The organism is Vibrio sp. 397, assembly GCF_033339395.1.
Lineage (GTDB): Bacteria > Pseudomonadota > Gammaproteobacteria > Enterobacterales > Vibrionaceae > Vibrio > Vibrio alginolyticus.
Genome location: NZ_JAWOUN010000017.1, coordinates 1 through 57,671 on the forward strand (window position 1 = coordinate 1; position 57,671 = coordinate 57,671).

Here is a 57,671-nt window from a genome sequence, read left to right on the forward strand (position 1 = left end):
TCTATCGCAAGCGTCAAGCTCAATCCTTGCGCAAGCGAAACAAGCGCCAAACTCAGCGCTAAGTCTGCTAGGTTAATTTCAAACCTAAGACGAGAACCTCATTGGCTCGTGGTGAGAGATGAGCGAGTAAACCCAGCTTCGGCTGGGTTTTTTTCTGTCTTTTGGGGCCCCAGGATTTCTGCGAATCACGACATTAGAGCTTCATCACATTTCAGTAAGCCAAAGAAAATAATCGCAAAAAATTGAAAATTTCTTCTAAAGGATATTCATCGGTCGCCGTTAAAGGGACTGAGAGAAATGAGATGTACCTAAGTGAGGTGAGAGACACGACGGTACATTCACTAAAGCCTTAAGGAGATCAATTATGGCGATTAACGTTAATACTAACGTTTCTGCGATGACTGCACAGCGTTACCTAAACCAGGCAGCTGACGGTCAACAAAAATCAATGGAGCGTTTGTCTTCGGGTTATAAAATCAATAGCGCGAAAGACGATGCTGCAGGTCTACAGATTTCAAACCGCTTGAATGCACAAAGCCGTGGCCTAGACATGGCAGTGAAAAACGCAAACGACGGTATTTCTATTGCACAGGTTGCTGAAGGTGCAATGAATGAATCTACCAACATCCTACAACGTATGCGTGATCTTTCGCTTCAATCGGCGAACGGCTCTAACTCAAAAGCAGAACGTGTAGCGATCCAAGAAGAAGTAACAGCGCTAAACGATGAGCTAAACCGTATTGCTGAAACTACCTCTTTCGGTGGTAACAAGCTTCTAAACGGTACTTACGGTACTCAATCTTTCCAAATCGGTGCGGACTCAGGTGAAGCAGTGATGCTTTCTATGGGTAACCTACGCTCAGACACTTCAGCAATGGGTGGTAAGAGCTACGCAGCAGAAGAGGGTAAGGACGCATCTTGGACTGTTGGTGAGAAAACAGAGTTCAAAATGAGCTACACCAACAAGCAGGGTGAAGAGAAAGAGCTATCAATCAGCGCTAAGCAAGGCGATGATATTGAGCAGCTAGCGACATACATCAACGGTCAAAACGATGATGTAAAAGCCTCTGTTGGCGAAGATGGCAAACTACAAGTATTTGCTTCTTCTCAAAAAGTTGAAGGTGATGTTGAGTTTTCTGGCAACCTAGCAGACGAGATCGGCTTTGGTGGCCCGAAAGACGTAACAGTGAAAGACATCGACGTAACCACAGTAGCTGGCTCTCAAGAAGCAGTAGCGGTTATCGACGGTGCTCTTAAGTCCGTAGACAGCCAACGAGCTTCACTCGGTGCTTTCCAAAACCGCTTCAACCACGCAATCAGCAACCTAGACAACATTAACGAGAACGTTAACGCGTCTAAAAGCCGTATTAAAGATACTGATTACGCGAAGGAAACCACTGCGATGACTAAGTCGCAAATTCTTCAGCAAGCAAGTACTTCAATCCTGGCTCAAGCGAAGCAGTCTCCATCTGCAGCGCTAAGCTTGTTGGGCTAAGTGGTAAACCCAGCCTGAGGTCAACACCTTAGTGCTGGGGCACCAAAGCGATAGATTCTATCGTTAGCCCATAAGGTGGAAGGGAGATTGTAATGGATATATCCTCCTACGCATCGAACATCCAGCCTTACGGCACGCCAAATGGCACAAAGTTTGCAAATAAAAATGGCAATGATATAGGCACGTCTAGCCCAGCAAATTCAAATGGTGAGATTTCGCCGCAAAAAGCGAAAAACACCGAATACGATTTCTCTGTTCAAGCTGCGATCGAGATGGCTGAAAGCCGTCAAGAACTGAACAAAGAAGAACGTGAAAAATTGGTCGCACAAATGAATGAATTTGTCACGTCCATAAACAAAGGAGTCGCATTTCGAGTGGATGAAGAATCCGGACGAGATGTGGTGACGATTTATGAAGCCAATACCGGTGACGTGATTCGTCAAATTCCTGATGAAGAAATGCTAGTGGTATTGCGTCGCCTAGCTGAGCACACAGCCAACAGCGGGTTGTTGACTGAAAAAGTGTAAGTCGTTTTTAGAGGTGATTTGATGAGTTTAGGCCCTTTGGGGATGTCTGGCGGCATGGATATTAATTCCATGGTCAGCAAAATTGTGGATGCCGAACGCGTACCAAAGCAGCAACGCATCGACAACGAACGCACGACAATTAATGCCAGTATCAGTGCTTACGGACGACTCAGAGAATCACTGGATACGATGAAAAATCTCATGGCGAACTTTCGCCAGGAGAAAGCATTTGCCGTTCGCACTGTCGAAACGACCGATGACAATATCGTATCTGCCACGGCAACCACAGATGCTATCGCTGGCAAATATGCTATCGATGTGTTGCAGCTTGCTCAGAGCCATAAAGTCGCTTCTGACGTATTGCCAGAAGACGCAAAATTTGGCCCTGGTAAGCTGCAGATTTCGCTTGGTGATGAGCGTTTTAATATCGATGTTCGTTCCCGATCTAAGCTCATCGATGTCGTACGTGGCATCAATGGCGCTAAAGATAACCCTGGCGTTCGTGCATCTCTTATTAACGACGTCGAAGGTCCACGCCTTATCCTTGCTTCTAACCTCTCTGGTAAGGATCATCAAATCAGAGTCAGTGTGGAGGCAGAAAAAGGCAACCCTCTTAAATATTTCGAATACCAAACACTTGAAGACCGCGTCAACGCGCTTGAAGAAGCTCGTTCAGCGGCGGAAGATGTCTTAGGTCCTCTTAAATTTCCGGAACAACCAGCAGAAGAGCTGGATGTAAACGGCAATCCTCTACCTCCAGAAGAGCAAAAAGCGGCAGACGATGTACAAGATGATGCATCGCAGGCGCCAATCTCTGCGGCGGGTGCAGAAGCAGCCAAAGCTGGTCAAGAAGCCATTGATGAAGCCAACCGACGCGCGAGCTTACGCCCTGAAGACAGAATTCCAGGGTGGACAGAAACTGCGTCAGGTACTTTGTTGGACTCTTATGAAGAACCAGAGCTCGAACTCGACGAAAAGGCAATAGAGAAGGCACCAGATGTACCAGGCTGGAATAATGCCGCATCGGGCACCCTAACCGATTCTTACGTTACGACGAAAGAGGCTAAGCAGCTTCTTGAGCAAGAAAAAGCGGAAATCGAGCAAAAAATTGCGAGTGAAAAGCAAGCGTTAGACGAAAAAGTGGCACGTGGTGAACTTTCCGAAGCGCAAGCTAAGCAAATTCATCGCGCTAAACTTGATCCTCAAGAACGTGAGCGTCTGGAAAAAATTGATGAAGCAGAAGCGAAAATCGCAAAGGCACAATCTGCTTTTGAAGAATACCTTGGGATGACAGAAGTACAAGCAGGGCAAGATTCAGAAGTTCTGCTTGATGGCGTGGCAAAGCTATCTAGCCACAACAATGTGATTGAAGATGCGATCGAAGGTGTTGATTTAACACTAAAAGGCAAATCAGAACCGAATAAACCGCCTGCTGAAATTGGTGTCGAGTACGACCGTCAAAGTGTACGCAACGATATCGAAAACTTTGTGGCAGCGTATAACTCGTTTTATCAAACCTCCCAAGCGTTGGCGAGTGTGGATCCGGTAACTGGTCAAAAAGGGCCGTTGTCAGGTGACAGCACCGTACGCAGTGCAGATTCACGATTAAAATCGGTCTTTTCTACTCGAATCGATAAAGCACCTGAAAACCTAAAGTCCTTAACAGAATTTGGCATTACGACCACACGTCAAGGCACCCTAGAAATCAACTATGACATGCTAGACCGCCAGTTGAACAATAACTTCAACGAGTTAGAAAAGTTCTTCGGTGGCAACACAGGTTTTGCTAAACGAGTAGAAGATGCGATTCACGGTATCACAGGTATTACAGGCAGTATTCGTACTCGAGAAAAAAGTCTCACAGAACAAAACTACCGTTTGAGTGACGATCAAGCGGCATTAGATCGCCGCATGGAAAGCCTAGAGAAGCGTACTCATGCGAAGTTTACCGCGATGCAAGATGCGACCGGTAAAATGCAGGGCCAGTTAGGCGCTTTGATGAGTGCGTTGGGTTAATAAATGCAAAAAGAACTCATGGAAATTAGTGATATAGATCAACTAATTACGCAAGAATTAGAAAAAATTGATTTTAATGCTGAAGAAATTCTTCGCTTGGTCGATATCAGGGAACGGTTATTGCAAAACCTGTTACCAATTATTCATCAAAATCCTTTGGTTAAGCAGGATGCAGAGTGGCAAGCATTGCTAACTCGTACCAAAAGAATTGTCGAGCTGATGCAATCGGAAACGTCAAAGGTCGGAAAAGAGCTCCATAAGTTTCGTTATGGCCAGCGTTCACTTCAGCAGTACAAAAAATTTATTTAAAAGAGGATTACTATGCGCGGTTCTTTGCAAGCATACAAAAAGGTATCAGTCGACAGCCAGCTTAGCGCGGCTTCTCCGCACAAAGTCATTCAAATGCTTATGGCTGGTGCGATTGAGCGCCTTATTCAAGGTAAAGCAGCCATGCAAGCAGGCAATATTCCAGCAAAAGGTGAGCGCTTGGGTAAAGCGTTAGACATCATTATCGCGCTACGCAGCTGTCTATCTATGGATGACGGTGGTGATATTGCTTCAAACTTAGATTCACTGTATGAGTTTATGATCACGCAAATTTCTGCTGCTAACCATCAAAATGAGCCTCAGCTGATCGACGACGTTATCGACATTATCCGTGAGATCAAGTCCGCTTGGGACCAAATCCCAACAGAGTTTCATAATCTTACCGCTGCTGAAGTTGGTATTTAATAGTCAAAACAATGCGTTAAGATACTAGACGAATATATTTGTCAATTGCGCAACGAGTTGTGTAGCAAAGTTTCTATCAAGCTCACACCTCTCCATTGCTTGGTTGCCTTATTTTTATATTCAAATAAAATAGAAGCCATTAGTAGCCCTAATGGCTTTTTTGTTGCTGATTTTCCTATTTTGTCTATCGTAAATTGAGTGTGGTGGTTCTGCCTTCTTTAGCACCCAATTGCGCAAATCAAGGTTTGGCCGCAACGCACCTAAAATAAAGGCAATCATTCTTACTTATGCATGGTTTGGCAAAGCTGCTTGTAATTGATGATGACGCATCAAGTCGTTTAAATTTAAGCAATATATTGGAATTTGTTGGAGAAAATTGCGAAGCGGTCAGTTCTGATCAGCTCAGCGATGTTGATTGGTCTAGCGTATGGTCGTGCTGTATTGTTGGTAATATTCCAGCAGGTCAAGCGGCGAGCACGGTTATCTCTCATTTAAACAGCGCTTACCACATCCCTCTTCTAGTCATGGGCCGTTTTCCTTTGCCTGTTGATGATCTTCCAAATTTTGTTGGTGAACTAGAGCTGCCGCTTAATTACCCACAGCTTAGTGAAGCGTTACGCCACTGCAAAGATTTTCTGGGGCGAAAAGGAGTGAATGTTGTTGCTAGTGCACGCAAAAACACGCTTTTTCGCAGCTTAGTTGGTCAAAGTAGAGGTATTCAAGAAGTTCGACACCTGATCGAGCAAGTATCAAACACGGAAGCAAACGTGTTGATCTTAGGTGAGTCCGGTACAGGTAAAGAAGTTGTTGCGCGTAACATCCACTATCACTCTTCATACCGCGATGGCGCATTTGTACCTATTAACTGTGGTGCAATACCGCCTGAGCTCCTAGAAAGCGAATTATTTGGTCACGAAAAAGGCGCGTTTACTGGTGCGTTAACTGCCCGTAAAGGTCGATTTGAGCTCGCAGACGGTGGCACGATCTTTCTTGATGAGATTGGCGATATGCCAATGTCGATGCAAGTAAAGTTGCTTCGTGTATTGCAAGAACGCTGCTTTGAACGTGTAGGTGGCAATAGTACCATCAAGGTAAATGTTCGAGTTGTGGCGGCGACACACCGTAATCTAGAAAATATGATTGAAGAAGGCACGTTCCGAGAAGACTTGTTCTATCGTCTGAACGTGTTTCCGATTGAGATGCCAGCGCTGAAAGAGCGCAAACAAGATATACCATTGCTGCTGCAAGAACTGATGACACGTTTAGAGGCGGAGGGCGGACAACCTATCTGTTTTACACCTCGTGCAATCAACTCACTGATGGAGCATAACTGGCCGGGCAACGTACGCGAGTTGGCTAATCTTGTTGAGCGAATGATTATTCTGTATCCAAATAGCTTAGTGGATGTAAACCATCTACCAACCAAATATCGCTACAGTGACATCCCAGAGTTCCAACCAGAGAGCAATCCATTTGTTTCGGTGGAAGAGCAAGAGCGTGATGTATTCCAAGATATCTTCTCTGAAGATTTTAGCTTTGAAGAGCAAGACGACCTTGATCACAGCATGAACGCCCCGCAAGCGCTGCCACCGGAAGGGGTTAATTTGAAAGAGCTGCTGGCTGATTTAGAAGTTAATATGATCAGCCAAGCATTAGAAGCGCAGGGTGGCGTTGTAGCAAGAGCGGCCGACATGCTGGGTATGCGACGTACTACGCTGGTGGAAAAAATGCGTAAGTACAACTTACAGCGCTAGGTAAAGTGAAGTTTTAAGACGATATCTGAATTATCACTTGTGCTAGTTAACATCGTTTTTCTGGCATCCAAAACCGTTATCTCTGAGTGTCAACTTATTGTCGATAGCTTAACGTCCTGATAAATATAAAAAATAGCTTGGTACGCTAATTGCTTACCAAGCTATTTTAGTTTTAGCGGCGATATTTCGACAGGCAGTAATGGATAACAACACCAATCAATCCCATTTAGATTCCGTAGAGAATCAGGTTGAGCGCTACAAACAGGTGCTCGATGTGATGCCTGCTGGAGTGATTTTGCTCGATACGTACGGAGTAGTGCGTGAAGCAAATCCAGAAGCGCACCGAATTCTTGAGATTCCACTGGTTAACGAAAAATGGTTCAACGTTATCCAGGCGGTGTTTGACCCACGTGAAGATGATGGCCACGAAGTTTCATTACGTAATGGCCGTAAAGTTCGACTCGCCATCTCGGCGTCCACAACAGGTCAATTGATCCTGATTACCGATTTAACCGAAACCCGTTTACTTCAAGCTCGTGTCAGTGATTTACAGCGCTTATCGTCGTTAGGACATATGGTTGCGTCGCTTGCTCACCAAGTAAGAACGCCGCTGTCGAGCGCTATGTTATATGCATCCAATTTGGGAGCGCCAAATCTTCCTCCAGCGACAAAAGATCGCTTCCAAACCAAATTAATGGATCGACTGCACGATTTGGAAAAGCAGGTTAATGATATGCTGCTTTTTGCTAAAGGTGGTGATAATAAAGTCATTAAGCCATTCACGATTGCCCAGTTGGTAGCGGAATATCAGCCGATGGTCGAAACCGCGCTAAAAAACAACAGTATTGATTACTGCCTAGAAGTGGAAGAAGAACAAACTGAGCTACTAGGCAATGCGAACGCCATTGCATCCGCATTAAGTAATCTGGTCATGAATGCGATTCAAATGTCTGGTAAAGAATCGCAAGTCGATATTTTTTTCCGCCCGGTAAATGGTGAGTTACGCATTTCTGTGCAAGACAGCGGACCGGGAGTGCCCGAAGAACTGCAAGCCAAAATCATGGAGCCATTTTTTACCACACGTTCTCAAGGAACTGGATTAGGGTTGGCAGTTGTTCAAATGGTTTGCCGTGCCCATGACGGTCGATTGGAACTTATTTCAGAGCAGGGTGATGGAGCCTGCTTCACCATGTGCATTCCGCTAGAGCGAGTGCAAACAGAAGCGCAATAAGCGGCTTTTGGTAATAACAATTTCTGGAGAATCATAATGGCGCAAAGCAAAGTGCTGATCGTAGAAGACGATGAAGGTCTTCGTGAAGCCCTAGTCGATACTCTGGCTCTGGCAGGGTATGAGTGGTTGGAAGCGGACTGTGCTGAAGATGCACTGTTGAAGCTGAAATCGAATACGGTTGATATCGTCGTTTCTGATGTGCAAATGGCGGGTATGGGTGGCTTAGCTCTGCTCAAAAGCATCAAGCAGAATTGGCCTAACTTACCAGTATTGCTAATGACGGCGTACGCCAACATTGAAGATGCCGTGTCTGCAATGAAAGATGGCGCGATTGACTACATGGCGAAACCATTTGCACCAGAAGTGTTGCTAAATATGGTCAGTCGTTATGCACCGATAAAAAGTGAGGACAACGGTGATGCTATCGTTGCTGATGAGAAAAGTCTGCGCTTACTCGCGTTGGCCGATAAAGTGGCGCGTACAGATGCGAATGTTATGGTGCTAGGTCCGAGTGGCTCAGGTAAAGAAGTGATGTCGCGTTATATTCACAACGCGTCAAATCGTAAAAATGGTCCTTTTGTCGCAATTAACTGTGCCGCGATTCCTGACAATATGCTCGAAGCAACACTGTTTGGCTATGAAAAGGGCGCATTTACTGGTGCTGTTCAGGCATGCCCAGGAAAGTTTGAACAAGCGCAAGGTGGCACAATCTTGCTTGATGAAATCAGCGAAATGGACTTGAACCTGCAAGCGAAGTTGTTGCGTGTTTTGCAAGAGCGAGAAGTAGAGCGCCTTGGCAGTCGCAAAAGCATCAAGTTAGATGTTCGTGTGTTAGCGACGAGTAACCGTGATCTTAAGCAATACGTGTCAGAAGGAAACTTCAGAGAGGACTTATATTACCGCCTGAATGTATTCCCAATTGCGTGGCCTGCACTTAAAGAACGTAAAGGCGATATTGCACCGCTTGCCAAGCATCTTGCTGAGCGTCATTGCAGCAAAATGGGCATGCCAGTGCCTCAATTCTCGACCGTTGCGTTAGAAAAACTATTGCAATACCCTTGGCCGGGTAATGTTCGTGAATTGGATAACGTGGTTCAACGAGCGCTGATATTAAGTGAAAATGGCGACATCGATGCAGAGCACATTTTGCTTGAGGGCGTAGATTGGCAAGATGCCAATAGCTTGCAACACGTGGTGCAAAACGCAGATATGGTCGTGCCCAATGTTAAGCCAGTTGCGCAAGCTGAGAGTGTCAGCCGCCCGGTCAGCGGTGGAGAAGGCTTAGGCAGCGAGCTACGCGATCAAGAATACGCCATTATTTTGGAGACTTTGGTTGAGTGTAATGGTCGACGCAAAGAAATGGCGGAGAAACTGGGTATAAGCCCTCGAACCTTGCGCTATAAGCTTGCCAAAATGCGTGATGCTGGTATAGATATCCCGAATTAACACAGACAACGGCCATAAGACGAAAAGTGTAAGTAAATTGATTGCTAATGTCTTATGGCACGTTAATTGCTGTGTCAATAATCAGTTTTGTTAATAGTCAATCTTTTGGCTTAGAGGTGCTAATGAAAATTGATGGTATTCAGGCAGAAATGCGCGCCATGATGGTAGAAGCAACCAATACGGCTCCTACTGCAAGTGGGGCGAAAGTTGGAGCGGATTTTAACGATCTCCTAACTAAAGCCATCAATAACGTGAACACACTTCAAAAAGCATCTGGTGATTTACAAACCCGTTTTGATCGTGGTGATGCCGATGTATCCCTTTCTGACGTTATGATCGCTCGTAACAAGTCTAGTGTCGCTTTTGATGCGACGGTTCAAATTCGCAATAAACTCGTTGAGGCATATAAAGACCTCATGAACATGCCAGTGTAATTTAGGTAATAAGTGTGGCAGACAAGTCTACAGATTTAACCGTCACTGAAGGCGGCTCAGATGGTGCACTGGTAGCAAGTTCCGATGTGGATGTGGAGAGTCAAAATCCAGATCTAGAGGAGCGTAGTGCGTCAAAATTCGATATGGCAGTGGGCGACCTCGATTTACTTCGTCAGGTTGTGCTTGTGCTGTCGATATCCATCTGTGTTGCATTGATCGTGATGCTGTTCTTTTGGGTCAAAGAACCGGAAATGCGCCCACTTGGTGCGTATGAGACCGAAGAATTGATCCCCGTTCTGGATTATCTGGACCAGCAGAAAATCAATTATAAGCTTGATGGCAATACTGTTTCTGTTGAATCGAGTGAGTACAACTCGATCAAACTTGGCATGGTTCGTTCCGGCGTTAACCAAGCTACAGAAGCAGGCGATGATATTTTGCTGCAAGACATGGGTTTTGGTGTTTCACAACGTCTCGAGCAAGAGCGTCTCAAACTCAGTCGAGAGCGCCAATTGGCTCAAGCAATTGAAGAAATGAAGCAAGTTCGCAAAGCACGAGTGTTATTGGCACTGCCAAAGCACAGCGTGTTTGTGCGTCATAACCAAGAAGCGTCTGCGTCGGTATTTTTGACATTGTCGACAGGCACGAACCTTAAGCAGCAAGAAGTGGATTCTATTGTCGACATGGTAGCGAGTGCCGTGCCGGGAATGAAAACTTCTCGAATTACCGTCACAGATCAGCATGGCCGCTTACTCAGCTCAGGCTCCCAAGATCCTGCTTCTGCGGCGCGACGCAAAGAACAAGAATTAGAACGCAGCCAAGAGCAAGCGCTGCGCGAAAAAATTGATTCCGTACTATTACCGATTTTAGGTTATGGCAACTATACGGCGCAGGTTGATATCCAAATGGACTTCAGTGCGGTTGAACAAACCCGCAAACGCTTTGATCCAAACACCCCTGCGACCCGCAGTGAGTACGCACTCGAAGATTACAATAACGGTAACATGGTAGCGGGTATTCCGGGTGCGTTGAGTAATCAGCCTCCAGCGGATGCCTCAATTCCGCAAGATGTGGCTCAAATGAAAGATGGTTCTGTCATGGGGCAGGGTTCAGTTCGTAAAGAGTCCACGCGTAACTTTGAGCTAGATACCACCATCAGCCACGAGCGAAAGCAGACCGGGACGGTGGCTCGTCAGACCGTTTCTGTTGCGATTAAAGACCGTCGTCAAGTTAACCCTGATACGGGTGAAGTGACTTATACCCCAATGTCCGAATCTGAAATCAATGCCATTCGCCAAGTATTAATTGGTACCGTTGGCTTTGATCAAGGTCGTGGCGATTTACTGAATGTATTGAGTGTAAAGTTTGCTGAGCCAGAGGCTGAGCAGCTAGAAGAACCACCAATTTGGGAGCACCCTAACTTCAGTGATTGGGTTCGTTGGTTCGCAAGTGCATTAGTGATTATTGTGGTTGTGTTGGTTCTGGTTCGCCCAGCAATGAAGAAATTGCTTAACCCTACCAGCGATGATGAAGACGAAATGTACGGACCAGACGGCTTGCCGATTGGTGCGGATGGTGAAACTAGCTTGATTGGCAGTGACATCGAAAGCAGCGAACTGTTCGAGTTTGGCTCAAGTATTGATTTGCCAAACCTTCATAAAGATGAAGATGTATTGAAAGCGGTTCGCGCTCTGGTTGCGAATGAACCTGAACTGGCTGCTCAAGTAGTGAAAAACTGGATGAATGACAATGGCTAACGATATCGTACCTCAAGATGACAACGCCGCGGGAATGCCAGTAGAGCTGGATGTTTCAACCATTACTGGCGAAGAAAAAGCGGCAATTTTGTTACTGAGCCTTAATGAACAAGATGCAGCTGGCATTATCCGTCACCTAGAACCAAAACAGGTTCAGCGTGTTGGTAGTGCGATGGCTCGCGCGAAGGATCTCAGCCAAGACAAGGTATCTGCTGTTCATCGTGCGTTTTTGGAGGATATCCAGAAATACACCAACATTGGTATGGGCAGCGAAGACTTTATGCGTAATGCATTGGTTGCCGCTCTTGGTGAAGACAAAGCCAACAACTTAGTTGACCAGATCCTACTTGGTACGGGCTCAAAGGGTTTGGATTCTTTGAAATGGATGGACCCACGCCAAGTGGCGAGCATTATTGTCAATGAACACCCACAGATTCAAACTATCGTACTGTCTTATTTAGAAGCAGACCAATCTGCAGAGATTTTGTCTCAGTTCCCTGAGCGCGTGCGTTTGGATCTGATGATGCGTATTGCCAACCTTGAAGAAGTTCAGCCATCAGCATTGGCAGAGCTGAACGAAATCATGGAGAAACAGTTCGCGGGTCAAGCGGGTGCACAAGCAGCCAAAATTGGCGGCCTGAAAGCAGCAGCGGAGATCATGAACTACCTAGACAACAACGTCGAAGGTTTGTTGATGGAACAAATTCGCGATCAGGACGAAGACATGGCGACACAAATCCAAGACCTAATGTTTGTCTTCGAAAACTTAGTCGAGGTGGACGACCAAGGTATTCAGAAGTTGCTGCGTGACGTACCGCAAGACGTGTTGCAAAAAGCACTCAAAGGTGCAGATGACTCGTTACGTGAGAAAGTCTTCAAGAATATGTCTAAACGTGCTGCTGATATGATGCGTGATGACATAGAAGCGATGCCGCCAGTACGAGTGGCAGATGTAGAAGCCGCTCAGAAAGAAATCTTAGCAATTGCCCGTCGAATGGCGGATGCTGGTGAGCTCATGCTATCTGGCGGTGCTGACGAATTCTTATAATTTCTATTGCTTCGCAATTATCCTATTGCGGAGCACCCTCACTTCTTAATCGAACACACAATAGGTAACCCATGGCTGGCGATAGAAAACGTGGATTTATCCGTCCTGATGAAGATGATTCGATGATCGAACCTCAACGTTGGGGGCTGCCTGATTATGGCGAGCCTAAAGCCAAACAAGCAAAACAAACCGCGTTCAACTATGACCCGGGATGGGTGCCGAATTTTGATGAGCCTGAAGAAGAGCAGCCACTTGCGCTAACCGAAGAACAAATTGAACTGATTAAGCAAGGTGCTTATCAAGAAGGCTTACATCAAGGTCAGGAAGCTGGCTTTAAGCAAGGTTACGACAAAGGTAAAGAAGAAGGGTTGCAAGCCGGCCATGCTGAAGGTCTCGAGCTCGGAAAAGCTGAAGGGGTAACTGCAGGGCAAGAATACATTCAGCAGCAAGTTGAAGCCTTTATGAACTTGGCCAATCAGTTTGCTCAACCTTTGGAGTTGATGAATGCTCAGGTTGAAAAGCAGCTGGTGGATATGGTGCTCTGCTTAGTCAAAGAAGTGGTGCACGTTGAAGTACAAACCAACCCTCAAATTATTTTAGATACAGTGAAGCAGTCGGTCGAAGCGCTACCAATATCAGGCCACCCTATTACCTTGCACCTGAATCCAGAAGATGTCGCGATTATTCGTTCAGCTTATGGTGAAGAAGACCTTGATTGTCGCAACTGGACGTTAGTTGCTGAGCCATCGCTCAATCGAGGTGACGTCCAGATTGAAGCCGGTGAATCAAGCATTAATTATCGCATGGAAGAACGCGTCAAAAGCGTATTGCACAGCTTTTGTGGCGCAAACCGTCATCAAGAGGGTGAGTAATCCATGCAAGCACTCGCTGACCGCTTAAAAAACTACAAAGTTGAAGGCCTTACGACGCGCCCTGTCGCCTCTGGCAAACTGGTGCGTGTGGTTGGGTTAACGTTGGAAGCGACCGGCTGTCGCGCACCAATTGGCAGTTTATGCTTAGTGGAAACCATGTCAGGTCAGATGGAAGCCGAGGTCGTCGGCTTTTCAGGTGACAACCTATTTTTAATGCCAAGCGAACAAATTACGGGCATTTTACCTGGCGCGAGAGTCACCCCTTTAACCAGTGACGCTGGTTTACCTGTTGGCATGGAATTACTTGGGCGCGTTATAGACGGGGTTGGGAATCCACTTGATGGACTTGGCCCTTTGTATACCGATCACCGTGCCTCTTTTAATGCCGAACCAATCAACCCGTTGGCTCGAAAGCCAATTTCTGAACCGCTCGATGTTGGCCTAAAAGCCATCAATGGTTTGTTGACGGTTGGTAAAGGTCAGCGTATCGGTCTGTTTGCAGGTTCTGGTGTGGGTAAATCGGTCACGCTTGGCATGATGACGCGAGGCACCACCGCACAGGTTGTGGTCGTCGGCCTGATAGGTGAGCGTGGACGTGAAGTTAAAGAGTTCATCGAAGAGATCTTGGGTGAGGACGGTCGTCGCCGCTCAGTGGTGGTCGCGGCGCCTGCCGATGCTTCACCTCTAATGCGCTTAAAGGGGTGCCAAACGGCATTAACGATTGCTGAATACTTCCGGGACCAAGGGTTAGATGTTCTGCTATTGATGGACTCGTTGACTCGTTTTGCACAAGCACAGCGTGAAATCGCACTTTCTGTTGGTGAGCCGCCAGCGACGAAAGGCTACCCGCCTTCTGTATTTGCCAAGCTGCCAGCGCTGGTTGAGCGAGCGGGTAATGGAAGTGCCGAACAAGGCTCGATTACGGCGTTCTTTACCGTGTTGACCGAAGGGGATGATTTGCAAGATCCGATAGCGGACGCATCGCGAGCCATTCTTGATGGCCATATTGTACTTTCTCGTGAAATGGCGGATGCAGGCCATTATCCGGCGATTGATGTCGAGAAGTCGGTGAGCCGTGTTATGCCGCAAATCACGACCGAAGAGCACGTTCTGATGTCAAAAGCGGTGCGACAGGTCTTGTCTATTTGTCGCAAGAATCAAGATTTGGTCTCGATTGGAGCGTACAAACCGGGTACCGATCCTGCTATTGATGGCGCATTTACTTTGAAACCGAAGTTAGACGAATACTTGCAGCAGAGCATGAAAGAATCGGTGCCATACGATATGTGCGTCAATATGCTTAGAAACATTTTGGGTGGGTGATAGCGCGTGAATAATGCGATGGAGTTTCTACTTGAGCAAACTAAGGATCGTGAAGACCAAGCTGTGCTTGCACTGAACAAAGCGCGTTCTGAACTCGAAGATTATTACCGTCAGGTTGAACAAATTGAAAAGTATCGGCTTGATTATTGCCAGCAACTCGTCGACCGTGGTCAGGCGGGCCTAACGGCAAGTCAATATGGACACCTAAATCGATTCCTTACCCAGCTAGATGAAACTTTATCTAAGCAAAAGCAAGCAGAAAGTCATTTCAAAGAGCAGGTTGAAAACTGTAAAGAATATTGGTTAACCGTGCGTAAAGAACGCAAATCCTATGAGTGGATGATAGACAAACGCGAAAAAGAGAAACAACTTGCTGAAGCTAAGCGCGAACAAAAGCAAATGGACGAGTTTTCCACCTTACTTTACAGTCGAAAACCACATCGTTTCTAAAGGTTATCGGTTCGATATTGCATTACGGTGTTGCAGTTGACTACATCTCTACCGTTTCAAGTAAGGTAACTTTGATTGAGTCTTGTTCAATTAGCTCAAATACCTTCGGTCGAATCTCGCGAACCCACCACTCGTTGTATGTTTTTTCGTAGAGAGCCTGGCGTGCTTGTTCATTGTCGAACTCTCGAAGCCAAACAAAATAGTCATGTCCATCATCACCAGTGTGGACGTAAGTATTCAGTACACGCATGCCTTGTGAGCGTTGATAGGGCAACAGTTCTTCCTTCATCCAACTTAGCCACTGTTCTGTTTTGCCTGCTCTGATTCTATATTGGCGTAATTCTGTGATCTTCAAAGTGATTCCTTAATTGTTAAGCCAAGTGTCTGTTTACGCTTATCGTTTTTCAAAGTCAATCAAGTAGCTGTACATCATGTTAGGAACCAGGTTATCGGATAGTATTGTTGATGTTTGTTCCATAAACATGCCATCTATTAGCTTGCCGAGAATTGGCCCAATATTGTGGTGTGATTTTTGCATTTTAGCTGTCAGTGTCGGGTCTTTTTGACCTTAGTTTGCCGCCAGTATTGCTGCCTGCCAGCGATATACTCAGAGCCACGAGAACGAGAGTTTCTAGATGAGTGTGAATTTGTCCCATGTATCTGCGACTACCAAGACGCCAGTTTCTGATGTGTCCGCTAAAGCGTCCGCAGAGAGCACTGAGAGCAAGGGATTTTTAGAAACGTTAACCGATGCATTTGCTGGTAAACAAAAGCCCGAAAAAGTAGCAACAGAATCGACAGTGGTTGAAGAAAAAGAAAGAGCGGATGTAGGCAGTACTTCTTCTGCTAACGTCTCGGACGAATTGTTGGCGCAAGAAAGCCAAGAATCCGTCAGTGACGGAACCCATGATTTTGATGAAATATCAGCAAACAAACCGAATGCAACCTTAAGTGAAGAAGTAAGTTTACAAAAGGCGAGTAACAGCACACCTTTGGAGCATGATGTTGAAGCTATTGAAAAAGTGAAATCAACATCAATTGATACGAGTAACCCATCAAATACAATGGACGTAAAAAGCACGATGGGCGAAGGACAACAGCTTCTTGGTCGAATTGAACAAGCGAATCAAGCCCTGAATGCGAGTAATGCATCCATCGATAGTGGCAAAGTTTTGCCTCAGAGAGCGAATTTAGTACGTTCGTTCCACGAGCAAGCAACCGTTTCGGCAAACCTTGATGAGTTGGCTTTGAATGAAACGCCATTAGTTCATTCGCTTGAACAAGCACAGATGATCCCAGGGCAAGACTTAGAGCCAATTTTAGATAAGAATGGTCAACCTATCGATGTCGACAAACTTTCGCCTGAGTTTGCTGCTTGGCAAGAGCTAGCGAAACAAGCCAGCCATCCGACGGCTAAGAGCGCGGTCAGTGGTGAAGTAGCTAATGAGCTGTCGCCGTTGTTAACAGATGTTGATGGTTCTAACATCGACGCGCTTCCACGAGTCTCCTTGGATGAACTTGAAATTATAGATACCAAGTTGGCGCAAGGAAAACCACTGACTCAGCAAGAAGCTCAGATCATTGAAGGGTTGAAACAAGGAAGGATCACGGCAGATATTCCTGAGCAAGACCTTGCCCAATTTGTTGCGCTCCCTAATGACATTAAACAGATTTTCGCAGAGCAACAAGTACAACATAATTTAACTCGCCAGGCTGGACCTATGGCAGTGTCTCAGCAAATCCAGCATACAGCGGCTCAAGTACCCCAGCCACAAACTGCTCATAGTGGAGAAAAAGTCGCATTATCTCCAACGCCCGATATGTTGATAGCCGCGCAAGTGCCGACGTCGCTTCAAGGTGTGAAAGACGGAGAGATTAGCCAGAAAGTGATGAACGCAGCATTGGCGACTGGTGCGCTAAAGGCGACTGCGGATAGACAAGATAAGCCGGACCTCCAACACGGCTTCGCTGGACAGCTTCAGGCTATGGCAGGTCAGCAAGGAATTAATGTGCAGCAACAAACGCGTATTGATGCTGCACAACAAGCTCAGCTTCCGTTGCAACTAACTAAAGAGCTAGCCAACGAGCAAGTTGCGGAAAAAGTGCAAATGATGATGTCGAAGAATCTGAAAAATCTCGATATTCGTCTTGATCCACCAGAGTTAGGTCGTATGCAAATTCGTATGACCATGAATAATGACGTTGCCAATGTACATTTTACAGTGAACAACCCGCAAGCTCGTGACATTATTGAACAGACGCTCCCTCGTTTGAGAGAAATGCTAGCGCAACAAGGTATGCAGCTGGCTGATTCTTCCGTCCAACAACAAAACAGTGGGCAACAGCAAGGTAGGTATACTGCTGAACAACATGCTCAAAGCGCGCAAAGTGGCGGTTTCTCTGGACAGTCCGAAGAGGGTTTTGAATCTGATGTCAATCTGGATTTGAATGTCGCTTCAAAGCGTGATGGAATTAGTTTTTACGCATAAAAGGCCGTTTAACGGCAATGGCATACGGTTACCAAGCAACTCACTAAAACGTCTTGGTAACTCAAAAGAACAATAAGAGACAAGAATGGCAGAAGAACAGTTACAAGGGGCCGATGCGCCGAAAGGAAAAAGCAAGTTACTTATCATCATCATCGCTGTTGTAGTATTACTACTTGGTGGCGGGGCAGCGGCATTTTTTCTAATGGGCTCTGATGAACCTGCTCAGGCTGAATCGTCTCAACAGGCTCAAGTGAAGGCATCGGATGCTGCGCCCATCGCGTATGTGAATCTTCCTCAGGCATTTGTATTTAACGTTACTGGGGATAGCCGCGATAGGTTGGTTCAAATTAAAGCGCAGTTAATGGTTCGCGGTGCAGAAAATGAAGAGTTGGCGCGGTATCATTCGCCACTGATTGAAAGCTCTATGCTATCAACGTTTGCTTCCGCGACGGTTGATCAATTGCGCTCTCCTACAGGACGAGTGGAATTGCGCGATCGTGCTTCCGAAGATATCAAAGCAGCGCTGAATGCTGCGGTCGGTAAGCCAGTGATTGAAAAAGTACTGTTTACAGATTTTGTTATTCAATAGGTAAAACGTGACCGATCTATTAAGCCAAGACGAAATTGATGCGCTATTGCATGGGGTTGACGATGTTGATGACGTCGATGAACCGATAGAAAACGACACTGAGGGTGCCGTCAATTTTGATTTCTCGTCGCAAGACAGAATCGTACGTGGTCGAATGCCGACGCTCGAACTTATCAACGAGCGCTTTGCACGGCACATGCGTATTAGTCTGTTTAATATGCTGCGTAAAACGGCAGAGGTGTCGATCAATGGCGTGCAGATGATGAAGTTTGGTGAATACCAGAACACATTGTACGTGCCAACCAGTTTGAACATGGTGCGTTTTCGTCCGTTAAAAGGCACTGCGTTGATCACCATGGAGGCTCGTTTAGTCTTTATTCTGGTAGAAAACTTCTTTGGCGGTGATGGTCGATTCCACGCCAAAATCGAAGGCCGTGAATTTACCCCAACGGAACGCCGCATCATTCAGTTGTTACTGAAAATTGTATTTGAAGATTATAAAGAAGCGTGGTCGCCAGTGATGGGGGTAGAGTTCGAATATCTCGACTCTGAAGTAAACCCAAGCATGGCAAACATTGTCAGCCCGACAGAAGTGATTGTCGTGAGTTCATTCCATATAGAAGTTGACGGCGGTGGCGGCGATTTTCATGTCGTTATGCCTTACTCCATGGTTGAGCCTATTCGTGAACTATTGGATGCAGGTGTTCAGTCCGACAAGATGGAAACGGACGTTCGCTGGAGCTCAGCACTACGTGAAGAGATCATGGATTGTCCGGTTAACTTCCGCGTGAACTTGCTCGAAAAAGACATTTCTTTGCGTGATCTCATGGAGCTGCAACCGGGCGATATCATCCCGATTGAAATGCCAGAACATGCGACGATGTTTGTAGAAGACCTACCGACCTATCGCGTAAAAATGGGTCGTTCGGAAGACAAATTAGCGGTGCAAATTTCTGAGGAAATTGAGCGCCCACATGTCGTCAAAACAGATTTAGCTTTCTTAGGTAAAGACATCATGTCTGAGCTTGAGAGTGAAGACGATATAGACCATTAAGATACCTTATTAAACAGACATGCTATGGCATGAGTAAGGCGTAACACAGGATAGAAAAATGGAACCAAGTGACGATCAAAAGCTAGCAGACGAATGGGCAGCCGCTCTTGGCGAAGACCCGTCTGCCCCTTCTGTAGACGTAGATGAAGTATTGGCTGCGCCACTGGAAGAGCTAAAAGACACTTCAAGCCCAATTAGCGAAGATGAGCGTCGTAAACTCGACACTATTATGGATATCCCGGTGACGATTTCGATGGAAGTCGGTCGTTCTCAAATTAGCATTCGGAACCTGTTGCAGCTTAACCAAGGTTCGGTTGTTGAGTTGGATCGTCTAGCCGGTGAGTCGCTCGACGTATTGGTTAACGGTACTTTGATTGCTCACGGCGAAGTCGTGGTCGTCAACGATAAGTTTGGTATCCGTTTGACGGATGTGATCAGCCAAACTGAACGAATTAAGAAGCTGCGTTAAGATGAGTCGTTCAATCAAAATGCGATTGAAGCAAATCACTGGAGCACTGAGCTTAATGCTAAGTGCTCCTTATGCATTGGCTGCCGCACCAAATAATCTGGATCTTGCGACGACACTTGGCTCGCTTGTGCTTGTAATCGGCGTGATTCTTTTGCTGGCTTGGTTGCTGAAACGTATGCAAGTGCCAGCGATGGGACAACAAAAGGGCTTGCGTATAGTGAGTCAGTTGCCAGTGGGTACAAAAGAAAGAATCGCAGTAGTTCAAGTGGGTGAAGAACAGTTTTTGGTTGGGATTACTAGCCAATCGATCCAAACTTTAGCCAAGTTAGATAAGCCACTGAAAGAGGAAGAGTTGGCGACCAATGCTTTTGCGACTCAATTTAGCCAGCTGATCAAAAAACATGACAAAGGGTAATCCAATTCGTTTGCTCCTGAGTACGTTGTTACTTTTTGTCGGCGTGCTGTTTTCTTCATTTACCTTTGCTGAAGCAGAGGAGTCAGCGCTGCCAGATAACTTAGCCGATGGAAGTAGTGTTACAGTTCAGGCTATGCAAAGTGATACTGGTGCTAGCCGTGCTATGTCCGTTTCTAGTGGCGGTGGTATTCCAGCATTCACCATGACCACGAACCCTGATGGCAGTGAAGACTACTCGGTTACACTACAAATTTTAGCGTTAATGACCATGCTTGGCTTCTTGCCTGCCATGGTGATTCTGATGACCTCATTCACTCGAATTGTAGTGGTGATGTCGATATTGCGTCAGGCAATGGGTTTGCAACAAACGCCTTCTAATCAGGTCATTATTGGTATTGCGCTGTTTTTGACCTTTTTTGTTATGTCTCCTGTCCTGAACGAAATCAACGACAAAGCTGTTCAGCCTTATTTGAACGAGCAAGTTACGGCGCGAGAAGCGTTTGATGCAGCACAAGCGCCAATGAAAGCATTTATGCTTAAGCAGACCCGAATCAAAGATTTGGAGACGTTCGTAACCATGTCTGGAGAGCAAGTCGAGGATCCAGAAGATGTGTCGATGGCGGTGTTGATTCCGGCTTTTATCACCTCAGAGCTAAAAACTGCATTCCAAATTGGCTTTATGCTCTTCTTGCCGTTTTTGATTATTGACCTTGTAGTCGCTTCGGTACTGATGGCAATGGGTATGATGATGTTGTCACCAATGATTGTTTCGTTGCCGTTCAAGTTGATGTTGTTCGTATTGGTCGATGGTTGGAACTTGATACTCTCGACACTTGCGGGCAGCTTTGCCCTTTAGATAAGCGCAGATAGAGGATAAGACATGACACCAGAAATGTTTGTCGAGCTTTTCCGTGAAGCACTTTGGATGGTGCTTATCATGGTCTGCGCCATTATCATCCCAAGCTTGCTTATCGGCCTTGTAGTTGCGATTTTTCAAGCTGCGACATCCATCAACGAACAAACATTGAGCTTCTTACCGCGTTTGATTGTCACGCTTTTGGCCCTGATGCTGTTTGGGCATTGGATGACGCAAATGTTGATGGAATATTTCTATGGCTTGATTGAACGCTTACCTCAGGTGCTTTATTAGAGGCGCCTATGGAGTACCCCACTAGCGTTGTCTTAGATTGGATCGCAAACTACTTCTGGCCCTATGTTCGTATCTCATCCATGTTGATGGTGATGACAGTAACCGGGGCCCGATTTGTTTCGCCAAGAATCCGCCTTTACCTCGGTTTAGCCATCACTTTCGCTGTCATGCCAGCCATCCCCGCCGTACCTCAGGACATTGAGCTACTCTCGTTTCGTGGCTTCATGACCATTGCCGAGCAAATGATCATCGGCATAGCGATGGGTATGGTTACTCAATTTATGATTCAAACCTTTGTCCTACTTGGTCAAATATTGGGTATGCAATCAAGTTTGGGCTTTGCTTCTATGGTTGATCCTGCAAATGGTCAGAACACGCCATTGCTTGGTCAGTTATTCATGTTCTTAACGACAATGTTTTTTCTTGCCACCGATGGACACTTAAAAATGCTGCAATTGGTGGTGTTCAGTTTCAAAACTTTGCCGATTGGCTCCGGCTCGCTCAACGCGGTTGATTTCCGTGAAATGGCAGGCTGGCTTGGTATTATGTTCCAAACGGCACTGAGTATGTCTCTATCTGGCATTATTGCGCTACTGACCATTAACTTGTCGTTTGGTGTAATGACCCGTGCCGCACCACAGCTGAACATCTTCTCGCTTGGTTTTGCTTTTGCTTTGATGGTGGGTCTATTACTTTGTTGGTACATACTGGCTGGTCTATACAGTCATTATGAAATGTTCTGGACAGTGGGTGAGGCGCAGATTTGTCGGCTTATTCGCTTGGAGTGCTAAGATTTGGCAGAATCAGACGGTCAGGAACGCACCGAAGAAGCCACGCCCCGACGGTTACAACAAGCCAGAGAAAAGGGGCAGGTCGCTCGATCTAAAGAGCTCGCATCAGCATCTGTGCTGATCGTTGGCGCCATTTCATTGATGTGGTTTGGCGAGGCGTTAGCACGTTCATTGTTTTCCATCATGAGCCGTTTATTTGATCTTCAACGAGAAGAGATTTTCGATACTGCAAAACTGTTTGATATCGCTTTGGGCGCGATGAGTGATTTGTTGTTCCCACTATTTTTGGTGTTAGCGACATTGTTTACCGCCGCCATGATTGGAGCAGCAGGTGTGGGAGGAATCAGTTTTTCTGCCCAAGCGGCCATGCCCAAGCTGTCGAAAATGAATCCGCTTAGCGGCTTAAAGCGAATGGTTGGAATGCAAAGCTGGGTAGAGTTGATCAAATCAATCCTTAAAGTGGTTCTGGTCACTGGTGTCGCCATCTATTTGATCCAAGCATCGCAGGCCGATCTGATTCAATTGAGCATGGATGTGTATCCGCAAAACATCTTCCATGCTTTAGATATTTTGCTGAACTTTATTTTGCTGATCAGTTGCTCGCTATTGATTGTGGTTGCCATCGATATTCCATTTCAAATCTGGCAGCACGCCGATCAGTTAAAAATGACCAAGCAAGAAGTCAAAGACGAATACAAAGAGACTGAAGGTAAGCCGGAAGTGAAAGGCCGTATTCGTATGTTGCAAAGGGAAGCGGCTCAACGTCGAATGATGGCGGATGTTCCTCAAGCTGATGTTATTGTTACTAACCCTGAGCACTTCTCGGTAGCGCTTCGTTATAAGCAGAAGACAGACCGTGCGCCAGTCGTGATCGCTAAAGGTACTGACCACATGGCGATGAAGATTCGAGAAGTCGCCCGCGAACATGACATTACGATTGTGCCCGCACCACCTTTGGCTCGTGCGTTGTACCACACGACAGAGCTCGAGCAAGAGATCCCCGATGGGTTATTTACTGCCGTCGCTCAGGTTTTGGCATTTGTATTCCAATTGAAGCAATACCGAAAACGAGGTGGACAGCGCCCGAAAATTCAAGATTATGATTTGCCAATCCCGCCCGAGCACCGTCATTGATACGAAAAGCGGTAAAGCCTTAAAAAAGCTCGTTTGATCAAAAGCTAAGCTCTATTTGAGTGTTTAGTCATTATTTTGGCGCTAATTCTGGTACATAGATTGCTTAAAACGCTTTAATTATCAACCCTACCTAAACTTTTAGGCTAAAGCGGTCGCGTATTAATAGTAAGAGCTTACGTGACGCTTCAATCGATTGAGATCTCTCGCAGTATGAAGTTAAGCCTGCCGTTTGCAGATAAATTGCCACGAATCCCTCAACGTGAAATGCCAGCTATTGGTGCTCCGGTGATGGTTTTGGCCACCCTAGCGATGGTGGTACTGCCGATTCCAGCATTTTTGCTGGATATGTTCTTCACCTTTAACATCGCGCTGTCGATGGTGGTGTTGTTAGTGACCGTTTACACACGTCGTCCTTTGGACTTCGCTGCTTTTCCAACGGTATTGCTGATCGCCACGTTGCTCCGCTTGGCTTTGAACGTTGCCTCGACTCGTGTCGTCTTACTGCATGGTCATGAAGGCGGTAATGCGGCAGGTAACGTAATTGAGGCGTTCGGTAACGTCGTTATTGGTGGTAACTACGCGGTCGGCCTAGTGGTTTTCCTCATCTTAATGATCATCAACTTTATGGTGGTGACCAAAGGTGCGGGTCGTATCTCTGAGGTAAGTGCTCGCTTTACGCTTGATGCGTTGCCGGGTAAGCAAATGGCGATTGATGCGGACTTGAATGCCGGATTGATAGACCAAGAGCAGGCAAGAGTTCGTCGTTTTGAAGTGACCAAAGAAGCGGATTTCTATGGCTCGATGGATGGTGCCTCGAAGTTCGTAAAAGGTGACGCGATTGCCGGTATTTTGATTCTGTTTATCAACATCGTCGGCGGCCTGTCGATCGGTATGGCGCAGTATGGATTGGGTTTCGGTGAAGCGATTGAAATCTATACCTTACTGACAATCGGTGATGGTTTGGTCGCACAAATCCCATCGCTATTGCTGTCAATTGCAGCGGCAATGATGGTGACACGCCAAAACACCGATGAAGACATGGGTGAACAACTGGTCTTCCAGATGTTCGACAACCCAAAAGCGCTGATGATTACTGCGGCTATTCTTGGTGTGATGGGCATCGTACCGGGCATGCCACACTTTGCGTTTTTGAGCCTGGCAGTCGCGGCCGGTGCAGCGGCATATTTCATCGACAAACGGCAAAAGCAGAAAGCGAAAGAGCCCGCTTTATCAGCAACAGCAGATGAAGGTACAGAACCTTCATCACAACGCGAGCTTTCTTGGGACGACGTCCAGCCAGTCGATATTATTGGCCTAGAAGTGGGTTACCGCTTGATTCCGCTAGTGGACCGAGACCAAGGTGGAGAACTGTTAGAGCGCGTAAAAGGTGTGCGTAAAAAGCTATCGCAAGATTTTGGGTTCTTAATCCCTGCGGTTCACATACGTGACAACCTTGAACTGACGCCAAACAGCTATCGAATCACATTAATGGGGGTTGCGGTCGGCGAAGCTGAGATTCGTCCGGATCAAGAGCTAGCGATTAACCCAGGTCAGGTGTATGGCATGATTGATGGCGAGCCAACCATTGACCCTGCATTTGGACTGGAAGCCGTATGGATTCGCGAAGATCAGCGTGAGCATGCTCAGGCGTTAGGTTATACGGTTGTTGACTCATCGACAGTATTAGCGACGCACCTGAGCCAGTTATTGACTAACAACGCATCACAGTTGATTGGTCACGAAGAAGTAGAGAATTTATTAGAAATGTTAGGACGCAGCGCACCTAAGTTGGTTGAGAACTTTGTTCCTGATCAGTTGCCTTTAGGTGTGGTGGTGAAAGTTCTACAAAACTTGTTAAACGAGGCCATTCCAATCCGCGATATTCGCACGATTGTTCAAACTTTGGCTGAGTACTCAAGTAAGAGTCAAGAAGCTGACATATTGACGGCAGCAGTTCGAATTAGTCTTAAACGTCTAATTGTTCAAGAAATCAATGGTATAGAGCCTGAGTTACCAGTGATTACTTTGATACCCGAACTGGAACAAATATTGCATCAAACTATGCAAGCATCAGGAGGCGAATCCGCGGGGATTGAACCGGGACTCGCTGAGCGATTGCAGTCTTCACTAAGCCAAGCGACACAGGAACAAGAACTGAAAGGCGAACCTGCCGTTCTGCTAACTTCCGGTGTATTACGCTCGACGTTGGCGAAATTTGTGAAGAACACAATACCTAATCTCCGGGTACTGTCTTACCAAGAAATACCGGATGAAAAACAGATCAGAATTGTGCAAGCCGTGGGTAACTGATCTCACGCATCATTAATGGATTCATAGTTTGAAAATAAAGCGATTTTTTGCCAAAGACATGAGAACGGCGCTGCTCCAAGTGAAAGAGGAGTTAGGCGCGGAAGCGGTGATCATGTCAAACAAGAAAGTGGCTGGTGGAGTAGCGATTGTTGCGGCGATAGATAGTGAATCTAATCCGTCTCAAGCAAGCGCAGCGTCACAGCAAAATCGCGGTGCTTCTCAATCGAATCGCTATAACGAACATCGTCAAATGTCATCGTCTTCTGCTGATCGTTACCAAGATCGTCATTTAGATGAAGATAAAATTAGCCTGAACAGTAATAACAGTAACAATGAAAAAACAGGCTCAATGACACAGCGATTCGCTAATATGCTTAAGCAATATAGCGGTGGTGCAGCAGATGCTGACGACCACGTAGCGGAAAATGAAGATTCGCTCTCTGCTTTGCTGCAACGCCAAAATAAGCATCGCGACGGCTACAACCAAGAAAAGCCAGCGCCATATCAACCAGATTCACCTTTGGCGAAGCTAATCGCACAGGACAATCGATTTGAACGTCCGACGCCCAAGCTGGACCCGACGCGCTATGACCGACGTCGCCCAAGTGATGAGCGTGACGAATCGGCCGATGAGCTAGAAAGCATGCGCGAAGAGATGACGTCAATTCGTCGTCTGTTGGAGCACCAAGTTTCTGGCCTGATGTGGCAAGAAGTAGAACGCCGTGAGCCGCTAAGAGCTATGCTGATTAAGCGCTTAGAGCGAATGGGCGTTTCTCCGGAGTTAGCAGACCAGATGGCCTGTTATATCCCGGAAGATACAAAGCCAGCGCGAGCGTGGAAAGCGTTATTGTCGCTGGTGGCGGATCAAATCAATATTCCTAAACAGGACATTTTAAAACGTGGTGGCGTAGTCGCATTGTTGGGTCCGACGGGGGTTGGGAAAACAACAACCGTAGCGAAACTCGCAGCACGCGCAGCCATGGAATACGGTGCCGACAATGTGGCCCTTGTGACAACAGATACATATCGCATAGGTGCACATGAGCAACTCTCAATTTACGGAAGAATCATGGGTTGTCCCGTAAGAGTTGCTAAAGATTCTAACGAGTTAGCCGATGTTATATATCAGCTAAGAAACAGAAGACTGATTTTGGTCGATACGGCAGGGATGGGGCAACGAGATGTGAGGCTTTCCGAGCAGCTCGACACTCTAATGCAAGAGAGCGGAGAAGTGATTCACAGCTACCTTGTTTTGCCGGCTACCGCACAACGTCGTGTTCTACAAGAAACGCTGGATCACTTCCGACGTATACCACTTTCGGGTTGTATTATGACGAAGCTTGATGAGTCATTAAGCCTAGGCGAATTCATCAGTGTAGTGATTCAAAACGCAATGCCAGTAGCTTACATCGCTAATGGTCAGCGCGTACCAGAAGACATTGTGATAGCGCAACCAAAATATATGCTTGCGAAAGCAAATGAACTGTTAGAGAAGTCGACAGAGAACGAACCTCACTTTTGGAACAGTGACAGTGAAGGACTCTAAGGCGGCGGACTACTATGACTGAGAATATGATACACGATCAAGCAAGCGGCCTCCGTCGCTTAACACAACCATCGTTGACCAAAGTGATTGCTGTTACTGGCGGCAAAGGTGGTGTGGGGAAATCAAACGTAACACTGGGTCTGGCGATTTGTATGGCTCGCCAAGGCAAGAAGGTGATGGTTCTCGACGCTGATTTAGGTCTGGCCAATGTGGACGTGATGCTCGGAATTCGTGCAAAACGTAATCTAGGACATGTCTTAGCGGGTGAATGTGAGCTAAAAGATGCGATTGTCGAAGGGCCTTATGGTATAAAGATAATTCCTGCAACTTCTGGCACACAGAGCATGACAGAGCTTTCTCACGCTCAGCATGCCGGACTCATCCGAGCATTTGGTAGTCTTGAAGACGAAATGGATGTCCTGCTGATTGATACCGCTGCTGGTATCTCTGACATGGTAATCAGTTTTTCGCGAGCAGCTCAAGATGTGGTTGTAGTTGTGTGTGATGAACCGACGTCAATCACAGATGCCTATGCATTAATCAAGCTGTTGAGTAAAGAACACCAAGTTCAACGCTTTAAAGTTGTAGCAAATATGGTCAGAAGCTACCGTGAAGGGCGAGAATTGTTTGCAAAGTTGACACTAGTCACAGAGCGATTCTTGAATGTTAGCCTTGAACTCGTAGCATGTATTCCATTAGATGATAAAGTACGACAGGCTGTAAAAAGACAAAAAATTGTCGTTGATGCGTTCCCACGCTCGCCTGCCGCTTTAGCTATCAGCTCACTAGCAAACAAAGCGTTGACGTGGCCACTACCGAAAACACCAAGTGGACACTTGGAATTTTTTGTGGAAAGGTTGCTAAATCGTACCGAATTCGCAGAGGACCCTTTTGGTGAATAAAGCGATAACCTATGACCAACATGGCAAATTTAATAGCCAGCAAGCGTTCATTGAACGTTATTCAGTGTTGGTTAAGCGCATTGCTCACCACCTACTAGGCCGTTTACCGCCGAGTGTTCAGGTAGAGGATTTAATTCAGGCCGGCATGATCGGTCTTATCGAAGCTCAGCAGAATTATGATGGTTCTAAAGGTGCGAGCTTTGAAACTTATGCAGGTATCCGTATTCGTGGCGCAATGTTAGATGACATGCGTAAAGGCGATTGGGTACCGCGTTCTGTTCATAAAAATAATCGAGAGATTAACCAAGCGATTGCGGAGCTGGAAGGCGAATTAAATCGAGATCCTACTGATTCTGAAGTAGCCACGCATCTCGGTATGACACTGGATCAATATCATAGTGCTCTTACCGATATCAACTGCTCAAAATTAGTCGGTATTGAAGATTTAGGCGTTTCTGATGATGTGATTTCACCGGCGGATGAAACCGATGACAGCAACCCATTCAAAGGGGTAGTTGAGGAATCATTTCGAAAAGCACTGGTTGAATCAATAAAACAGCTTCCAGAGCGTGAAGCTTTGGTTCTTTCGCTTTATTATGATGAAGAACTCAATTTGAAAGAAATTGGCGATGTGTTAGGCGTAAGCGAATCTCGCGTAAGTCAAATACTGAGTCAAGCGATGCAACGTTTACGTACCAAGCTCAGTGCGTGGACACAAAATGACTAAAAACACTGATTTTACGATTCAGTGGAGGCAATTTTGAATAAAAACATGAAGATCCTTATTGTTGATGATTTCTCAACAATGCGCCGTATTGTTAAAAACCTGCTTCGTGACTTGGGTTTCAATAACACTCAAGAAGCGGACGATGGTTTAACCGCATTACCAATGCTGAAAAAAGGTGACTTCGATTTTGTTGTAACTGACTGGAACATGCCAGGTATGCAAGGCATCGATTTGCTTAAACACATCCGCGCGGATGCAGAACTTAAGCATCTGCCAGTTCTAATGATCACGGCTGAAGCGAAGCGTGAGCAGATCATTGAAGCTGCTCAAGCAGGTGTAAACGGCTACATTGTTAAGCCATTTACTGCTGCAACATTAAAAGAAAAATTAGATAAAATTTTCGAGCGTTTATAACTCTCTCTTTCTCTTTGTTATTCGAGTCATTCATACCAATTATTAAATGCCTATTAAATGACTCGTTTAGCGTTTTCAAAGTGATAAGAAGAACTAAACGTAAAAGGGTCTATTCAGAATGATCTCACTAGAGCAGGCGAAGTCACTCGTTCAAATGCTAGAAAACGGGGAACAAGACCAAGCCAATATGCTTGTTGCCTCGATCTACGAAGGTGCCGATAACCCAATGCTGCAAGAAATTGGAGCGTTAACTCGAGACCTTCACGAATCACTCAAGCAGTTCAGTCTCGATCAGCGCATGACCGAAATTGCGAAAGACGAAATCCCTAACGCTAGGGATCGTCTCAATTATGTGATCGAGAAGACAGAGCTTGCAGCCAACAAAACAATGGATGCGGTCGACTGCTGCCTTCCTATCGCTGACAACCTGCATGATTGCCTTCTAAAAGTTCGTCCTCAATGGAATGAACTCATGCACGGGCGCATAGAATTAAGCGAATTTAAAGCACTGTGTCACCGAATCGACGGGCTATTAGTGCAAGTCGAAGGTGACAGCACTGAATTGCGCGGCCAATTGACCGAAATTCTCATGGCGCAAGACTTCCAAGACCTAACTGGCCAAATCATTCGCCGCGTAATTACGTTGGTTAATGAAGTTGAAGGCCGCTTAGTGGAAATCCTAACCGTATTCTCTGGAAATAAACTTGAAGAACATATTCAAGTTTTGTCAGAACCGGCAGATAAAAAGAATACACAAACAAGCGAAGCCGAAGGCCCGATTCTTCATCCAGAACTGAGAGAAGATGCGGTTTCATCGCAGGACGAAGTCGATGACTTGTTGTCCAGTCTTGGATTTTAAAGGTAACGTATGAGCTACGATTTAGACGAAGATATTCTTCAGGACTTTCTCATTGAGGCTGGGGAAATTCTCGAGCTGCTTTCTGAGCAGTTGGTTGAATTGGAAAATAACCCAGAAGACAAAGACTTACTTAATGCTATTTTCCGCGGGTTTCATACCGTAAAAGGCGGTGCCGGCTTCCTTTCATTGGCAGAGCTAGTCGATACTTGTCATGGTGCGGAGAACGTGTTCGACGTTTTACGAAACGGTCAACGCACGGTAACGCAAAACTTAATGGATACGATGCTAAAAGCCTTGGATACGGTTAATACCCAGTTCCAGGCTGTTCAAGATCGTGAGCCGTTAGAAGCTGCGGACCCTGAGCTTCTTGAAGAACTTCATCGTCTATGCAAACCTGAGTCAGAAGATGAAGTAGCGGCAACCGTAGTTGAAGAACCAGTGGCTACTCCAGAGCCTATTATTCCCGAGCCTATCATCGAAGAACCTGCTGCGCCGTCAGCACCATCAAGTGTCGGCTCTGTTGATGAAATTACCCAAGACGAATTCGAAAAGCTACTTGATGAGCTTCATGGTAAAGGTTCAGCGCCAGGCACCTCAATGTCTGCGACACCTACAACACCATCTGAACCGCCTCAATCGAGTGCGCCATCAGTTGAAAGTGGTGATATCACTGATGATGAGTTTGAACGTTTACTCGATGAACTGCACGGTGTAGGAAAAAGCCCTTCTACGGCAGAGGCTGCTGCATCTGCATCCGTACCAGTAGAGCCACCTAAAGCGGCAGAGCCTTCCGCTCCAGTGTCATCTTCATCAAATCAAGACAGTGACTTAATGACGGACGAAGAGTTCGAAAAGTTACTCGATGAGCTACATGGTTCAGGTAAAGGTCCAACGCTAGAAGAATTGGATATGGCAACGAAGCCTGCTTCAGCAAACGTAGAGCAAAGCCCTGCGAAACCTGAGCCTGTTGCTAAGCCAGCACCCGTTCAAACAGCGCCAGCACCAAAGCCAGAATCTAAACCAGTCGCCGTAAAAGAAGAAGCTAAAGCACCAGCGGTTAAAAAACCTCAGGCTGAAGCAACCGTTCGTGTTGATACCTCGACGCTTGATACCATCATGAACATGGTGGGTGAGCTCGTATTGGTTCGAAACCGCCTATTAAGCCTTGGTTTGAATAGCGACAACGAAGAGATGTCCAAAGCGGTCGCTAACCTTGATGTGGTAACTGCGGATCTACAAGGCGCGGTAATGAAAACGCGTATGCAGCCAATTAAGAAAGTGTTTGGCCGTTTCCCGCGCGTTGTCCGTGACTTGGCTCGTAACCTAAATAAAGACATCGTGCTAGAAATGCGCGGTGAAGAAACCGATCTCGATAAGAACCTTGTAGAAGCATTGGCCGATCCGTTGATTCACTTGGTACGTAACTCGGTTGATCACGGTATTGAAATGCCAGACGCACGCGCGAAGGCCGGCAAATCACGCACAGGTAAAGTGATTTTGTCAGCATCGCAAGAAGGGGACCATATTGAACTATCCATCGTAGATGATGGTGGCGGTATGGACCCGAACAAACTGCGTGGCATCGCGGTGAAGCGTGGCATGATGGATGAAGATGCGGCGGCACGTTTAACAGATAAAGAGTGCTTCAACCTTATCTTCGCACCTGGTTTCTCAAGTAAAGATAAAATTTCTGACATCTCTGGTCGTGGTGTGGGTATGGACGTGGTTAAGACGGCGATCAATACCTTAAACGGTTCAATCGATATCGATTCTGAGCTAGGCAAGGGCACTAAGATCACGATCAAAGTACCACTAACGTTAGCGATTTTACCGACTCTGATGGTTGGTGTTGGCGGTCATCCGTTTGCTCTACCACTGGCTTCGGTGAGTGAAATTTTCCACTTAGATCTTAGCCGTACAAACGTGGTAGATGGTCAGCTGACGATCATTGTACGTGAGAAATCTATCCCGCTATTTTACTTACAAAACTGGTTAGCATCCAAATCGCAAAACGTCCAAGAGCGTACTGGTCACGGTCACGTGGTGATTGTACAGATTGGTAACCAACGCGTTGGTTTTGTTGTGGATACGCTTATTGGTCAAGAAGAAGTGGTTATTAAGCCACTCGATAATCTATTACAGGGCACTCCAGGTATGGCTGGTGCGACAATTACTAGCGATGGCCACATTGCATTAATTCTAGATGTGCCTGATTTACTTAAGCGATACGCTGCGGCTTCACGCCTTTAAGCAAAGCTGACGTTATTAAAAGGAATAAGATGGCGATTAAAGTACTAGTCGTTGATGATTCGAGTTTTTTCCGACGTCGCGTGAGCGAAATCATCAACTCAGAATCGCGCCTAGAAGTGATTGACGTTGCGGTAAATGGTAGAGAGGCGGTTGAGAAAGCCAAATCTCTCAAACCTGACGTCATCACGATGGATATTGAAATGCCAGTGATGGATGGCATTACAGCTGTACGTGAAATAATGGCCGCTGCTCCAACGCCAATTCTAATGTTTTCGTCCCTGACCCACGACGGGGCGAAAGCTACGCTTGATGCGCTAGATGCGGGCGCATTGGACTTCTTACCGAAAAAGTTTGAGGACATTGCGCGTAACCGTGAAGAAGCGGTGTCATTACTTCAACAGCGTGTGATTCAGATTGCCTCGAAGCGCGCTTTCATGCGTCGACCTATCGCTCGCCCAACAGCGAGTACCAGCACGACTACTCGATCATTAGGTTCAAGAACGGCTTCACCTGTGACTCCAACACCAACTCGACCTGCTGCGACAAAGTACCGTGCTTCTGGTAAGAAGTATCAACTGACGGCAATTGGCACATCAACAGGTGGCCCCGTTGCTCTACAAAAAATTCTGACGCGCTTGCCGATGAACTATCCGCATCCGATTGTATTGATTCAACACATGCCAGCAACGTTTACTGCTGCGTTTGCCAGTCGTTTGAACACCTTGTGTAAGATTCAAGTGAAAGAAGCACAAGATGGCGATGTGTTACAGCCCGGTGTGGCATACCTTGCACCAGGTGGGAAACAAATGATGGTAGATGGACGAGCGGGCGCTGCTCGTCTTCGCATTATTGATGGCGGCGATCGCATGAACTACAAACCATGTGTGGATGTGACTTTTGGTTCTGCCGCAAAAGTATATGGCGACAAAGTGCTCTCTTTAGTGTTGACAGGCATGGGTGCAGACGGTCGTGAGGGCGCTCGCATGTTGAAGTCTTCAGGCTCAACTATTTGGGCACAAGATGAAGAAAGTTGTGTTGTTTATGGCATGCCCCAAGCGGTTGCTAAAGCAGGCATTTCTTCAGAAGATTTACCGCTTGACCGCATTGCTGAACGCATGTTGGTGGAAGTTGGCCTAGCTTAGGATTCATCATGATTGTTTGGAGTGTAGCTAACCAGAAAGGAGGCGTGGGTAAAACCACCTCAACAGTGACATTGGCGGGCTTATTGAGCCAGAAAGGCCATCGAGTATTGATGGTTGATACTGATCCTCACGCCTCACTGACTACTTATCTCGGTTATGATCCTGATGCAGTAACTTCGAGCCTATTTGATTTATTCCAGTTGAAGACGTTTTCTCGTGAGACGGTTAAGCCGTTGATTTTAGAAACAGAGCTGGAAGGAATGGATATCATTCCCGCGCATATGTCCCTTGCCACGCTTGATCGCGTAATGGGTAATCGCAGTGGTATGGGATTAATCTTAAAACGGGCGCTGCAAACTGTCTCACAAGACTATGACTATGTGTTGATTGACTGTCCGCCAATCCTTGGCGTGATGATGGTGAACGCGTTGGCAGCCAGTGACCGAATTTTGATTCCTGTTCAAACAGAGTTTTTGGCGATGAAAGGTCTGGAGCGCATGATGCGTACGCTAACCATTATGCAAAAATCTCGCCCGGGCGGTTTCAAAGTGACTATCGTCCCAACCATGTACGATAAGCGCACGAAAGCGTCATTGCAGACATTGATGCAACTGAAAAAAGATTACCCAAATCAAGTGTGGACCTCAGCGGTGCCTATTGATACCAAGTTCCGCGATGCCAGTTTAAAGCACTTGCCAGCTTCGCATTTTGCATCTGGTAGCCGTGGTGTGTTTGCCTATAAACAGCTACTGATTTACCTGGAGAGGTTGGCGTTCGATGAGCAGTAATGATGTGCTGTCCAGTGAACAAGCACTTGATGACTACTTTAATGCATTACTGGATGATGAAACTGAAATAACGACTCTTGAGGAAGACTTTGACCTGTTGGCTCAAGAGGTATCATCTGCAGAGCCAGAGCCAGAATTACAGCTACAATACTCGGAGCCAGAAACGTACCAGTTTCAAGAAACATATCCGCCAGAGTTGGAAGCTCCAAACCTGGAAGATGTTCAAAGGCTATTAAGTCAGCTTGAAGCAAGCAACCCAGTGGCTGAGTTGGATATTGATAGTATTCTTGAACAAAATACGATTGATATTGCAGCAGAGATAAAAGCGGCTGAGCCTGAGGTACAAACCTTTAGTGAGGTGCCTGAGCTTCAGGGTGTTGAGGAAATACAGGACTGGGTGATTGATGAGCCAGTTTTTGAGGAAGCGCAACCAGAGGTGGATGAACCTCACGCAGTGATCGAACAAAGTATCAATATAGAATCGAACGTCGATACTGAACTCGAAACACAAGCAGATTCCGATATACCAACGGTCTGGGAAAGCACGAAGCGAAGTGAGGACTTCCAAGTTCTTTACTTTGATGTGAATGGTGTCACGTTTGCTGTACCTCTTGATGAGTTAGGTGGTATTCATCGCATTAGCGAGCTTAACCATTTGATAGGAAAACCCGCCTGGTATTTGGGGCTACAAACAAATCGCGAGCAGCAGTTTGATGTCGTCGATACCGCGAAATGGGTGATGGCAGATAAGCTTCGTGATGATAGCTATAAAGATAACTACCAATATGTCGTCATGCTTGGTGAGAGCATGTGGGGGTTGGCCAGTAACCAATTAATGGGGACTGAAACGCTTAATATCGACAAGGTTCGCTGGCGTGAGCAGGCGGGTAAACGCCCTTGGCTAGCGGGCATGGTAAAAGAAAAAATGTGTGCCTTAATTCATGTCCAGGCGCTCATTGACATGCTAAACGCCGGTTTAGATGTCAAATCACTGAATTAGATTTAAGTCGGGAACGACATTAACGAGGATTAACTATGTCTCAAGCTTTTGAAGTAGAAGTGAAGAAAGATGCATCGAATGACGAAGTTCTTCAGTGGGTGACGTTCCAGCTAGAAGAAGAAACGTACGGCATCAACGTAATGCAAGTTCGTGAAGTACTTCGTTATACTGAAATTGCCCCTGTTCCAGGTGCACCAGATTATGTACTTGGTATCATCAACCTACGCGGTAATGTAGTTACTGTTATCGATACACGTTCACGTTTTGGCCTGATGGAAGGCGAAGTCACTGACAACACTCGTATTATTGTGATCGAGTCTGAGCGTCAAGTGATTGGTATCTTAGTAGATAGCGTGGCAGAAGTTGTTTATCTGCGTTCTTCTGAAATTGATACGACGCCTTCAGTTGGTACCGACGAGAGTGCGAAGTTCATCCAGGGTGTGAGCAACCGTGACGGCAAGCTTCTTATCCTTGTGGATTTGAACAAGCTGCTAACAGATGACGAGTGGGACGAGATGGCTCACCTTTAATGGCTGAATGATGATGGCTGAAGAGACTCTTTTATCTGCTCCATTCCTTGCGGGTGGCGTCGCTTTTATCGTGTTAGTATTGGTTGTTTTGCAACTGCGGATTCGCTCGGGGTTACAAAAGCAGTTAGACCAACAACGATCTCAATCTCGACACGCAGATAAAGAAGTGCAAAAGTTGAGTAAGCAGTTACTCGAAGTGCGCTCGGTTGTCGTTGGTCTTGGACAAAAAGTGACGGAGCAACAAGACATTATTCAGCACTTAAACGAGAGAATTCGCGAACTCGAACACGCTGATACTGATGGTCGCTTGTACAGTCGCGCTTCTAAAATGGTACAGCTTGGCGCTGATATCAACGAGCTGATTGAAGAGTGCGAACTACCAAAAGCCGAAGCTGAGTTGATGCTTTCACTGCAGAAGAAACTGGCGGGGAAAGAGAAGATTCCACCATTAAGTGGTCAGCCATCAGATGACGCAGAATATCCAACGCGTGGACGTCGTCGACGCTAAAGGTTATCAAGCGATAAAAAAGAGGCATTATTACGCCTCTTTTTTTGTTTTTAGCCGCTAATGCTCTTCTTAAATACAACCCTAGATAACCTTCAGTCGATCTTGCTCTTAGCTCTGGCCTCTCAAATTCAAAATGAGCGCTTATAACTACTTATAGTTAATTTTATTAAAGTGTGATGATTAATTAACAAAAATACATGAACTTACATGTAACCTAGCCCTCTTATCCTGTTTTGTCATAACTAAGCTGTGCTAATATAGCGGCTCGTTCATTTTTTAGTTGAAGCTCTATGTTAGAAGTGTCTAACCTGACAGCAATCCGTGATGAAAGGGTTCTGTTTGAAAACCTGCAGTTTGAAATTAAGCCTGGTGAATTGGTCCAGATCGAAGGGCGTAATGGTACTGGTAAAACTACATTGCTACGGATTGTGACAGGGTTAGGTGATAGAGAAGAAGGTGTCATTAAATGGAAAGGCGAAGAGGTTGAAAAATCTCGTGATGTTTTCCATCAAGATCTGCTTTTCTTAGGACATCAAACAGGAGTGAAACGAGAGCTTACCGCATTAGAAAACTTACGTTTTTATCAATCTATTCAAAATAATCGCTCTTCAGACGAAGAAATCTTTATCGCTTTGACTCAAGTAGGATTAGCTGGTAGAGAAGATGTGCCTGTAGCACAACTTTCCGCAGGTCAGCAACGACGAGTCGCATTGGCAAGGTTATGGCTCAGTAAGCAAATTTTATGGATCTTAGATGAGCCGTTGACTGCCATTGATAAGCAAGGTGTCAAGGTGCTTGAATCTTTGTTCGCAAGTCATGCTGATAATGGCGGTATTGTTGTGTTGACGACGCATCAAGATATGTTTGCGGACAGCCCGAAACTTAGAAAAATAAAGCTGGGTGACTGATATGATTTCCTCGATGACCACCATCATTCGTCGTGAGCTCCTAATCGCATTTCGCCGTCAGGCAGACATTCTGAACCCGCTGTGGTTCTTTATTATTGTCATTACTCTCTTTCCTCTGAGTATTGGACCAGAGCCTAATTTGTTAGCACGTATTGCAGCGGGCATCGTTTGGGTTGCCGCATTGCTGTCCGCCTTATTATCATTAGAGCGTCTATTTCGTGATGATTTTCAAGACGGTGCACTAGAACAAATGATGCTAATGCCGATTCCATTGCAACTTGTAGTGGTTTCAAAGGTCATAGCACATTGGTTGTTAACAGGGTTACCTTTGATTTTAATTAGCCCATTATTGGCGGTTTTACTTTCGCTCGACTTCAATACTTGGCTATCGGTTGTATTAACCTTGATGATCGGTACACCAACACTAAGTTTTATTGGCGCCATTGGTGTGGCGTTGACTGTTGGGTTGCAAAAGGGTGGCGTTCTTTTGAGTTTGCTTATTCTTCCGCTCTACATCCCAATTTTGATTTTTGCAACATCGGCAATTGATGCTGCCGCACTCGGTATGGCGTATAACGGTCAACTAGCGATTTTAGGTGCGATGCTAATGGGGGCGATGACATTAACGCCTTTTGCCATCAGTGCCGCATTACGAGTTAGTGTCAACTAACTCAATAAAGTGCCAATGAAGCGGCGCTTGATCAAAGAATTATTATTAAAGCACTGCTACGGTCTCAACCCTTTAGACAGTGTCCCTGAAGTAAGAGTGAGAACAAAACATGTGGAAATGGCTACATCCTTATGCCAAGCCAGAAGCAGCTTATCGTTTGAGTGGTAAGTTTCTGCCTTGGTTTTCTGTATTGGCCCTCGTATGCTTATCGGTTGGTACGGTTTGGGGGCTTGCATTTGCGCCTTCAGATTACCAACAAGGTGACAGTTTCCGAATCATCTACATTCATGTCCCATCAGCTATTTGGTCTATGGGCGTTTATATGTCGATGGCGATCGCTGCATTTATTGGCCTAGTATGGCAAGTTCGCCTATCTGATATGGCGGCACTTGCGATGGCTCCGATTGGTGCAGTATTTACTTTTATTGCTCTACTTACAGGTGCTGTTTGGGGCAAGCCTATGTGGGGCACTTGGTGGGTATGGGATGCCCGTCTTACATCTGAATTGATTCTTCTATTTCTCTACCTTGGTGTGATTGCGCTTTACCATGCGTTTGACGATCAAAAAACCGCCGCAAAAGCTGCTGGTATTTTAGCGATCGTAGGCGTAGTAAACCTACCTATCATTCACTTTTCCGTGGAATGGTGGAACACGCTTCATCAAGGTGCGACGATCACGAAATTTGAACAACCTTCTATTTCATCCGACATGCTTTGGCCGTTATTGCTGAACATCTTTGGCTTTGCGTTCTTCTTTGGTGCCGTGACGATGGTCCGTTTTCGTAACGAAATCATCAGTAAAGAAAGTCACCGCCCTTGGGTGCGCAAACTCGCAACAGAACAAACTCAGTGAGGTAACTGATTATGCATTTTGAATCTCTGAGCGACTTTTTTGCCATGGGTGGCTACGCATCATACGTATGGAGTGCGTTTGGTATTACTTTCTTATCCATGCTGATTCTTCTGATCACTAGCCTTCGCCGCGGTGATGCATTATTGAAAGAAGTGAAAGCAAAAATTGACCGTCAAGCTCGTATCGACGCAGCGAAGAACATGGAGAACACCTTATGAACCCGAGACGTAAAAAGAGGCTAGGTATTGTACTAGCGATCTTTATCGGTATTAGTGCCACCATTGGTTTGATACTTTATGCGCTTAACCAAAATATGGACCTTTTCTACACTCCAACGGAATTGGTTAATGGTAAGCCAGATGGCACCAAGCCAGAAGTAGGCCAGCGTCTGCGTATCGGTGGAATGGTGGTTGTGGGCTCAGTTCGTCGAGATCCTAATTCTTTGAAAGTGAGTTTTGACCTGCACGATGTCGGTCCGAAAGTGACGATTACCTATGACGGTATTCTTCCTGACTTGTTCCGTGAAGGGCAGGGTATTGTTGCTCAAGGTGTACTGAAAGATGCCACGACAGTTGAGGCATTTGAGGTCCTAGCGAAGCACGATGAAGAATACATGCCACCAGAAATTGCAGAAGCGATGAAGAAAACGCATGAACCGCTTCAATACAGCACCGAACAGAAACAAGGAAGCGGCCAATGATTGCTGAAATCGGTCACTTTGCTCTCATTCTTTCGCTTGCAATGGCAGTGCTGTTGAGCGTATTGCCATTGTGGGGAGCATCGAATAATAACACCATGCTCATGAACACAGCGCGACCGCTATCTTGGTCTATGTTCCTGATGCTGTTGTTCTCTTTCGCCATTTTATGTTGGGGATTTTATACCAACGACTTCACGTTACAGTATGTAGCGAGCAACTCGAATAGTCAGCTTCCTTGGTACTACCGTTTAACCGCAGTATGGGGTGCGCACGAAGGTTCACTGTTGCTATGGGTGTTAATCCAAGCTGCTTGGACTGTCGCTGTAGCGACGTTTAGTCGTGGTATGCCGCAAGAGTCGGTTGCACGTGTACTTGCTGTTATGGGAATGATCTCAGTGGGTTTCCTACTGTTTATCATCCTAACGTCAAACCCATTCCTACGTACGTTACCGTTCTTCCCGGTTGACGGACGTGACTTGAACCCTCTGCTTCAAGACCCTGGTTTGATTGTTCACCCGCCAATGCTTTACATGGGATATGTTGGTTTCTCGGTTGCATTCTCTTTTGCGATCGCATCCCTAATGACCGGACGCCTTGATACGGCTTGGGCTCGTTGGTCTCGTCCTTGGACAACCGCAGCATGGGTATTCTTAACACTTGGTATCGCACTAGGTTCTTGGTGGGCTTACTACGAACTTGGCTGGGGTGGCTGGTGGTTCTGGGACCCAGTAGAAAACGCATCATTCATGCCTTGGTTAGCGGGTACCGCATTAATGCACTCTCTTGCCGTGACAGAAAAACGCGGCACATTTAAAGCGTGGACGGTACTATTGGCAATCTCTGCATTTTCGTTGAGTTTGTTGGGCACCTTCTTAGTCCGTTCCGGTATTTTAGTATCGGTGCACGCGTTCGCGTCTGACCCGTCGCGCGGTATGTTTATTCTAGGCTTCCTCGTTTTCGTTATCGGCGGCTCTTTATTGCTGTTTGCCGTAAAAGGGGCAGCAGTGCGTGTACGAGGTAACTTCGACTTAGTCTCACGTGAAAATGCGCTCTTAGCCAACAACGTATTACTTATCGCCGCTCTTGTTGTGGTGTTAGTGGGGACACTGTTGCCGCTCGTACACAAGCAGCTTGGTTTGGGGTCGGTCTCTATCGGTGCGCCATTCTTTGACATGCTATTTGCGTGGTTAATGATGCCATTTGCTTTTCTGCTTGGTATTGGTCCTCTTATTCGCTGGAAGCGAGACAGTTTATCTAAACTTGTGAAACCAATGCTCGTTTCAGGTGTGCTTGCTTTCGCCTTGGCCGCGCTATGCGTGTACCTGTTTGCCGATTTCTTCTCAACCATGGCTTACATTGGTTGGGTGATGGCGATTTGGATTATTGCGATGCATGGCTTTGAACTGTACGAGCGCGCAACGCACCGTCATAGCTTTAGTGAAGGTGTTCGCAAGCTGCAACGTAGCCACTGGGCAATGATGTTGGGTCATGTTGGTCTGGCGGTATCTGTTATCGGTATTGCGATGGTACAGAACTACAGCATCGAGCGTGATGTACGTTTAGCACCTGGCGAACACTTCCAAATTCAAGGCTATGATTTCTACTTCTCAGGCTTGCGTGATAAAGATGGTCCAAACTACGATGGCTACATCGCAGACTTTGAGATCACACACGATGGCAAATACGTGAATACGCTTCACGCAGAGAAGCGCTTCTACCGTACGGCTAAGTCTATGATGACTGAAGCAGCCATTGACCGTGGTATTAGCCGCGACTTATACATTGCAATGGGTGAACGTTTAGACGACAACCGATCTTGGGCTGTTCGTATTTACTATAAACCGTTCGTTCGTTGGATTTGGGCTGGCTCTTTGATTATGGCATTAGGCGGCGCACTAGCGATTTCTGATAAACGCTACCGCTTCCGTAAATCGCCGAAGAAAAACGCGAAGTCAAAAGAGCAGGAGGCATAACATGAATAAGAAAATCTTATTTATTCCGCTTGTCGCTTTCATGATTCTAGCGGGCATTTTCGCAACCCAATTAATGCGTAACCAAGAGGGCGATGATCCAACTAAATTGGAGTCGGTTTTGGTTGGCAAGCCAGTTCCTGAATTTCATTTAGAAGACCTGGCTGAGCCTGGAAAACAGTACGACCAATCAATTTTTAAAGGTGAACCGTTGCTCTTGAACGTTTGGGCAACGTGGTGCCCAACGTGTTATGCAGAGCATAAATACCTAAACGAATTGGCGGGTAAGGGCGTTAAGATCATCGGTATGAATTACAAAGATGATCGTAATAAAGCAATAGGTTGGCTGAATGATCTCGGCAACCCGTACTTGATCAGCCTATTTGATGGCAGTGGTATGCTTGGCCTTGACCTTGGCGTTTATGGTGCTCCAGAAACATTCATTATTGATGCAAATGGTGTGATTCGCTATCGCCATGTAGGGGATGTAAACCCACGTAATTGGTCAGAAACACTGGAGCCGCTTTACAACAAATTGGTTGAGGAGGCGAAGCAATGAGAAAGCTAATTCTTGCCGTTTTTGCTGCGATGACATTATCTCTTGCTGCTCATGCGGCCATTGAAGTGTACGAGTTTGATAATTTGGAACAAGAACAGCAGTTCAAAGAGTTAAGCCATACGCTCCGTTGCCCTAAATGTCAGAACAACACGATCTCGGATTCTAACGCTGAACTTGCTCAGGACTTACGCCATAAGGTGTACGAAATGACCAAAGAAGGTAAGTCCAAAGATGAGATTGTTGATTACATGATCGCCCGTTACGGTAACTTCGTGACTTACAACCCACCATTTACGGTCGCGACTGCGATTTTGTGGCTCGGGCCACTCGCTGTAGTACTGGGTGGTTTTGGTTTGATTGTACTGCGTAGCCGTAAATCTAAAGTTAAGACAAAAGCGAGCAGTGACGAGCAATGGGATGAGCAAAAAGAAGCTCGTTTAAAAGCATTGCTTGAAGAAGAGAACAACGGAGATAAGAAGTAATGACACTATTTTGGATTTCCACCGTTGCTCTCACGCTTATTGCTTGTGCGCTGGTGGCTTTGCCGCTGATTAAACAAAAAGCGAACAATGATGATGTGTTACGCGATGAGCTCAACAAGGCATTTTATAAAGACCGACTATCTGAGCTTGCAGAAGAAACTGACGAAGGTCTGGTTGAAAGTGAAGACGAACTGATTTCTGATCTAAAGCAATCACTGCTTGACGATATCCCTGGTGATAAAGCGCAAAAAGAAACCAAGGTTTCTCCAATCGCGGTTTTAGTTCCATCGGTAATTCTGACGGTGGTGCTGAGCTATGGTTTGTATTATAAATTTGGCGCGTCAGACGATATTGTTCAATGGCAAGAAGTGTCTGCAAATCTACCTGAGTTATCGAAAAAGCTGATGTCGGCTTCTTCTGAGCCGCTGAGTGACGATGAAATGGCGGATTTGACCCTTGCGCTTCGAACTCGCTTACATTACCAGCCGGAAGACTCGACAGGTTGGTTACTGCTAGGTCGTATTGCGTTAGCAAATCGTGATGTCACCACGGCTATCGATGCGATGGAAAAATCATACCGCCTAGAGCCCAAAGATCCTGATGTGATGTTGGGTTATGCACAAGCTCTGATGCTGTCTCAAGAGGAAATGGATCAAGCGACGGCTCGCTCATTACTCGGCAAGCTGATGCAGCAAGACTATGTCGACCTGCGTGTGTTTTCTTTGTTAGCGTTCGATGCGTTTGAGCGTCAAGACTTCCCGGCAGCCATCAAGTATTGGGGAATCATGCAGCAAATGATTGGCCCAGAAGATAGCCGCTACGAGATGTTGTCACGCAGTATTGAGAGTGCTCGTAAGCAAATGGGCGAAGCGGTTTCACCGGATAAGAGTGTAGCTGTGACAATTAATGTGACACCAAATGCTCAGTTGGATCCAAACGCAGTTCTGATTGTGTCAGTACATCGTTCAGATGGCTCTCCAATGCCTGTGGCTGCTGCTCGTTATCCGCTAGGTACTTTCCCTCGCACAGTCGTATTAGATGATGGCAATGCCATGATGCAAGGGCAAAAGTTATCTTCACTCGATAAGCTAATCGTCCGTGTGCGTGTAGATTCTGACGGTAACGTAGCAACGCGTGATCAAGATTGGCACGGAGAAAGTGACGTCGTTGAATTTGGCGCACCAGTAGAAGTGACCATTGATCAGCAGTATTAATTGTTAACATCTGTCTCTGAAACATGACAACGAGGTAGAGTCAGTTGCCTTTAGTGGTATGACTCTAAACGATCGAGTAGAATACCGAAGGCCAGCGATTGCTGGCCTTTATTTATTCCCATATCTGAGTCATCTTTACTATGTATCCTGCTCAACATACGTACTATGGTTAATCGGGGTGACTTAGGTACATTAATAGTCGTTATGGAAAATAAAATGTATAACAAGGGTAAATCTACCTTCTTGTTGCTGTTAGCCGTTGGACTGGTTGGCTGTTCAAGTGCGCCTGATGAAGCAGTAACAGGACAAGAAACAAATCAAACGACTTCTGATGTGTATGACCCGTTGGAAGGCTTTAACCGAACCATGTGGGAACTCAACTACGAATATTTAGATCCGTATTTGGTTCGTCCTGTATCACTTGCGTATGTAGAATACACGCCAGTTCCTATTCGTTCTGGTATTGCTAACTTCTTATCGAACTTAGATGAGCCAGCAAGCATGGTTAATAACTTAATCATGGGTAATGGTACGAAAGCCGTGGACCACTTTAACCGTTTTTGGATTAACTCGACGTTCGGTATTTTCGGTTTATTCGATATTGCAAGTGCCGCGGGTATTACGAAGTACGACGAGAAAGCGTTCAGTGATGCAGTAGGCCACTATGGTGTTGGAAATGGTCCTTACTTCATGGTTCCAGGTTATGGTCCGTATACCTTACGTGAAGTGACAGATACCGTAGATAGTACGTATTTACCCCTCTCTTATCTCAACTTCTGGGCGAGTTTGGGTAAGTGGGCGTTTGAAGGAATGGAGAAGCGTGCTTTATTAGTACCGCAAGAAGCGCAGCTAGACTCGTCGCCGGATCCATATATTCTAACTCGCGATGTTTATATCCAGCGTCAAAACTTTAAAGCAGAAGTTGAAACGGTAGAAGAAGTTAACATCGAAGAAGAAGAGTATTTAGATGAATATCTAGAAGACTTTTAAGCGTTGTTCTTCATAATCGAGAAATGAAAAAAGGCTTAGCTGATGCTAAGCCTTTTTTGTATTTTGCAGCTTGGTTAGAAACGGTAGTTTGCTTGAACACCGATTAGCCAAACATTACCCGTAGTTTCGCCTACAAATTGGCCGCCGACTTGTTCTGCAGTGTCGTCTGACTTGTAACCGCGAGACTCAACGATTGGTGCGTCTTTCGCAAAAATATAGGTGAAGCCAGCGTCTAGGCTGAAGTCTTTCGTCCAATCGTACGTTGCGCCAATACTTAGCCAAGTGCGGTCAGTTTCTGGAATAGTAATCGTGCGGTTTTTGTCGCTTACCGCTGAAGTATCGTATGCAATACCAGTGCGTAGCGCTAGCTTAGGATCAAGCTGGTAAGTAGCACCAACAGCAAAGCGATAGTTGTCTTCCCAGTTTTCTACTTTAACCATATGCGTGCCAGCAGTATTTAGACGTGCTTCCAATTTCTCGAAAGAGCTCCAATCCGTCCAGTTAACGCTTGCGTGTAACGCAAGTTGGTCTGTTACTTGGTGGAAGCTTGCCAACTCAGCCGTTGCAGGCAGGTTTAGATACATGTAGCCGTTGTCGCGTTCAGAAGTACCGAAGCCAAAACCAAGACCTTCAGCATGGCCTTCAAGCTTCAGTTCAACTTCAGATTTGTACGCGAAGCCGATACGGTTATTTTCATTGATCTGCCATGCTGTACCAACTTGCCAGCCCCAAGCGGTATCGTCACCTTCCATGTATTTTAGAGCGGTACCTTGAGGAACACTGATTGGTTGATTAGTTTCAGGATTTAACCCTACAACGTTATTCTTAGGAGCTGCTGCGCCAAAGCTGCCTTCGCCGATGATGTAACGGATACCACCACCAACGCTGATCGATTCATTGACTTTGTAAGCTGCGTTTAAGTTCGCTTCCATTGTCGTTACGCTTGCTTCGTTACCGAAGTGCGAGGCACCAAAGCCTTTACCTAAATCGGTTTCCATGCCGTAGTTGGTGCCAAATGCCAAACCAATCGCGAATTTCTCATTATATTGGTGTGATAGGTAGAAGTTTGGAATGATTGCATCATGTGCGAAGTCATCTGAAGATGCAGAAGAAGTGCTACCGTGGAAGTTTACATCACCTTCAATATCAATATTTGGGTTCACATAGATTGCACCAACGGACACTTGAGTGCCTTCCAAATAAGTTAGCATTGCTGGGTTACGCCATTGTGCACTTGCGTTGTCAGCCATTGCAGCTTCACCAGCATATGCTCGACCTAGGCCTGTTGCAGAATATTCAGCAAGTTGGAAACCTGCTGCGTTAGCCATGCCCGTTGCGCCAAGTAGGCTTAATGCCACTGCTGTTGATAGAAGAGTCTTGTTGGTTTTCATTCGAATGTTCGCTGATTTGTTTATAACGTGGGACAAAAGTTTAAAGGTAGAGTTTTTACTTTAGAAATGAAAATCCAGCGTAAGTGGTCATTTGGAATATTATGCTTTTAAATGTTATTTGTGCGGTTTAATAATCTAACTGTGAAGAGCTTGTAAACGGAACTCAGCGAACAGCTGTGCGTCCTAATTGTGAGATTTAGATACACGTGTTCACTCAAATTGAGTGGGCAATAAATCGCAGATATGAAAAAAGGCTGGAAATCCAGCCTTTTATATAAAGTATTTTTCTACTAACTAACAGCGAAGCGTTTAGAAGCTACGGCTGTATTGTAAGCCGAATAGAATTGCATCAGCATGAGTTGTTGCTGTTACACCGGTAGAAAGAACAGGAGATAATTGAGTATTCTCATTAACTTTTACATCTTCACCTAACAAGTACGTGAAGCCAAAATCGATGTTTGAGCTATTATCAATATGGTAAGAGAAACCTGTGGAGAACCACTGGCGATCAGAGTCTGGTACCGAGATAGACGTTACTTTATCTTGAGCGCTTGTGTCGTACATGTAACCAGCACGAAGTGTCCAGTTGTTGTTTAGGTAGTAAGTACCACCAATTGCGTAGTGCCAGCCATCTTGCCATTGATAGTCTTTCGAGTAACCACCTTTAAGTAAACCCTGATTTAGGTTCTCAAAATCAATTTGGTCGAAATCTTTCCAACCGATGTATTGGATGCTGTAGTGTACAGCAAACTTAGTGTCTTGGATTTTGTGGAAACCAGAAAACTCGGCCATATCTGGTAGAGGTAGCGTGATTTCCTGACCTTTGTCGTCTTTCGCCGTAAATTCAGGGCTGTAACGATACGCTAGACCAAAACGGTTGTTTTCATCTAGTTCGTACACAGTACCAACGTTGAAACCAACAGCCCAACCATCAGCTTTATCTACGTCCAGAATTTTTTGACCGCCAACCCCTGGGACTGAAGAGCTAGTTGTACGCTTCATTGTGCCTTGGCCGTAGATTAAATCTAAACCAGCACCAAAGCTCCATTGTTCGTTTAAACGGTAAGAACCCGCCAATCCAAAGTTGAAGCTTTTTACATCCGTAAGACCACCGTACTCGGTTGCGGTGTAGTTATCTGAAAATTCAGTTTTAGTGCCGAAATTAGAGTATGCGTTTACGCCCCATGCAAACTTGTCATTTACTGGAACGATTAGGTGAATGTTTGGAGCTATTGACGTATCACCCACATCATCAGTGTCAGCAACATTTACAGTACTGGAGCCCAAAGGAGTATTAACGTTATATTTCGCATCTTTCACTTCAATCATTGAAGTAATGCTTTCGAAACCTAGCGACAGTTCCATTTTATCAAACAGAGCCATTGCTGCTGGGTTACGAGCCATTACTGCTGCATTATCTGCGATTACTGCATCACCAGCAAATGCACGGCCGATGCCAGTTGCTGATTGAGCGTTGATTTGGAAGCCCGCTGCCATCGATTGACCTGAGGCAAAAGCTACCGTTACTGCTAGGAGAGTCTTTTTAAACAGACGCGTGTTCTGAGTCATTTGTTTTTCCTTATTAGATTCGTCTCTTTGGACGATAAATTGAGCTTTTGCTCAGTGGCGCAGATAGTAGTATCAATAGTTGCTTGGACAAATCCGACCATTGGATAAAATTGAATAAAAATTGCAGAAATGATGTCTAAAAGACGGGAAATTGCACTTAAAATGCATAATTTAGAGTTTAAGCTCTAAATGCGATAGGGGTGGTGAATGTTTTGTGTTCTATTTATACAAAAATGCCGCTAAATAAGATCATTTAGCGGCATTTAACCTTTTGAAGGCTGGAAATCGTCGAAGTTGTTACATTGGCTTAATCATTGATGCAAGAGTCGTAGCGATCGCATCAATATTTTCACCTTCTTCCCCGACTAAAATCAGGCTTGAACTCCCGACGGGCTGAACGATTCCGGTCATGCCATCCTTACTAAAGTCGGTACTTTGTTCGCTTGGAATACCAGTAATAAATAACGTTACTTTACCTTTTGGACCTTGGAACACCATATGCACCGCATTGGATTCGCCAAACCCGCAGTGGTTTAGGTAGTAAACGTGATATGGAAAGTTTTCACTAAACTGGTAATGAAATGGCGACATTTTCGCATTAATTTGCGAGCTCGGTACATCCTCATCAAGATGACGAACAAACGGTTCTTCATGAATAACGTGTTTCATCGCGGTATCCGCTAAACTGGCTTGTGCTGGAGACACCAAAACATTTCCCCAGTTTACTTGACCAACGAATAATCCTGCGGTGAACGCAATAGAAGCGGCAAGTGCCATTGCTTTGCGGACAAAGTTTGGTCTTACGACCTTCTCTTCATCAAGTGCACTCGACGTCTGGCTAAATAAAATCTTATCTGCGAGATCTTCGGGTACATCCACATTCATGGCTTGTTTAATTTTTACATCGAGATCCAAAACGTCATCAACAAACTTATTGTTGGCGTCGCTACCAGCTAAAGCTTGCAGAATCTCTTCATCCTTTTGTTTTGGATCCGACAAAATACGACGACGAAATTCTAAATCATCCATTCTTTTGTCCTCTCTTGGTATCTTGAGAATCCAACATCTCTTTAAGTTGATTACGAGCGCGAAATAGTCGAGTCATCACTGTGTTTTTATTTAAATCAAGAATGTCGCCAATTTCTTCTCCACTGAAACCACCGACAACTTGGAGAAATAAAGGCTCACGGTATTCAACATCGAGCTTCATGATCTGTGCCTGCAGCCATTCTTGCTGATGATGTGAGTCATCGCTGACTTTAGCATCATTGCCGTAATCATCGATATCAACTAAATCAAATTGTTTACGTTCGAAGCGGCGCGCATTTTCTCGTCTCAATATTGTGATGAGCCAAGACTTGGCAGCTTTTTCGTCCTGGAGGCTATCGAGTGACTTCCAAGCTCTAAGACAGGTTTCCTGAACTAGATCTTCCGCGACCGCTTTATCTTTGCACAACCAATATGCGTAGCGGTACAAGTCACGATGATACCCTCGGACGAGCGCTTCGTATTTTCTTTGCTTGTCCATATCAGAGTTGACCGGACTGTTGGAATTTTTCTTTCCAAACATTTTTAATATGGCCACAGGAGCCTCCATCCTCGCTCTGTGAGTTTCTTATTTGTTCTGAGCATGACTTTATTTGCTTCATCGCTTAGCGGTTTTGGTTGCAGGATTTGTCATGCAACCCCTTTGACACAATAAGCCATGTGGTTACCTAAAAGTGTATACGCAAATGTCAGATATCATCGAACACGAATTGATATATATTGTTAACAATATCATCATTAGTAATCAATGGCTTGGATAAGTTCACTCGATGGAGCATTAAAAGGGACTTCTGATGGTGGATTCTTGAATTGTTTTGAATCAATAATCGCTTTAGGTGAGCTTAAAACTCGTAAAATCACTATAAAATTGATCTATTTCAAAATATCAAGCAGTGAAGGGGTTATAGTACACCTTGTCATCTCGTTAGTCATTGCGACTAACATGTTGAGCAAGATGACACTTCCTTTTGAAGGCTGACTTTACTTTCTCCTAATCAGGAAACTGATTACTTTTCAATTGGCGTAAGTTAATTGTTTTATAGATATTCCGACCACACAGTTATGTGTGGTTTTTTTTTGCTTCGATTTTACTTTCCGTATACCTCTTACCGTTTTAACTCTCTATAGTTAACCATTAGTAATCGCATAAGAATCAAAGAAGTAGAGTAATTGAACTACTTGCTTCACGTTTATTTAAACGCACGTTTGATAAATTTAACAAATTCATTACAATGCATCAGGTCAGACCTCTTGTATTTAAGGAGAAACAATGGGCAAGCAGGAAGTAAAAACACGCAATGGTGAGCGTGTCGCTATTGTCGCGGGGCTTCGAACTCCCTTTGCTCGTCAAAGCACGGAATTTAGCCAAGTGCCAGCGGTCGATTTAGGGAAAATGGTAGTAAGCGAAATGCTTGCTCGAACAGATATTGATCCGAAGCTAATCGAACAAGTGGTATTTGGACAAGTAGTACAAATGCCTGAAGCGCCAAACATCGCACGAGAAATCGTGTTAGGCACCGGTATGAACATCCATACTGATGCTTACAGTGTGACTCGAGCGTGTGCGACGAGTTTTCAAGCGGCGGTTAATGTCGCAGAAAGCATCATGGCGGGAACCATCGATATTGGTATTGCTGGCGGTGCAGACTCTTCTTCCGTCCTGCCTATTGGCGTATCAAAGAAATTGGCTGCTAATCTGCTTGCTCTTAGTAAGACAAAAACAATGGGTCAGAAGCTTAGTATCCTCAAAAACTTGAGCTTTAAAGACCTGATGCCAGTGCCACCAGCAGTAGCAGAGTACTCTACGGGTTTATCCATGGGACAAACTGCAGAGCAAATGGCTAAAACACATGGTATTTCTCGCGCAGAACAGGATGCGCTTGCACATCGTTCTCATACGCTGGCTTCTCAAGCTTGGAAAGAAGGAAAAATCCAAGATGAAGTGATGACGGCTTTCCCTGAACCATACAAAAAGTGGATTTCGGAAGACAACAATATCCGTCATGACTCAACGGTTGAGGGATACGCGAAATTGCGACCTGCATTTGATCGTCAGTATGGCAGTGTTACGGCTGCGAACAGTACGCCATTGACTGATGGTGGTGCGGCAGTGATGTTGATGCGAGAAGGTAAAGCGAAAGAGCTCGGAATGGAGATTCTTGGTTACATCCGAGGTTATGCATTCTCTGCTATCGGCGTGGAAAAGGACATGCTGATGGGGCCGACTTATGCCACAGCGAAAGTGCTTGAAAATACAGGCTTGGAACTGTCAGACCTGACGTTGATCGACATGCACGAGGCCTTTGCTGCTCAAGCATTGGCTAATGTGAAGATGTTTGCTTCCGATAAGTTTGCTCAAGAAAACCTTGGTCGCTCAAAAGCGATTGGTGAAATTGACATGGATAAGTTCAACGTGCTTGGCGGATCAATTGCTTATGGTCACCCATTTGCTGCGACTGGTGCGCGTATGATGACGCAAACCCTACGAGAGCTAAAACGCCGTGGCGGTGGTATTGCATTGAATACCGCATGTGCTGCTGGTGGTCTTGGTGCGGCAATGATTCTGGAGGTTGAGTAATGAGCGAGCAAAAAGCATTTAGTCTAAAGGTTGATGAGCAAAATATTGCTTGGTTAGCCATCGATGTTCCTAATGAAAAAATGAATACGCTGCAGGCGGCTTTTGCTGACGAAATGAAAGAAATTTTTGCTCAGCTAAAAGACTCCAGTGGTATTAAAGGGATGATCATCCACTCCCTAAAACCGGACAATTTTGTTGCGGGTGCTGATGTTCGAATGCTAGAAGCATGCACCACAGCAAGTGAAGCGGAAGCCTTAGCAAGGCAAGGTCAGGATTTATTCCAGCAGCTATCGGACTTACCTTATCCTGTCGTTGCGGCCATTCATGGCCCATGTTTGGGCGGTGGTTTAGAACTGGCTCTTGCATGTGATTATCGTGTTTGTACGGATTCTGACAAAACGCGTTTAGGTCTGCCAGAAGTACAACTTGGTTTATTGCCAGGTTCTGGTGGTACTCAGCGTCTGCCACGTTTGATTGGCCTGTTACCATCGTTGGACTTGATTCTGACGGGTAAACAACTTCGTGCGAAGAAAGCTAAAAAACTGGGCGTTGTGGACGCCTGTGTGCCTGACACCATTTTGCTCGACGTAGCAAAACAGTTTATCGACAAAGGTAAAAACAAGGGTACGAAAAAGCTATCGACGAAAGAAAAGGTGATGTCTGGTAGCGGGCTAGGGCGTAAGTTTGTATTTGAACAAGCAGCGAAGAAAACGAATCAAAAAACCCGTGGTAACTATCCAGCAACGGTTGCAATTCTAGAAGTTATTCAACATGGCTTAGAGAAAGGCTTCGCTAAAGGTCAAGAACTTGAAGCGAAGCGCTTTGGTGAGCTTGTGATGAGCTCAGAGTCAAAAGCGCTCCGTTCTATCTTCTTTGCCACAACAGAAATGAAGAAAGAGAATGGCACGGATGCGAAACCAGCACCAGTTCATAAAGTTGGTGTGCTTGGTGGTGGTCTGATGGGCGCCGGAATCAGCCATGTGTCTGTTGCAAAAGCAAAAGTACCTGTTCGCATCAAAGACGTTAGCAACGATGGCGTTTTAAATGCGCTCAACTACAACTACAAGTTATTTGAGAAACAGCGTAAACGTCGCATTCTATCCAAGGCCGATCTGCAAGCGAAAATGCTGCAACTGTCTGGTGGTGTCGATTTTACCAGTTTTAATCATATTGATGTCGTAATTGAAGCCGTTTTTGAAGACTTAGATCTTAAGCAAAAAATGGTGGCGGACATTGAAGCGAACGCTAAGACAGAAACTATCTTTGCGACCAATACTTCTTCGTTGCCTATCCACAAAATTGCAGAAAAAGCGGAGCGTCCAGAAAACGTAGTGGGTTTGCATTACTTCAGCCCGGTAGAAAAAATGCCGTTGGTGGAAGTGATTCCGCATGAAACGACGTCAGATGAAACCGTTTCAACAGTTGTTGCACTTGCTAAGAAGCAAGGTAAAACCCCGATCGTAGTGAAAGACAAAGCGGGCTTTTACGTGAACCGCATTCTTGCTCCATACATGAACGAAGCGGCGCATATTTTGTTGGCTAACGAACCGATCGAAAAGATTGATACGGCGTTGCTTGATTTTGGTTTCCCTGTTGGCCCGATTACCTTGTTGGATGAAGTTGGTGTCGACATTGGCGCGAAAATTATGCCGATCCTGGTTAATGAGTTAGGTGACCGATTCAAAGGGCCGGATGTGTTTGATATCTTGTTAAATGATGGACGTAAAGGACGCAAGAGTGGTAAGGGGTTTTACACTTATAAGGGCAAGAAGGAAGATGTCGACAAATCGGTTTACAAACTGCTTAAGCTCGACCCTGAATCTAAGCTAAGCGATAACGATATTGCGTTGCGCTGTGTGCTGCCAATGCTGAATGAAGCGGTACGTTGTTTGGATGATGGCATCATTCGCTCGCCACGTGACGGTGATATTGGCGCGATATTTGGTATTGGTTTCCCACCGTTCTTGGGTGGCCCGTTCCGTTACATGGACCAATTTGGTATTAAGGAGCTCGTAGAGAAAATGAATGAGCTTGCATCGAAATATGGCGATCGTTACGCGCCATGTGATGGTTTGCTTACTCGAGCTGGTGAAGGGACAACGTTCTATTAAAGGTTGCTTCGGTAGAGAAAAAGGCTTGCCAGTGGCAAGCCTTTTTCATAAAGAAGAAATGGTTACTTCTTCTTGTCTTTCTTATCTTTATTGTGGCCTTTACCAGGGTTGTCGTCCCCGTGAACGCTGCTATTACCTTTTTTGTCTTTATCATTCCACTGTTTTGAAGAGCAATCATCTGATTTGATGGATACATTGTCTCCGCTAAGGCGCACACAGTCGTCACTTAGTTCGAAACCATCGCCTTTGACTGAGATTTCAGCGTGAGCAGATGCCAATGGCAGTATAAGAGCCACAAGTAAAAGTGCTTTTTTCATGATTACCTCATTAAGTTATTTTTAGTGCGGTAATTAGAGCATAAGCCGCAATGGCGCAATTTCAATTTTCTGCCAATTATGGTGCCGATTCAATCTGTGAGACCGACAACCTCATGGGTTTGTAGGTTCATTCTAGTAATCGACAATTTTATTTCTGCGCAACTAGATCACCCCAAGCCGCAATCTTTTGGCCGAAGTTGGAACTCTTCAATCGATCCTATTTCTTGTCCTAGATGGATGCGCGGAGCCTCCGAATGCGCTTGACCTTGAGAGTGCATGATCAAACGATTTGCAGTACGAGGTTTCAATTCGTTCACAACGAAGCGAATCATGTCTGCGCGCGTCAGCTTCTTCAACTCCGCAAGTACCTTGTCACGTTGGTTAAACTCAGTGTCTTTGTTTCCTATCGCAACCCAAAGACGTTGAGCCCGTCCTCGAAGTGTGGTGTCCGGCGTTGCTATTTGGTTCCACAAGCCGCGCTTACTGCTGTGCCATTGGTAATCGTTTAACTCTAACAGCACCATATAAAAGGCATTTAAAAACTCATCGATTGAGGTAACCAGCTCGGCAGGTGCTGCATTAGGTGACTGCACATACAGTACAATACCAGGGTGACGATTTAGCGGCATATTGCCAGTGCCTACCATGTAACCTAATTGCTGCTTGGTACGGATTTCGTGGAAAAACGTTGCCGACATAAGGTGATTGGCCAATGAGTATAGCGCGATACTACGAGGCTCAATATCCTCGCACTGGTGGTAAATAACGACCGCGGAATCTTGCTGGTTACAATGCACCTCACGTTGAAAACTGCCATTTTTACCTAGCATAATGAGCGGACGAAGTGCCTCTTCATAACGTTGCTCGTTAACTCTTAGAGCATCCTTCAAGGTCGTAGCCATGTCATGGGCTTGCTGGCGTTGCCAGTCTCCGTAAACAAACATTTCAACGTGCAGTTCTGCAAGAATGGATTCTACGAATACCGAGAGTTCATCGACTTCGATTTCTTCTAGCGCTTCGACTAAGGTTGCGAAAGGCGGGTTATTGGGTTGAAGTAACCCAGTAAGTGCGTTAAACAGCTGCGAAATAGGGCGATCTTGTGAAGCATTTCTCCAGTTTCGTAACAGTTGTTGTTTGATGGTTTCAAAGCGAGCAGGGCTGAAATCTCGAGAAGCAAAACGGTGTAGAATCATTTCTAGCAACTGAGGCAGCTTTTGACTGAACCCTGAGAGGGTTAAGGTCACGCCACCTTGGTGAGCGTACATGTTGTAACCCATCCCTGCGATTTCTGCTTGATAGGTTTCTTTTGCTAGCGAATCGAGGAACATCTCTACACATAAGCGCGTTTTGACGATGTTCTTTGGTGATGCAACGGCATGAGAGCTGTCGATAGCGACATAAACGACACCTTTTGGCACGCGAAATTCGTCATCTTGCAAATGCCACAGCCGAAACCCTTCGAGATCCTCAATCAACTCTGGCAGTGAATCACCATTTTCGAGTGGCATGGGGTCGAGGTCGTAGCAAATATAAGGGTTCTTTTCCGGTAAGACGAATTGCCAGCTTGGGTCGATTTGTTGATAGAAACGACGTTGGTCTTCACTAAAAGGTGTGACGGAGTACGGGGTAAAGTACCATTCGGCAGTACGGTTGTATTCCAGGCCTTTAGCAATCAAAGTGACGCGTACATTATCGATGGTTAAGTATCGCAGCAATGAACGCTGTAACTCCTCATCGTAGCCCGCCATTTTGTAGTCACCATAAACCGTGTCTTCCGGTTGATAGTGCTGCATGTTGATCACCAGATGGCTGACGAGATCCATTGGGCGCGATGGCTCTTGGAAGCGAAAAGCCGATTCTAATACCGCTTGTTTTTCGAGATAGCGCCATTCATCTAACCCGTCTTGTTTGATCATCGAGAGGTATTGAAAAACTGCTTGAACGATATCATCAACATGATCTAAGCCGTTTGGCGTCAGGGTGCAGCTTACGGTAAAGTCTCGGTAGTTACTGCCACTCGCGCCGCCGCCCGCTGAGAGAGAAGTAATCCAGCCTTTTTCTTTGAGTTGAAGCATCAAACTGCCTTCTCCTTCATAACCCAACAGGTGAGCAAAGTAGGAGAGTGGCTTCACGCTATAATGCGCATCCATTCCCGGCATGGGGAATGTGAGAATCAGTTTACGGAACTCTTTGAGCGGCTCGACTTGAACCAAAATGCCCGTGCTTTCCTCAGTGCCTATCGGTACATCAATCGATTTTCCACGAAGGTGGTGATTTGGGATGTCGGCAAACATGGTTTCTACCCAAGCTTGCTGTTCATCGAGCGACTGTGGCCCAAATAGAGTCAGTGTCATCAAATCGGCGGAATACTGAGAGTGGTGAAACTCCACAATTTCGTCGCGGATGGATTTACCATCTCGGTCGCCAAGAGTATCTAAGTTTCCGACAGAGAATTTTGAAAACGGGTGCTCTGGATTGATGACTTCTTTGTTAACTTGATACAGGCGACGAGAATCATCATTGAGTTTGAGCTTGTATTCGGAGTCGACAGCCTGGCGTTCTTTGTCTAATGCTTCTTCGTTAAACAAAGGTGCGGTAAAGAATTGGCTAAATCGATCTAAGGCACTTTCAAAGGCATTTGGAGCAATGTTGAAAAAGAAACAAGTGTGCTCTGTACCAGTCCAAGCGTTGTTTGTTCCACCGTGTTGGCTAATATAGCTTTGAAACTCGCCCACTTTAGGGTATTTTTCCGTACCCAAAAAAAGCATGTGTTCTAAATAGTGTGCCAGACCTTGGCGATCGTTTGGGTCGTCGAAGTGTCCAACGTTCACTGCCAGAGCAGCTGCCGACTGTTGAGCTGTATCGGAATGAATCAGCAGTACACGCAGTTCATTGCTCAAGGTAATGTAGCGGTATTGATTTGAATCGTTAGGACTTAGATGCACGATGCGTCTCCAGATTTCGCATTACAGTAATTTAGGCTCCCCTCGCGGGGGGCGCAAAGTTTGCGTTTCGACAAATACTGCTTGCCGTATTTTTGTTATTCGTAGACTTCTGCACAGGCCCATCGCGTTTGCGTATGGGGAAGAACTGTTTGAGTGAATGCTCTGAACTCATTGCACAGTTAAATAGTGTGATGAACTGAGTACATTCTTTTAATAGATTGTTAAGAAAGTCGCTATCTTTAACAAGCGAATTGGTATAATGAACAGATAATTATATCAGTATTTTTGTTTCGTCATTGTTAAAGTTAGCCCCGTCTATCTAATAAAGATAGCAGTCAACCTTTTGGTAGCGTTAGCTATCCCTAGGAAATAACATGAAAATATTCATCATGCGTCACGGTGAAGCCGAGCATTTTGCAGATTCAGACGCAGCACGACAATTGACCCCAAGAGGCAGAGTCGAATCAGAAGCGGTTGCGAGAGCCTGTAAAGAACAGGGTTTTGCGCAATTCGATAAAGTGTTGGTGAGTCCGTACATTAGAGCTCAACAAACTTGGCAAGAGATCAGTGCGTATTTCTCTGCAAAAAGCATTGAAACTTGTGAAGATATTACACCTTATGGCCAGTCCGAGCATGTCTTCGATTTCGCAAGTGCGTTAATAGAAGTCGAACAATTGGACTCGCTTTTGTTCGTATCGCATTTGCCTTTGGTCGGTTATCTGACTTCAGAGTTTGTAAAAGACATGACACCACCGATGTTTCCTACATCAGGGCTAGTGTGCATTGAATATGATTTACAAACACAAAATGGTGAAGTGCTATGGCATATTACGCCATAAGTGTCTAAACCAAAATAAGCGTTTGCAAATTAGAGACAGAATAAGAAAGGCAGGAGATCCCTGCCTTTTCGTTTCGTCGTGTCTACAGCAAGCTTGTTACTTTTCAGGAATTGAAAGCAACACTAACAACGCACCATCACCACCAAATTCTAGTGGCGCTTGGTGAAAAGCCATAACGTCAGGATGCTGTGCTAACCAAAGTGGGGCTTTCTGTTTCAGGATGTGTTTCCCAATACCATGTTGCACACACGCACAATGAATCTCGTTTTTGATGCAATAGGCTATCATCGCACCAAGCTCGCGTTTTGCTTCTTGCTGTGTCATGCCGTGCATATCGAGGAACACGTCCGGTACATACACGCCACGACGTAGACGT

General features: G+C 45.7%; 56 protein-coding genes (1 of these 56 running past the window's edge). 48 read left to right on the forward strand and 8 right to left on the reverse strand.

From position 1 onward, the window contains the following. Positions 1-364: 364 nt before the first annotated feature. From R7P36_RS20575 to fliJ, 14 genes are all read left to right on the forward strand, one after another. Positions 365-1,495, forward strand: coding sequence for a flagellin (locus tag R7P36_RS20575; RefSeq protein ID WP_005380449.1), 1,131 nt, complete (start codon positions 365-367; stop codon positions 1,493-1,495). Positions 1,496-1,587: 92 nt separating this feature from the next. After that, positions 1,588-2,022 (forward strand): flagellar protein FlaG, encoded by a 435-nt coding sequence (flaG, locus tag R7P36_RS20580; protein WP_005384493.1) that lies wholly within the window; start codon positions 1,588-1,590, stop codon positions 2,020-2,022. Positions 2,023-2,043: 21 nt separating this feature from the next. Beyond that, the gene (gene fliD / locus R7P36_RS20585; protein WP_053306694.1) at positions 2,044-4,038 is read left to right on the forward strand and encodes a flagellar filament capping protein FliD; all 1,995 of its coding nucleotides are present in this window, start codon (positions 2,044-2,046) and stop codon (positions 4,036-4,038) included. Positions 4,039-4,041: 3 nt separating this feature from the next. Next, positions 4,042-4,347, forward strand: coding sequence for a flagellar protein FliT (locus R7P36_RS20590; protein WP_005380456.1), 306 nt, complete (start codon positions 4,042-4,044; stop codon positions 4,345-4,347). Positions 4,348-4,359: 12 nt separating this feature from the next. Continuing rightward, positions 4,360-4,770, forward strand: a complete 411-nt coding sequence (gene fliS, locus R7P36_RS20595) for a flagellar export chaperone FliS (RefSeq protein ID WP_005380457.1) — start codon at positions 4,360-4,362, stop codon at positions 4,768-4,770. A gap of 287 nt (positions 4,771-5,057) precedes the next feature. Continuing rightward, positions 5,058-6,524 carry a sigma-54 dependent transcriptional regulator gene (locus R7P36_RS20600; protein WP_213900063.1) on the forward strand — a complete coding sequence of 489 codons (1,467 nt, stop codon included), beginning with the start codon at positions 5,058-5,060 and terminating at the stop codon, positions 6,522-6,524. A gap of 199 nt (positions 6,525-6,723) precedes the next feature. Then, complete coding sequence (locus R7P36_RS20605) at positions 6,724-7,755, forward strand: sensor histidine kinase (protein ID WP_213900064.1); 1,032 nt, start codon at positions 6,724-6,726, stop codon at positions 7,753-7,755. 36 nt (positions 7,756-7,791) lie between these two features. Continuing rightward, positions 7,792-9,201, forward strand: coding sequence for a sigma-54-dependent transcriptional regulator (locus tag R7P36_RS20610; protein WP_213900065.1), 1,410 nt, complete (start codon positions 7,792-7,794; stop codon positions 9,199-9,201). Between the two features lie 122 nt (positions 9,202-9,323). Further along, positions 9,324-9,635: a flagellar hook-basal body complex protein FliE gene (fliE, locus tag R7P36_RS20615; RefSeq protein ID WP_005384482.1), complete on the forward strand. Its 312-nt coding sequence runs from the start codon at positions 9,324-9,326 to the stop codon at positions 9,633-9,635. A gap of 14 nt (positions 9,636-9,649) precedes the next feature. After that, positions 9,650-11,392: a flagellar basal-body MS-ring/collar protein FliF gene (gene fliF / locus R7P36_RS20620; RefSeq protein WP_005380462.1), complete on the forward strand. Its 1,743-nt coding sequence runs from the start codon at positions 9,650-9,652 to the stop codon at positions 11,390-11,392. Beyond that, positions 11,385-12,440 (forward strand): flagellar motor switch protein FliG, encoded by a 1,056-nt coding sequence (gene fliG, locus R7P36_RS20625; protein WP_005380470.1) that lies wholly within the window; start codon positions 11,385-11,387, stop codon positions 12,438-12,440. The genes fliF and fliG overlap by 8 nt, the downstream gene beginning before the upstream one ends. Before the next feature lie 71 nt (positions 12,441-12,511). Beyond that, complete coding sequence (gene fliH / locus R7P36_RS20630) at positions 12,512-13,312, forward strand: flagellar assembly protein FliH (protein ID WP_213900066.1); 801 nt, start codon at positions 12,512-12,514, stop codon at positions 13,310-13,312. A gap of 3 nt (positions 13,313-13,315) precedes the next feature. After that, entirely contained in the window at positions 13,316-14,635 is a 1,320-nt protein-coding gene (gene fliI, locus R7P36_RS20635; protein ID WP_046875538.1) for a flagellar protein export ATPase FliI, read from the forward strand. 6 nt (positions 14,636-14,641) lie between these two features. Further along, on the forward strand, positions 14,642-15,085 hold the full coding sequence (gene fliJ, locus R7P36_RS20640) for a flagellar export protein FliJ (RefSeq protein ID WP_005380474.1): 444 nt from the start codon (positions 14,642-14,644) through the stop codon (positions 15,083-15,085). Positions 15,086-15,125: 40 nt separating this feature from the next. Here fliJ and R7P36_RS20645 read toward each other — a convergent pair whose 3' ends face one another. Continuing rightward, positions 15,126-15,440 (reverse strand): NIPSNAP family protein, encoded by a 315-nt coding sequence (locus R7P36_RS20645; protein ID WP_033907108.1) that lies wholly within the window; start codon positions 15,438-15,440, stop codon positions 15,126-15,128. A gap of 280 nt (positions 15,441-15,720) precedes the next feature. Here R7P36_RS20645 and R7P36_RS20650 point away from each other — a divergent pair, with 280 nt between their 5' ends. The 31 genes from R7P36_RS20650 (at position 15,721) to R7P36_RS20800 (ending at position 44,498) form a co-directional block, all read left to right on the forward strand. Continuing rightward, the gene (locus tag R7P36_RS20650) at positions 15,721-17,574 is read left to right on the forward strand and encodes a flagellar hook-length control protein FliK (protein ID WP_213900067.1); all 1,854 of its coding nucleotides are present in this window, start codon (positions 15,721-15,723) and stop codon (positions 17,572-17,574) included. A gap of 85 nt (positions 17,575-17,659) precedes the next feature. Continuing rightward, on the forward strand, positions 17,660-18,163 hold the full coding sequence (gene fliL, locus R7P36_RS20655) for a flagellar basal body-associated protein FliL (protein ID WP_005380477.1): 504 nt from the start codon (positions 17,660-17,662) through the stop codon (positions 18,161-18,163). Positions 18,164-18,170: 7 nt separating this feature from the next. Beyond that, positions 18,171-19,217 carry a flagellar motor switch protein FliM gene (gene fliM / locus R7P36_RS20660; RefSeq protein ID WP_005380478.1) on the forward strand — a complete coding sequence of 349 codons (1,047 nt, stop codon included), beginning with the start codon at positions 18,171-18,173 and terminating at the stop codon, positions 19,215-19,217. A gap of 58 nt (positions 19,218-19,275) precedes the next feature. Then, positions 19,276-19,686 carry a flagellar motor switch protein FliN gene (gene fliN / locus R7P36_RS20665; protein WP_005380479.1) on the forward strand — a complete coding sequence of 137 codons (411 nt, stop codon included), beginning with the start codon at positions 19,276-19,278 and terminating at the stop codon, positions 19,684-19,686. Between the two features lies 1 nt (position 19,687). Then, positions 19,688-20,101, forward strand: a complete 414-nt coding sequence (fliO, locus tag R7P36_RS20670; RefSeq protein WP_115386228.1) for a flagellar biosynthetic protein FliO — start codon at positions 19,688-19,690, stop codon at positions 20,099-20,101. Continuing rightward, positions 20,088-20,957: a flagellar type III secretion system pore protein FliP gene (fliP, locus tag R7P36_RS20675; RefSeq protein WP_005384464.1), complete on the forward strand. Its 870-nt coding sequence runs from the start codon at positions 20,088-20,090 to the stop codon at positions 20,955-20,957. The genes fliO and fliP overlap by 14 nt, the downstream gene beginning before the upstream one ends. A gap of 24 nt (positions 20,958-20,981) precedes the next feature. After that, the gene (gene fliQ / locus R7P36_RS20680) at positions 20,982-21,251 is read left to right on the forward strand and encodes a flagellar biosynthesis protein FliQ (RefSeq protein WP_005380488.1); all 270 of its coding nucleotides are present in this window, start codon (positions 20,982-20,984) and stop codon (positions 21,249-21,251) included. An 8-nt stretch (positions 21,252-21,259) separates the two neighbouring features. Next, on the forward strand, positions 21,260-22,042 hold the full coding sequence (gene fliR / locus R7P36_RS20685; protein ID WP_005384463.1) for a flagellar biosynthetic protein FliR: 783 nt from the start codon (positions 21,260-21,262) through the stop codon (positions 22,040-22,042). Between the two features lie 3 nt (positions 22,043-22,045). Further along, on the forward strand, positions 22,046-23,176 hold the full coding sequence (gene flhB, locus R7P36_RS20690) for a flagellar biosynthesis protein FlhB (protein ID WP_005380490.1): 1,131 nt from the start codon (positions 22,046-22,048) through the stop codon (positions 23,174-23,176). Between the two features lie 210 nt (positions 23,177-23,386). Further along, positions 23,387-25,486, forward strand: coding sequence for a flagellar biosynthesis protein FlhA (flhA, locus tag R7P36_RS20695; protein ID WP_213900075.1), 2,100 nt, complete (start codon positions 23,387-23,389; stop codon positions 25,484-25,486). Between the two features lie 28 nt (positions 25,487-25,514). Continuing rightward, a complete protein-coding gene (flhF, locus tag R7P36_RS20700; RefSeq protein ID WP_033907111.1) occupies positions 25,515-27,032 on the forward strand; it encodes a flagellar biosynthesis protein FlhF in 1,518 nt (505 codons plus the stop codon). A 14-nt stretch (positions 27,033-27,046) separates the two neighbouring features. After that, positions 27,047-27,934 carry a MinD/ParA family protein gene (locus tag R7P36_RS20705; protein WP_005380498.1) on the forward strand — a complete coding sequence of 296 codons (888 nt, stop codon included), beginning with the start codon at positions 27,047-27,049 and terminating at the stop codon, positions 27,932-27,934. Further along, entirely contained in the window at positions 27,927-28,661 is a 735-nt protein-coding gene (locus tag R7P36_RS20710) for an RNA polymerase sigma factor FliA (protein WP_213900068.1), read from the forward strand. The genes R7P36_RS20705 and R7P36_RS20710 overlap by 8 nt, the downstream gene beginning before the upstream one ends. Positions 28,662-28,706: 45 nt before the next feature. Then, positions 28,707-29,075 carry a chemotaxis response regulator CheY gene (gene cheY, locus R7P36_RS20715; RefSeq protein ID WP_017635949.1) on the forward strand — a complete coding sequence of 123 codons (369 nt, stop codon included), beginning with the start codon at positions 28,707-28,709 and terminating at the stop codon, positions 29,073-29,075. Between the two features lie 118 nt (positions 29,076-29,193). Continuing rightward, the gene (locus R7P36_RS20720) at positions 29,194-29,934 is read left to right on the forward strand and encodes a protein phosphatase CheZ (RefSeq protein WP_005380502.1); all 741 of its coding nucleotides are present in this window, start codon (positions 29,194-29,196) and stop codon (positions 29,932-29,934) included. Positions 29,935-29,943: 9 nt separating this feature from the next. Next, the gene (locus R7P36_RS20725; RefSeq protein ID WP_130545955.1) at positions 29,944-32,184 is read left to right on the forward strand and encodes a chemotaxis protein CheA; all 2,241 of its coding nucleotides are present in this window, start codon (positions 29,944-29,946) and stop codon (positions 32,182-32,184) included. 29 nt (positions 32,185-32,213) lie between these two features. Beyond that, complete coding sequence (locus R7P36_RS20730; RefSeq protein WP_005380504.1) at positions 32,214-33,326, forward strand: protein-glutamate methylesterase/protein-glutamine glutaminase; 1,113 nt, start codon at positions 32,214-32,216, stop codon at positions 33,324-33,326. A gap of 8 nt (positions 33,327-33,334) precedes the next feature. Continuing rightward, positions 33,335-34,114 (forward strand): ParA family protein, encoded by a 780-nt coding sequence (locus R7P36_RS20735; RefSeq protein ID WP_005380505.1) that lies wholly within the window; start codon positions 33,335-33,337, stop codon positions 34,112-34,114. After that, on the forward strand, positions 34,104-35,114 hold the full coding sequence (locus R7P36_RS20740; protein WP_213900069.1) for a chemotaxis protein CheW: 1,011 nt from the start codon (positions 34,104-34,106) through the stop codon (positions 35,112-35,114). The genes R7P36_RS20735 and R7P36_RS20740 overlap by 11 nt, the downstream gene beginning before the upstream one ends. Before the next feature lie 35 nt (positions 35,115-35,149). Further along, a complete protein-coding gene (locus R7P36_RS20745; protein WP_005380507.1) occupies positions 35,150-35,644 on the forward strand; it encodes a chemotaxis protein CheW in 495 nt (164 codons plus the stop codon). 13 nt (positions 35,645-35,657) lie between these two features. Further along, on the forward strand, positions 35,658-36,152 hold the full coding sequence (locus R7P36_RS20750; protein WP_213868031.1) for a DUF2802 domain-containing protein: 495 nt from the start codon (positions 35,658-35,660) through the stop codon (positions 36,150-36,152). 290 nt (positions 36,153-36,442) lie between these two features. Continuing rightward, entirely contained in the window at positions 36,443-37,060 is a 618-nt protein-coding gene (ccmA, locus tag R7P36_RS20755) for a cytochrome c biogenesis heme-transporting ATPase CcmA (protein ID WP_005380511.1), read from the forward strand. Position 37,061: 1 nt separating this feature from the next. Next, complete coding sequence (gene ccmB, locus R7P36_RS20760; RefSeq protein ID WP_005380512.1) at positions 37,062-37,730, forward strand: heme exporter protein CcmB; 669 nt, start codon at positions 37,062-37,064, stop codon at positions 37,728-37,730. Positions 37,731-37,839: 109 nt separating this feature from the next. Beyond that, entirely contained in the window at positions 37,840-38,583 is a 744-nt protein-coding gene (locus tag R7P36_RS20765) for a heme ABC transporter permease (protein WP_005380513.1), read from the forward strand. An 11-nt stretch (positions 38,584-38,594) separates the two neighbouring features. Beyond that, positions 38,595-38,801: a heme exporter protein CcmD gene (gene ccmD, locus R7P36_RS20770; protein WP_005380515.1), complete on the forward strand. Its 207-nt coding sequence runs from the start codon at positions 38,595-38,597 to the stop codon at positions 38,799-38,801. Next, positions 38,798-39,283, forward strand: a complete 486-nt coding sequence (gene ccmE / locus R7P36_RS20775; RefSeq protein ID WP_005380516.1) for a cytochrome c maturation protein CcmE — start codon at positions 38,798-38,800, stop codon at positions 39,281-39,283. The genes ccmD and ccmE overlap by 4 nt, the downstream gene beginning before the upstream one ends. Continuing rightward, a complete protein-coding gene (locus tag R7P36_RS20780; protein WP_021034009.1) occupies positions 39,280-41,256 on the forward strand; it encodes a heme lyase CcmF/NrfE family subunit in 1,977 nt (658 codons plus the stop codon). The genes ccmE and R7P36_RS20780 overlap by 4 nt, the downstream gene beginning before the upstream one ends. Before the next feature lies 1 nt (position 41,257). After that, positions 41,258-41,812: a DsbE family thiol:disulfide interchange protein gene (locus R7P36_RS20785; RefSeq protein WP_005380518.1), complete on the forward strand. Its 555-nt coding sequence runs from the start codon at positions 41,258-41,260 to the stop codon at positions 41,810-41,812. Beyond that, entirely contained in the window at positions 41,809-42,294 is a 486-nt protein-coding gene (locus R7P36_RS20790; RefSeq protein WP_085569742.1) for a cytochrome c-type biogenesis protein, read from the forward strand. Before R7P36_RS20785 ends, R7P36_RS20790 begins: the two co-directional genes overlap by 4 nt. Further along, entirely contained in the window at positions 42,294-43,508 is a 1,215-nt protein-coding gene (gene ccmI / locus R7P36_RS20795; RefSeq protein ID WP_005380521.1) for a c-type cytochrome biogenesis protein CcmI, read from the forward strand. The genes R7P36_RS20790 and ccmI overlap by 1 nt, the downstream gene beginning before the upstream one ends. A gap of 216 nt (positions 43,509-43,724) precedes the next feature. Beyond that, positions 43,725-44,498: a VacJ family lipoprotein gene (locus tag R7P36_RS20800; protein ID WP_005380523.1), complete on the forward strand. Its 774-nt coding sequence runs from the start codon at positions 43,725-43,727 to the stop codon at positions 44,496-44,498. A gap of 74 nt (positions 44,499-44,572) precedes the next feature. Here the strand turns inward: R7P36_RS20800 and R7P36_RS20805 are convergent, their stop codons facing one another. From R7P36_RS20805 to R7P36_RS20820, 4 genes are all read right to left on the reverse strand, one after another. Further along, a complete protein-coding gene (locus tag R7P36_RS20805; RefSeq protein WP_054576273.1) occupies positions 44,573-45,889 on the reverse strand; it encodes an outer membrane protein transport protein in 1,317 nt (438 codons plus the stop codon). Positions 45,890-46,198: 309 nt separating this feature from the next. Then, complete coding sequence (locus tag R7P36_RS20810) at positions 46,199-47,458, reverse strand: outer membrane protein transport protein (RefSeq protein ID WP_053304159.1); 1,260 nt, start codon at positions 47,456-47,458, stop codon at positions 46,199-46,201. Positions 47,459-47,755: 297 nt separating this feature from the next. Then, entirely contained in the window at positions 47,756-48,487 is a 732-nt protein-coding gene (locus tag R7P36_RS20815) for a DUF3379 domain-containing protein (RefSeq protein WP_054576272.1), read from the reverse strand. After that, entirely contained in the window at positions 48,480-49,055 is a 576-nt protein-coding gene (locus R7P36_RS20820; protein WP_005380528.1) for a sigma-70 family RNA polymerase sigma factor, read from the reverse strand. Before R7P36_RS20820 ends, R7P36_RS20815 begins: the two co-directional genes overlap by 8 nt. Positions 49,056-49,775: 720 nt before the next feature. On the opposite strand from R7P36_RS20820, the gene fadI reads away from it, so the two are divergent. After that, positions 49,776-51,083: an acetyl-CoA C-acyltransferase FadI gene (gene fadI / locus R7P36_RS20825; protein ID WP_005384447.1), complete on the forward strand. Its 1,308-nt coding sequence runs from the start codon at positions 49,776-49,778 to the stop codon at positions 51,081-51,083. Then, positions 51,083-53,194 carry a fatty acid oxidation complex subunit alpha FadJ gene (fadJ, locus tag R7P36_RS20830; RefSeq protein ID WP_318122293.1) on the forward strand — a complete coding sequence of 704 codons (2,112 nt, stop codon included), beginning with the start codon at positions 51,083-51,085 and terminating at the stop codon, positions 53,192-53,194. The genes fadI and fadJ overlap by 1 nt, the downstream gene beginning before the upstream one ends. A 62-nt stretch (positions 53,195-53,256) precedes the next feature. Here fadJ and R7P36_RS20835 read toward each other — a convergent pair whose 3' ends face one another. Both R7P36_RS20835 and R7P36_RS20840 read right to left on the reverse strand, forming a co-directional pair. Further along, complete coding sequence (locus R7P36_RS20835) at positions 53,257-53,511, reverse strand: hypothetical protein (RefSeq protein ID WP_005384444.1); 255 nt, start codon at positions 53,509-53,511, stop codon at positions 53,257-53,259. Between the two features lie 167 nt (positions 53,512-53,678). Next, positions 53,679-56,456 carry an insulinase family protein gene (locus tag R7P36_RS20840; RefSeq protein ID WP_017635935.1) on the reverse strand — a complete coding sequence of 926 codons (2,778 nt, stop codon included), beginning with the start codon at positions 56,454-56,456 and terminating at the stop codon, positions 53,679-53,681. A 374-nt stretch (positions 56,457-56,830) separates the two neighbouring features. Between R7P36_RS20840 and sixA the strand changes: the two genes are divergently transcribed. Continuing rightward, positions 56,831-57,295: a phosphohistidine phosphatase SixA gene (sixA, locus tag R7P36_RS20845; protein ID WP_005380537.1), complete on the forward strand. Its 465-nt coding sequence runs from the start codon at positions 56,831-56,833 to the stop codon at positions 57,293-57,295. A 96-nt stretch (positions 57,296-57,391) separates the two neighbouring features. Here sixA and smrB read toward each other — a convergent pair whose 3' ends face one another. Beyond that, positions 57,392-57,671 carry the 3' portion of an endonuclease SmrB gene (gene smrB, locus R7P36_RS20850; RefSeq protein WP_005380539.1) on the reverse strand. It continues 251 nt past the right edge of the window, so 280 of the gene's 531 nt are visible here — the last part of the coding sequence; its start codon lies beyond the right edge, outside the window; it ends in the stop codon at positions 57,392-57,394.

Excerpts from the sequence above, each read along its gene's own strand:
- R7P36_RS20575 (WP_005380449.1), top strand. The coding sequence starts at position 365 with ATGGCGATTAACGTTAATACTAACGTTTCTGCGATGACTGCACAGCGT.
- flaG (WP_005384493.1), top strand. The coding sequence starts at position 1,588 with ATGGATATATCCTCCTACGCATCGAACATCCAGCCTTACGGCACGCCA.
- fliD (WP_053306694.1), top strand. The coding sequence starts at position 2,044 with ATGAGTTTAGGCCCTTTGGGGATGTCTGGCGGCATGGATATTAATTCC.
- R7P36_RS20590 (WP_005380456.1), top strand. The coding sequence starts at position 4,042 with ATGCAAAAAGAACTCATGGAAATTAGTGATATAGATCAACTAATTACG.
- fliS (WP_005380457.1), top strand. The coding sequence starts at position 4,360 with ATGCGCGGTTCTTTGCAAGCATACAAAAAGGTATCAGTCGACAGCCAG.
- R7P36_RS20600 (WP_213900063.1), top strand. The coding sequence starts at position 5,058 with ATGCATGGTTTGGCAAAGCTGCTTGTAATTGATGATGACGCATCAAGT.
- R7P36_RS20605 (WP_213900064.1), top strand. The coding sequence starts at position 6,724 with ATGGATAACAACACCAATCAATCCCATTTAGATTCCGTAGAGAATCAG.
- R7P36_RS20610 (WP_213900065.1), top strand. The coding sequence starts at position 7,792 with ATGGCGCAAAGCAAAGTGCTGATCGTAGAAGACGATGAAGGTCTTCGT.
- fliE (WP_005384482.1), top strand. The coding sequence starts at position 9,324 with ATGAAAATTGATGGTATTCAGGCAGAAATGCGCGCCATGATGGTAGAA.
- fliG (WP_005380470.1), top strand. The coding sequence starts at position 11,385 with ATGGCTAACGATATCGTACCTCAAGATGACAACGCCGCGGGAATGCCA.
- fliH (WP_213900066.1), top strand. The coding sequence starts at position 12,512 with ATGGCTGGCGATAGAAAACGTGGATTTATCCGTCCTGATGAAGATGAT.
- fliI (WP_046875538.1), top strand. The coding sequence starts at position 13,316 with ATGCAAGCACTCGCTGACCGCTTAAAAAACTACAAAGTTGAAGGCCTT.
- R7P36_RS20650 (WP_213900067.1), top strand. The coding sequence starts at position 15,721 with ATGAGTGTGAATTTGTCCCATGTATCTGCGACTACCAAGACGCCAGTT.
- fliL (WP_005380477.1), top strand. The coding sequence starts at position 17,660 with ATGGCAGAAGAACAGTTACAAGGGGCCGATGCGCCGAAAGGAAAAAGC.
- fliN (WP_005380479.1), top strand. The coding sequence starts at position 19,276 with ATGGAACCAAGTGACGATCAAAAGCTAGCAGACGAATGGGCAGCCGCT.
- fliO (WP_115386228.1), top strand. The coding sequence starts at position 19,688 with ATGAGTCGTTCAATCAAAATGCGATTGAAGCAAATCACTGGAGCACTG.
- fliP (WP_005384464.1), top strand. The coding sequence starts at position 20,088 with ATGACAAAGGGTAATCCAATTCGTTTGCTCCTGAGTACGTTGTTACTT.
- fliQ (WP_005380488.1), top strand. The coding sequence starts at position 20,982 with ATGACACCAGAAATGTTTGTCGAGCTTTTCCGTGAAGCACTTTGGATG.
- fliR (WP_005384463.1), top strand. The coding sequence starts at position 21,260 with ATGGAGTACCCCACTAGCGTTGTCTTAGATTGGATCGCAAACTACTTC.
- flhA (WP_213900075.1), top strand. The coding sequence starts at position 23,387 with ATGAAGTTAAGCCTGCCGTTTGCAGATAAATTGCCACGAATCCCTCAA.
- R7P36_RS20705 (WP_005380498.1), top strand. The coding sequence starts at position 27,047 with ATGACTGAGAATATGATACACGATCAAGCAAGCGGCCTCCGTCGCTTA.
- cheY (WP_017635949.1), top strand. The coding sequence starts at position 28,707 with ATGAAGATCCTTATTGTTGATGATTTCTCAACAATGCGCCGTATTGTT.
- R7P36_RS20720 (WP_005380502.1), top strand. The coding sequence starts at position 29,194 with ATGATCTCACTAGAGCAGGCGAAGTCACTCGTTCAAATGCTAGAAAAC.
- R7P36_RS20725 (WP_130545955.1), top strand. The coding sequence starts at position 29,944 with ATGAGCTACGATTTAGACGAAGATATTCTTCAGGACTTTCTCATTGAG.
- R7P36_RS20730 (WP_005380504.1), top strand. The coding sequence starts at position 32,214 with ATGGCGATTAAAGTACTAGTCGTTGATGATTCGAGTTTTTTCCGACGT.
- R7P36_RS20735 (WP_005380505.1), top strand. The coding sequence starts at position 33,335 with ATGATTGTTTGGAGTGTAGCTAACCAGAAAGGAGGCGTGGGTAAAACC.
- R7P36_RS20740 (WP_213900069.1), top strand. The coding sequence starts at position 34,104 with ATGAGCAGTAATGATGTGCTGTCCAGTGAACAAGCACTTGATGACTAC.
- R7P36_RS20745 (WP_005380507.1), top strand. The coding sequence starts at position 35,150 with ATGTCTCAAGCTTTTGAAGTAGAAGTGAAGAAAGATGCATCGAATGAC.
- R7P36_RS20750 (WP_213868031.1), top strand. The coding sequence starts at position 35,658 with ATGGCTGAAGAGACTCTTTTATCTGCTCCATTCCTTGCGGGTGGCGTC.
- ccmA (WP_005380511.1), top strand. The coding sequence starts at position 36,443 with ATGTTAGAAGTGTCTAACCTGACAGCAATCCGTGATGAAAGGGTTCTG.
- ccmB (WP_005380512.1), top strand. The coding sequence starts at position 37,062 with ATGATTTCCTCGATGACCACCATCATTCGTCGTGAGCTCCTAATCGCA.
- R7P36_RS20765 (WP_005380513.1), top strand. The coding sequence starts at position 37,840 with ATGTGGAAATGGCTACATCCTTATGCCAAGCCAGAAGCAGCTTATCGT.
- ccmD (WP_005380515.1), top strand. The coding sequence starts at position 38,595 with ATGCATTTTGAATCTCTGAGCGACTTTTTTGCCATGGGTGGCTACGCA.
- ccmE (WP_005380516.1), top strand. The coding sequence starts at position 38,798 with ATGAACCCGAGACGTAAAAAGAGGCTAGGTATTGTACTAGCGATCTTT.
- R7P36_RS20780 (WP_021034009.1), top strand. The coding sequence starts at position 39,280 with ATGATTGCTGAAATCGGTCACTTTGCTCTCATTCTTTCGCTTGCAATG.
- R7P36_RS20785 (WP_005380518.1), top strand. The coding sequence starts at position 41,258 with ATGAATAAGAAAATCTTATTTATTCCGCTTGTCGCTTTCATGATTCTA.
- R7P36_RS20790 (WP_085569742.1), top strand. The coding sequence starts at position 41,809 with ATGAGAAAGCTAATTCTTGCCGTTTTTGCTGCGATGACATTATCTCTT.
- ccmI (WP_005380521.1), top strand. The coding sequence starts at position 42,294 with ATGACACTATTTTGGATTTCCACCGTTGCTCTCACGCTTATTGCTTGT.
- R7P36_RS20800 (WP_005380523.1), top strand. The coding sequence starts at position 43,725 with ATGTATAACAAGGGTAAATCTACCTTCTTGTTGCTGTTAGCCGTTGGA.
- R7P36_RS20805 (WP_054576273.1), bottom strand. The coding sequence starts at position 45,889 with ATGAAAACCAACAAGACTCTTCTATCAACAGCAGTGGCATTAAGCCTA.
- R7P36_RS20810 (WP_053304159.1), bottom strand. The coding sequence starts at position 47,458 with ATGACTCAGAACACGCGTCTGTTTAAAAAGACTCTCCTAGCAGTAACG.
- R7P36_RS20815 (WP_054576272.1), bottom strand. The coding sequence starts at position 48,487 with ATGGATGATTTAGAATTTCGTCGTCGTATTTTGTCGGATCCAAAACAA.
- R7P36_RS20820 (WP_005380528.1), bottom strand. The coding sequence starts at position 49,055 with ATGGAGGCTCCTGTGGCCATATTAAAAATGTTTGGAAAGAAAAATTCC.
- fadI (WP_005384447.1), top strand. The coding sequence starts at position 49,776 with ATGGGCAAGCAGGAAGTAAAAACACGCAATGGTGAGCGTGTCGCTATT.
- fadJ (WP_318122293.1), top strand. The coding sequence starts at position 51,083 with ATGAGCGAGCAAAAAGCATTTAGTCTAAAGGTTGATGAGCAAAATATT.
- R7P36_RS20835 (WP_005384444.1), bottom strand. The coding sequence starts at position 53,511 with ATGAAAAAAGCACTTTTACTTGTGGCTCTTATACTGCCATTGGCATCT.
- sixA (WP_005380537.1), top strand. The coding sequence starts at position 56,831 with ATGAAAATATTCATCATGCGTCACGGTGAAGCCGAGCATTTTGCAGAT.